Genomic DNA, 55,305 nt, shown 5'->3' on the forward strand with positions numbered 1-55,305 from the left:
TAATAGGCAAAATCTTCACCGGTCATGGAAGGTTCCACTTCCTCCGTATCCTTTATTCCCGGAACGTTTTTTCCTTCCTTGAGAATCAGTTCAGCCTCATCCGGATGATTCACAACAGGTGGATAACCCTTAGCGTAATGAAAATCATAGTCTGCCTCATAGGGAAGACATACACTTTTTATAATGCTCTCCATCTGCTCAATAATCTTTTCCTGAACATTCGCATCAAAGGTTCGAACAGTTCCAACCAGTTTAGCAGAGTCTGCAATAATGTTGAAGGCCTGGCCGGCTTCAAAGGTTCCGACAGTAACGACACCTGTTTTCAGCGGATCAATACGGCGGCTCATAATTTGCTGAAGCTGTGTGACCAGCTGTGAGGCGATGACAATGGCATCCTTTGTCTGGTGAGGCTTTGCTCCATGGCCACCTTTCCCCTTAATGCTAATTTCAAAGCGATCTGCACCTGCCATAAAATTTCCTTTAGAGGTATGCAAAAGCCCAAGGGGGGTATCTGTCCACAGGTGCGTGCCAAATACAGCATCAACGTTTTCTAATACACCTGCTTCAATCATCGGTTTTGCCCCACCTGGCGCATATTCTTCAGCAGGCTGATGGATGAAAATTATCGTTCCTGGAAGCTGTTCCTGAAAGGGAAGGACAGCCTTTGCCAAACATAACAGAGCTGCTGTATGTCCATCATGACCACAGGCATGCATGACACCTGGAACTTTTGATTTATACGAAACTTCATTTTCCTCCTGTATGGGGAGTGCGTCAAAATCAGCACGTAAAGCCACAGTTTTACCTGGTTTTCCACCCTTTAGAGTGGCTGTGACACCATAACCTCCAATATTCGTACGGCAGGGTATGCCCAGCTGATTATAAAAATCGGCTATGTACTTTGAGGTTTTTTCCTCATGAAAGGATAGCTCCGGATACTGATGAAGATACCGGCGGATGTTGACCATCTCATCAAATAAGTCATCAACAGCCTGAAAGATTTTGTCCCACATATGAATCTCCTCTCCACGTATTTAATCGTGATGCAGCTGTCCGTCATATTCTCCCTTTAATACATGGAAGGAGAGATATAAAGGTACGGGTTAACAGACGCTGACATCCCGATAAGATCACTATATAGTTAAATTATAACAAATAAAGGCCTGTCCCCCAATCCTTTCCGCACAGATAACAGACCTGTTATGATTATACATCCTTCAGCAGTCGCTCAATCCCCACTTGTGGTGCATTTCGTCTGCAAGGCTATAAAACCATCTCGCTATACTGAGTCGTTATGACAGATCGATGTCTTTTTATCCCGGAATTTAAAAAATCAGTCCACAGGCGGAGACGGAAACCAACTTCTGCTTGTATCCTGATTATTTAGCAGGGATATATACTGGTTATATTCAAGTCAATGTAACTCTGAGCTTTATTCTTAGCAGGTGTAAAGAAAAAGAAGGAATTTTGTCGTCTTTGTATAATACAATGATTATGGAAAGAAGAGGGTGAATATGAAATCACAAAGCTTAGTTAAAGTTCTTTTATCATTCTTATTGATTGCTGCGGGTGTTTTTCTCATATTGGAGAATATAGGCATTATTTCCGTGGAAATATCCGATATTATTGCAAAAAACTGGCCGATTCTATTAATTGTGATTGGCCTGAAGTGGTTTGTCGACAGTTTTCGAGATAGCAAAGGGGGTAGCTGGGCTTTTGGCTCCTTTCTCGCTATTTATGCGTCTCTTGTTGTGTTAGGGAATTATGGCGTTCTTTCCTTTGGATTCGGTGATATTTGGGAATTATGGCCCTTACTTTTGATTTATATTGGTTTGCATTTTTTATTTTTCACGAAAAGGAAGGATAAAAAAGGGAATGGAGTAAAAGTCACCATTGATTCAGACCGTGGGAATACCAAAAATAATCACTCATTTGTCGGATCCCATAATTTTAACGAAGAAAATTGGACAGTAGAGCCCCTGGAAATGTGGTCAGGAGTAGGAGATTACTATTTTGATTTTACAAAGGCTTATATTCCAAATAGAGATACCCCTATTACAATCAAGGGCTGGGTAGGGGATGTGCGTATGCTGATGCCTGAGGATATAGCCTTCAGGATCGATGCAACGGCAAGTGTAGGTGATATTAAAGTGCTGGAGAAAGAGGCAAATGGTGTATCAAAGAATCTCGTTTATCAAACCCCTGACTATGAAGAGGCTGTTCAAAGGCTGACCATTCATCTTCATCTCCAGGTGGGCGATATTCGGATTGATCGGGTATAGGAGAGAATATATATGTTTCACAAACTCAATAGTCTGCGCTTTCAGATCGTACGTACACAGTTTCAGACCATTTATTTTTCCTTGTTAGTGATTGCCTGTGTGTTATTTTTTACATATTCGGTCATCCATCCATCCTGGCTGACTCTGGAAGCCATTTTTTTCAGTATATTATTAATCTGCCTGTTGATGACCCCTGTTGCTATGTACGTAAGCTTTCATTATGCAGGTCAGGTCAAGGAAAGAATGGATGGAATATCGGTTCTAATTACACAATTGGCGAAAGGGAAATATGGTGCCAGAATCATTAATCAAGATTATAAGAGTTCAGGTGATGAGATTGATTACATAGCCGATGATTTAAATCAATTAGCCGAAAAAATGGAAAAGCAGGTGAAGTCCCTGCAGCGGATGGCTGATGAGAAGAATGACTTTGCCCAGGAGGCACACAAAGTGGCGACCATGGAAGAAAGACAGCGACTGGCAAGAGATTTACATGATGCTGTCAGCCAGCAGCTATTTGCGTTAACCATGATGTCACAGGCTACCGTAAAATTGCTCGATAAAAAGCCGGAAAAAGCTAAGGAGCAAATGAAGGAAGTCGCCCAAATGGCTCTGCAGGCCCAAACAGAAATGCGGGCACTATTGCTTCACCTTCGTCCTGTTCACTTATCCGGGGAATCCTTACAGACAGGCATTGCAAAACTGATAGAAGAACTGAAACAGCGCTGCTCCATTGATTTTCAGGTGAACTTAGATGACACCTTACATCTGTCAAAAGCCACCGAAGAGCAGCTCTTTCGAATGGTACAGGAAATTCTCTCCAACATTCTCCGGCATGCACAGGCCAGTCATGTACTCCTGGAACTGAAACAGCGTGAGGAAAGTGTCACACTTTATATTCGGGATGATGGGAAAGGATTTAATGTCAGTGAGAAGACGGAAAATCAAGCCTCATATGGGTTAAAGACCCTGAACGAACGGGCCGGGGAACTTGGGGGTTCCTTTATTATACGTTCTAAAGAGGGAGAAGGAACATATAGTACGATACGTATACCACTCTAGGGGGAAGAAGATGAATGAAAAATCAAATAAAAGTATTAATTGTGGATGATCATGAGGTTGTTCGAAAAGGAATTTCAACCTATTTAATGACAGACGATGACATTGCAGTCACCGGGGAAGCAACCAGTGGGAATGAAGGCTGTGCTCTGGCGAAGAAGGAACCGCCGGATGTGGTTCTGATGGATTTAATTATGAATGATGGGAATGGAATTGAGGCAACCAGAGAGATTATGTCCTTTCACCCTGAATGTAAAATTATTATTCTGACAAGCTATTACGATGATGAAAAGGTGTTTCCAGCCCTCAAAGCAGGTGCATTCAGTTATATGCTGAAAACTTCCTCAGCAGAAGAAATTGTCGATGCGATTAAAAAGGCCTACAAGGGTGAAAATGTTATTGAAGCTAAGATTGCGGGTAAAATGATGAATCGTTTCAGAGCGTCCCATTCTCTTCCTCATGAAGAACTGACAGAGCGGGAGAAGGAAGTCCTGATCTGTATTGGGCAGGGATTAACCAATCAGGAAATAAGTGAACAGCTCTTTATTGGAATTAAAACCGTGAAAACTCATGTAAGTAATGTTCTTAGTAAGCTGGAGGTTCAGGACCGTACCCAGGCGGCGGTATATGCACACAAAAACGGTCTGATGAACGATTGATCAAATATAGATTTCCCTCTGATGTTCTATGAATTATGTTATGATAAAATAGACTTTAAGATTTGACTGGAATTTTTCAGTGAGGAGATATACATATGACGTTTAGCAAGACTGAGGAAAATCTGCTGTTAATCATATGGGGAACAGCCTTTATCGCTACTTGTGGAAGTCTGTTTTATTCGGAAATTATGCAATTTGAACCCTGCAAATTATGCTGGTTCCAACGAATTTTGATGTATCCACTAGTCGTGATTATTGGCACAGCTATTATCAAAAAGAATGCTCAGATCGCGTTGCCGGGATTTATCTTGAGTATTATAGGTGCACCACTTGCTCTCTATCACTATATCATTCAGAAGGTAAATAGTGCCGGGGCTGCTGATTTTTGTGGACAGGGGGCTTCCTGCACAGCAGAGTACGTTAATTATTTTGGTTTTGTTACGATACCATTTCTTTCATTGTTTGCTTTTACAGCAATCGTAATCTTATTTATTGTCAGCTTTACAAAGAGAAGGGGATGAAAACGTGAAAAAAATATTCATTATCGGTGGAATCATAGTCGTATTATTCGGGGCACTTATTGCTGTTGTACAATATCAGAATAATGATTTATATGGAAATCAGATAAAGCCGGATGAACTGCAGCAATCTCTGGACAACGGGGAAGACAAGACCATTTATTTCTATAGTCCGGAATGCCCGCACTGTAAAAAAGCCACTCCAATTGTTGTTCCACTAACGGAGGATTTGGGAATTAACATGGAAAAGGTCAATGTTCTGGAGTATGAGGAAGCTTTGCGCCAATTTAAAATTGAGTATACCCCAACCATTGTCCGCTATGAAGATGGAGAGGAAGTCAAGCGCTTTGTCGGAGCAGCTGAGGAAGAAAAATACAGAACCTTTTTTGAGCAGAATGTATTAGATGAATAAGTGGTACTGAAAAGCCCATGGCTCTAAGCTGAACAATAGAGCTATGGGCTTTTTCTTATGATTCGGTTGAAACCATGGAATAGGCGGTTACATAGGACGGACCTGCGCTGTAAGAAGGCCGATCCTGTTTTTGATCAGCATTCCCTTTATGGGCTTTCGCAAAGGATTGGGAGTTTTTCCAGTTTTGAAAGCTCTTTTCGTCCTCCCATTGAGTGAGAATAATATAAGTATTGCCATGAACAGGTCTTAAAACACGGATGGCCTGAAATCCAGGCATTTCTTCAATTTTTCCCTGCCGGTTCAGAAAACGATCCTCAAATATCGGACGTCCTTCGTCAGTGACAGGAATGTTATTCATCACCACATAGCCTTCTTCCTGCATTTCTCCAACGTAGTCAACCGTTTCATACGTTCGTTCCTCTGCAAATAAATCATCATTATTCCCTTCGTAGTAGGCCAGACCATTTTCCCCATTCTGCATGATGAGAATTCGGGCTTCCGGATGGTCCTGCTTAATTTTTTCTAAAAACTCCACGGTACCATTGGTCATAAGGACTTGCATATCCATTCTCCTTTCATATGCTTCCTATTATCAATCTGCCCATAGACTTATCAAGGCAGACATTTAATTATAATTTACGACAATTTTATCGTATAATAGGAGTGATAATGGAAATTTCGACATCTGTTTGAGGTGCTAATTGTGTTAAAACGAACCCGGATAAAGGAATTATGGAATCAACAGCATCCTGCTGTGAAATGGGCACTGATTCTTGGTTCAGGTACGATTCTGCTGAGTATCATTGGCTTTTCCCTTATTTTACTAGGAGGGAAGTGGGTTGTCGATGATAAAGGATTTGTCTTTTCAGAAGCCACGGTCATTCAAACAGAAAGTGGCGAAGAAGTAGCTACTCTTTACAGTGAGAATCGTACATATGTACCGATTGATCAGATTCCGGATTATGTTCAGAATGCTTTTATTGCAATTGAAGATCAGCGGTTTTACAAGCATGCGGGGGTTGATCTGATTTCTGTGGGAAGAGCCGTTTTTCGCGATTTAATTGCTTTTGAGAAAGTAGAAGGGGCCAGTACGATAACCCAGCAGCTGGTGAAAAACCTTTTCTTAACGAATGACAAATCATGGATGCGTAAAACCAAAGAAGTGATGGGTGCTATTTATCTGGAGAGGAATATGAGCAAAAATAAAATCCTCGAGTATTACTTGAATGAAATCTACTTTGGACACGGGGTATATGGAATTCAGGAAGCATCCCGATTTTATTTTAATAAAAATGTACAGGATTTAACCGTGTCAGAAGGGGCAATGCTGGCTGCTATTCCTAAATCACCTACGTATTTTTCGCCAGTTGATTATCCGGACAATGCAAAGGAAAGAAGAAACCTGGTTTTAGCTTCCATGCAGGAAATGGATATGCTAGACGTTGAAGAAATGACGTCATTACAGGGAAAGACGCTTGGAATCGAGCAGGGGAATCCGGATAAGCGACCGTGGATTGAAACCTATGTTGATCTTGTATTAAAAGAAATGGAGAAGAAATTCCACATTAGTCGGTCTCAGGTCTATCGCGGAGGCTATACAATTGTCACAGGCATTGACCCTGACATTCAGCGAATCGCCTATGAACGATTCCAAATGGACGAGTATTTTAAGGGTGGTTCGACAAAAGGGATGGAAGGAGCATTTGTACTTATTGATCAGGAAACAGGGGCGATTACAGCAGCCCTTGGAGGCACACAGTTTGAGCGTGGCGATTTAAATCGAGTATCGGTCAAACGTCAGCCTGGATCAGTCATCAAACCACTCTCAGTATACGGACCTGCTCTTGAAACAGGGAATTATACGCCTTATTCTTTGCTGGTGGATGAAAAAAGAACCTACCAGGAAAACTATACACCGGAAAATTATAATGATACATACGAAGGAAAGGTAACGATGTATGAGGCGTTGGTTCAATCCAAAAATGCACCTGCTGTCTGGCTGCTGAATGAAATAGGAATTCCATATGTGAAAGGATATTTTGATGGCTTAAATATTTCCCTTCCTGATCAACAGCTAGCCATTGCACTGGGAGGTCTATCACGAGGGATCAGTCCTCTGGAGATGGCAAAAGCCTACCGTACCTTTGTTCATCAGGGCCAGTCTGTGGAGCCTTATGCGATTATACAGGTGAAGAAGGATGGGGAAGTGGTTGGAAAAGTCGAGATGAAAGAAAATCAGATTTTTGAGCCACAGACAGCCTGGAATATGACCAAAATGCTTCAGGCCGTTGTAAATGACGGAACAGGAAGTTATGGGCAATTTTCTAAAGCACTGGCAGGAAAAACAGGTACAACCCAGCACCCCAGTGTTTCCGGTATGAATAAGGATATCTGGTTTGCAGGCTATACACCTGAATATGTGGGTGCAGTCTGGATGGGATATGACAGGACAGATAAAGAGCATTATGTAAAAAGCGGGAGCAGTGCACCGACCAAATTAATGAAGGATATATTAACAGATATCGATCAGAAACGTTCCTTGGCAAAAGAGTTTAACAGACCGGACAATGTAAGGGAATTGTCGGATCCTGTCAGACTGCCTGTGGTTGATGATCTACAAGTGGACCGCCGATTTGGTATTTTCTCTGGCGTAACAGCTGAATTGACATGGACACCTTCAGAGGATGAACGGGTCATTTATCGTATTTATGAAAAGAGTGCGAATGGCTCCACTTTGATAGGGGAGGTTGAAGGCAAGGGAACATTTGAAGATGAGAATATCAGGATGCTGGAGAAAAAGACGTATTACATTGTGCCCTATAACCCGCTGAGTAAGGAAAGTGGCCAGCCATCCAATGAAGCAGTCATTGATTAAGACAATTTCGTGACAAAACATTCGCTTTAGTGTACAGTCAAAATGTTTTCGTATACCATAATAGTTGGATATGAGATGAATAGAGATGAAGGGTGACAGTAGAATGAAGGCATTTAATGATACGATTTTAAAAGCGTATCGGGGGGAGAGTACCTCATACGTACCTTTATGGTTTATGCGTCAGGCAGGGCGATCCCAGCCTGAATATCGAAAATTAAAAGAAAAATATTCATTATTTGAAATTACCCATCAACCGGAGCTATGTGCCTATGTAACCAGGCTTCCTGTTGAAAATTACAATGTTGACGCAGCCATTTTATACAAAGATATAATGTCCCCTCTGCCTCCAATTGGGGTTCAGGTTGAGATTCAGCCTGGCGTGGGACCTGTTATTGATAACCCCGTCCGTTCGAAAACAGATATAGAACGTCTCGGGGAGATTGACCCGGAGCAGGACGTTCCCTATGTCCTGAAAACAATCGAAATCCTCTCAAAAGAGCAGTTGGATGTACCGTTGATTGGCTTTAGTGGTGCACCATTTACGCTAGCGAGTTATATGATTGAGGGCGGACCTTCGAAAAACTATAACAAAACCAAAGCCATGATGTACGGAGATCCGGAAACATGGTTTGCACTGATGGACAAACTAGGTGACCTGATTATTCGCTATGTGAAAGCGCAAATTAAGGCAGGAGCCAGTGCTATACAGATTTTTGATTCCTGGATTGGCGCTGTCAATGAAGAGGATTACCGAATTTTTATTAAACCGACGATGGAAAGGATATTTTCTGCAATAAAAGAAGAAGGAGTTCCAGGTATCTTATTTGGTGTAGGTACCGGCCATCTTCTTAAGGAATGGAATGATTTGTCTGCCGATGTGATAGGTCTTGACTGGCGAACCTCCATTCAGCAGGCACGAAGCATGGGGATTACAAAAACCCTCCAGGGAAATCTTGACCCGGCCGTCTTACTTGCGGATTGGGATGTGATTGAAGAGAGGGTTAAGAGGATTTTAAATCAGGGAATGAGTCAGCCAGGATATGTGTTTAACCTGGGACATGGAGTATTTCCGGATATTAACCCGGGGACATTGAAAAAATTAACAAGCTTTATCCATGAATATACCAAACAATCATAATAAACGAGGTGTTGAAAATGACGAAGAAAAAAATGGGACTATTAGTGATGGCGTATGGTACACCATACAAAGAAGAAGATGTTGAACGTTATTATACGGATATCCGTCACGGAAGAAAGCCTTCTGAGGAAGATCTTCAGGACTTGAAGGATCGTTATAAAGCAATTGGAGGCATATCACCACTTGCTCGTATAACCAAGGAACAGGCAACTTCTTTAGAACAGCAATTAAACGAAATGCAGGATGAAGTAGAATTTCATATGTATCTAGGATTAAAGCATATTGAGCCATTTATTGAGGATGCTGTGGAAGAGATGCACAATGACGGCATTGAAGAAGCTGTAAGTATTGTACTGGCTCCTCATTATTCCACATTCAGTGTAAAATCCTATAATGGTCGTGCTCAGGACAAAGCCGATCAATATGGAATTAAGTTGACCTCAGTAGAAGACTGGTATGATGAGCCTGGATTTATTGATTTCTGGGTAGAGCAGATTAACAAAGTATATGGCGAGATGACAGATGAGCAGCGTGACAAAGCTGTATTAATCGTATCTGCACACAGCCTGCCGGAAAAAATACTGAAGGATGGCGATCCTTATCCGGACCAGTTAAAGGAAACAGCAAGATTAATTACAGATAAAGCGGGAATTAAAAACTATGAAATCGGCTGGCAGAGTGAAGGAAACACTCCTGATCCATGGTTAGGTCCAGATGTACAGGATCTGACAAAAGACTTATACGAGCAGAAAGGATACCGTACTTTTGTATATGCTCCTGTAGGATTTGTGGCTGAGCACTTAGAGGTTCTGTATGACAATGACTATGAATGTAAAGTGGTTTGTGAGGAACTGGGTGCTGATTATTTCCGTCCAGAAATGCCAAACAGCCATCCGCAGTTTATTAAAACTTTAGCCAATGTTGTATGGAGCAAGGCTAAAAGTGGGGTTCAAAATGGGTAATAAACAGATTGCAGTCATAGGCGGCGGAATAGCAGGGCTAACCGCTGCCTATTACTTACAAAAAGAAATTAGAACCCATCAGCTTCCTTATGAAGTGAAGCTGATTGAAGCAAGTGAGGAATTAGGCGGTAAAATTAAAACCGTAAAAAAGGATGGCTTTACTATTGAAAGAGGCCCGGATTCCTTTTTGGCAAGAAAGACAAGTGCTGCACGACTGGCAACTGAGGCGGGACTTGAAGATGAGCTGATTCGTGTTTCATCAGGAAAATCGTATATATTGGCCAATGGGGAATTACATAGTATGCCAAAAGGCTCTTTTATGGGTATCCCGACACAAATCAAACCATTTGTAACGTCAAGTTTATTTTCGATTCCAGGTAAGCTGAGGGCTGCGGGAGATTTTGTTCTTCCTAAAGGAAAACCCCAGGAAGATCAGGCCCTGGGACACTTTTTCCGCCGACGTCTTGGAAATGAAGTTGTGGAAAATATGATTGAACCATTACTGTCAGGGATTTATTCCGGGGATGTAGACAAGTTAAGTTTAATGGCAACCTTCCCGAACTTTTATGATATGGAGCAGAAATATGGCAGTCTGATCCGAGGTTTACAGGAGACAACCGCAAAACCATCAAAATCAGGTACCCAAAAGAAGCCGGGGATGTTTTTAACCTTGAAAAACGGTCTTTCTTCCCTTGTTACTGCTGTTGAAGAGAAACTGGAGGAAGAGACTGTTCTTAAAGGTGTCGCCGTAAATCAGATTGAGAAGAAGAATGAATCATATCAACTGTCCTTAAGCAATGGGAAAGCATTGAGTGCAGACGCTGTCATCATGGCTGCTCCTCATTTAGCGGCTCAGAAAATGTTAAATCAATATGACTTTATGAATGAATGGAAGGAGATGCCTTCTACAAGTGTAGCCAATGTAGCCATGGCTTTTGATGCGGCTGATATTGAAGATGATATTGATGGCACAGGCTTTGTAGTATCACGGAATAGTGATTTCCGAATTACCGCCTGCACCTGGACACATAAGAAATGGCCTCATACAACACCTGAAGGAAAAGCACTGGTTCGCTGTTATGTAGGAAGACCAGATGATCAGGAGGTTGTCCATTTCTCGGATGAGGAAATTGAAGAGATCGTATTACGTGATTTAAATAAGCAAATGAAGATTAAAGGGAAACCTGAAATGAAAGTGGTCACACGCTGGAAAAATGTTATGCCTCAATATACTGTTGGTCACAAACAACGTGTTCAGCGAGTGAAGGAACAAATGGAACAGCACCTGCCCGGTGTCTTTTTAGCTGGCAGCTCTTATGAAGGCATAGGATTACCCGACTGTATTGATCAGGGCGAGAATGCTGTAAGAGATGTTCTTGCGTTTTTAAATAAATAATACGGTGGTTTGGTCAACCGGAAAAGATCATAGGAAGTTTCACATTATTGTAAAGCCTTTTGAATAGCAAAGGGCTTTTTCTTTTGGATTAATATCTGTTATAACACAGAAAAAGAAGGACAGCGGTTTCTGTCCTCCTAAAGGGTAGTGATATGTGATGACAATAAATCTGGTTAACGTGCCGGATGATCGCAATCGTCACAGATATTTCCGTAACAATCAGCCTTCTCGTGGATTTGGCTTCCGCATTTTACACACTTTTTCGATGGCAGATTTCTGAAAAACTCCATAATACTGGACAAGGTTGATCCCTCCACTGTGTTATATAATAGCTTTAACTATTTATATTGTATTATAACACAAGCTCATTTGCAATATGCTGTTTTATAACAAATTTTAAAATTTTATTATTTAGATTATACTTGTTTGTGGGAAGGCTTTTAGGGAGCATCATTTCGTTGGCTGGACACATAGGAAACATACATTTGATTAAAGATTTCCCATGATTGATTTTAAATGAGGAGGAATTTGGATGAGAGTTAAGGTAATCGGCTTCTGGGGTGCCTATCCTGAAGCGGAAGGTGCCACCTCGAGCTATTTATTGGAACAGGATGGGTTTTCGCTGCTGATTGACTGTGGAAGTGGCGCATTGTCCCGTTTGCAAAAGGAACTGGAAATAACGAATCTGGATGCTCTTATTCTCTCCCATTATCATCATGATCATGTAGCAGATATCGGGCCGCTTCAATATGCATTTTTGGTACAATCCTATCTTCGTGAGGACAGCAAGGTGCTGCCTGTTTATGGCCACCTGCGATATCAGGATTTCTTTCATTCATTAACCCATCAATGCACAAAAGGAATTGCTTACAATCCGGCAGAGCCTTTACAGGTCGGCCCTTTCACCATTACATTTTTGCAAACCCGGCACCCGGTTCCGTGCTATGCCATGCGTATGACAAATGGACAGCACACGATTGTTTATACTGCAGACACAAGTTATTTTGAGGATCTGGTTCCGTTTTGCCAAAATGCTGATTTACTTATTGCTGAATGCAGCTTTTACGAAGGTATGGACGGAAGTGGGCTAGGCCATATGACTAGTGATGAGTGTGGAAAATTAGCACAGGCAGCTGGGGTACAACAGTTATGGTTAAGCCATCTTCCCCATTTTGGCCATGTTGAACAGCTGAAAGTAGAGGCTGGCCGCTACTATTCAGGAAAAATCGAACTGGCACAGGAAGCCCTGTCCTTTAGCACTTTAACGTAAGTGGGGACAGTCCCCAAAAATTTAAAAAGTGAAAATTATCACAACCCTTTTCTTTTGCTTTCCGGTTTACAAGTGTTTACAATATTAGACGAGACTAGATAAGGAGTGACCTGTTATGATGTATTTTATTGATAATGAGGGGATTACAGATCCTCAAATAAACCTGGCTATTGAAGAATATGCTCTAAATAACATGGATATTGAAGGCGGCCATACATATTTACTTTTCTATGTGAACGGTCCATCCATCATTATAGGCCGTAATCAGAATACGATTGAAGAGATCAATACAGACTATGTAGAAGAAAACGGAATTAACGTTGTCCGTCGCCTATCTGGTGGAGGAGCGGTTTATCATGATCTTGAGAATCTGAATTTCAGCTTCTTAGCTAAAGATGACGGGAATAGTTTCAGTAACTTTGCGAAATTCACACAGCCTGTAGTGGATGCCCTTCAAAATCTGGGTGTAAATGCAGAACTGTCTGGTCGTAATGATATTGAAGTAGACGGACGTAAGATTTCCGGAAACGCGCAGTACTCTACTAAAGGCGTTATGTTTAGCCATGGTACGTTGATGCTGGATTCAGAGCTGGAAAACGTTGTGAAAGCACTGAAGGTTAAATCAGAAAAAATTAAATCCAAGGGTATTAAATCCATTCGCAGTCGAGTGGCTAATATTTCTGAATTCCTTGATGAAAAAATAACCATGGATGAATTCAAAAGCCTTATTCTACGCTATATTTTTGATGTGAAAAATGCAGAGGATGTACCAAAATATAAACTGACAGAAGAAGATTGGAAAAAAATCCATGAGATTTCCGAAAATCGCTACCAGCAATGGGGATGGAACTACGGAAAATCCCCTAAATTTGATATTCAGCAGTCTAAGCGTTTCGAAGGTGCAGGTACCATTGACGTAAGATTAAATGTTAAGAAAGGGGTTATTGAAGAGAGTAAGATTTACGGTGACTTCTTCGGGGTAGGAGATGTGAAGGATATTGAGGAAAAACTGAATGGTACCCGTTATAATCGTGAAGCTCTCACTGAAGCCCTTAGCGATGTAGACATTAAACATTACTTTGGAAAAATTACTTTAGAAGACTTTGTTGGGTTAGTTTACTAACATAAGGTGAAGAAAAACATGTGTTTCCGTTCGGGAAGCGCATGTTTTTTATATTAACTCTCAAAAAGCATGCCACTCCGGATCTTCTGCTTATGCCGTCGGACCTAACCGGTCGCCTTCGCTTTTCTTTGTCCAGCTGCGGCTCCCAGGTCCAAGCGGTCATAAGCATAAGCTCCTACGTGGCGGAAAAGCATGCCACTCCGGATCTTCTGCTTATGCCGTCGGACCTAACCGGTCGCCTTCGCTTTTCTCACTCATGAAAACCTTTTCTTGTTTATCTGTTTTTTCTGAATTATAATGAAAGTAAGTCTTTTTTTATCTTTAAAAATGAATGATTATTCATTCACCGACTACTTAGGAGGGATCATAATGAACTTAAGTGATCAACTATCCATAACAGCTAAGAATCACTTAAGGGAAACAGCATACGTTTTTCAGGGGGATGAAAAGACGTATCAGGAGTTAGAAGGGGCGGTCACAAAATTTGCCTCGAGTTTAAAAGAGTTGGGGTATGGCAAGGGAGACCATATTGCTCTTGTTTCAGGGAATACTCCACATTTTGTTATTGGATTATATGGTGCAATGCGTATAGGGGCTACTGTTATACCGATAAATCCGATTTATACTGCGGATGAAATCTCCTACATTATTAATGACGGTGATGTAAAAGGGATTATTACTCTGGATGTACTGCTTGAAAAGTTTGAGCATATGTCCCATTTAATTCCGAATGTCGAGCACTATATTGTGGGTGAGACAAACCCGGAAATGCATTTTAATCAATCACCATTAGCAGAGAAGCTAAAATCTTTTGCTCAGCTTCTGGAACAAGGAAGTTTAGATCTGGAAAGGCCCGAACTCGACGATGAAGATACAGCCGTTATTCTGTACACATCGGGTACAACCGGAAAACCCAAGGGAGCTATGCTGACACACAAAAATCTATATTCAAATGCCAAAGACGTAGCAGATTATTTAAAAATCGGTCCGGACGATCGGGTTATTGCTGCGCTGCCAATGTTCCATGTATTTTGCCTGACGGTTGCATTAAATGCCCCTTTAATGAATGGAAGCCAGGTATTAATTATGCCGAAGTTCTCTCCTGTAGACGTATTTAAGGCAGCAAAGGACTATCAGATTACAATTTTTGCCGGAGTTCCTACTATGTATAATTATCTGCTTCAGCATCCTGAAGCAGATTCGGAAAGCTTCGAGAGCATGAGGCTATGTATTTCCGGAGGTGCTGCGATGCCTGTAGCACTACTGGAGAACTTTGAAAAGAAATTCAAAGTTATGATTTCCGAGGGTTATGGTTTATCGGAAGCATCGCCTGTAACGTGTTTTAACCCATTGGACCGCCCTAGAAAGCCTGGTTCCATCGGACAGAGCATTATTCATGTTGAAAATAAGGTAGTGGATGAATTTGGGGAAGAAGTACCGGTGGGTGAAACAGGTGAGCTTGTTGTTCGCGGCCCTAATGTAATGAAAGGCTACTATAAGATGCAGGAAGAAACCAATGCAGCATTAAAAGATGGCTGGCTTTATACCGGTGACATGGCCAAAATGGATGATGAGGGATATTTTTACATTGTTGACCGGAAAAAAGATATGATTCTTGTAGGCGGTTACAATGTCTATCCTCGTGAAGTAGAGGAAGTTTTATACGACCATGATAAAGTAGCAGAAGTGGCTGTTATTGGTGTGCCTGATCCCGACTCAGGTGAAGCAGTTACAGCCTTTGTGGTGCTGAAAGATGGGGAGGAAGTCTCCGAAAGTGAGTTAATTACTTATTGTTCGCAGCATTTAGCGAAATATAAAGTACCGGCTAAAATTGAATTTTTGGATGAACTGCCAAAAAATACAACCGGAAAGATACTGCGCCGCTCTCTTAAAGAAATTGTACAGAACTGATCACCTGCACAATCAGAGGATGTTTTTCATCCTCTGATTTTTTGCACCTTCCGTTTCCTTGTTTCATAGAATAGAATAATTCTATTTTGGTTTTCGTTCTTCAACTATTTTTTCGTATTCAGGGGTTGAAATGTATTTATTTTTTCTTTAGACTTTAATACATAAAAGCGTAAAAGCATAAAAGCGTCAGAGCGCTAAAGGGGGAAGAAGCGTGAAAAAGCTTGGAATGATTCTATTATTTGGATTACTAGTTTTCGTATCTGCTTGTGGCGGAGGAGATGCATCTTCTGAAGGAGATGGAAATGCGAGTGGAGGCTCGGATTACACTGTCGGGATTATGCAGCATGTGGAGCATCCATCCCTGGATGCAGCGACAGAAGGGTTTAAAGCAGCTTTAAAAGAGTCAGATTTGAATGTAGCTTTTGAAGAGGAAAATGCTCAAGGGGATGCAAAAAATAACCAATCCATTGCAAGCAAATTTGTTGGGGATGAGGTTGATTTGATTTTTGCCAATGCCACACCAAGTGCGCAAAGTGCGGCGAATGAAACATCTGACATTCCCGTTGTCTTTACTTCTGTTACCGATCCTGAGGGTGCAGGGTTAGTGGAGTCTATGGAAAGTCCTGGAGGGAATGTAACAGGTACATCTGATTTCAATGCGGATGCCATCCCGAACACATTGCAGCTCATTAAGGATATGGGATATGACACCGTTGGAACCATTTATAATGGTGGGGAACAAAACTCTGTTACTCAGGTTGAGATTATGAAGGAATCTGCTGATGAATTAGGGGTTACGATCGAAGAAGCCAATGCAGCAACATCTGCAGACGTAAAACAGGCTGCAGAATCCCTGATTGGAAGTGTAGATGCTATTTATATTATTACCGATAATACAGTAGTTAGTGCACTCGAGTCGGTTATCATGATAAGTCAGCAGGAAAAATTACCTCTGTTTGTCGGTGAGTTAGACTCTGTTGCACGCGGTGGTTTTGCCGCCTATGGATTTGACTATTACGATATTGGCTACAATGCGGGTCAAAAAGCAATAGAAATTCTACAGGACGGAAAGAATCCAGGTGAAATACCGGCTGAATATCCACAGAATTTGAAACTTCATATCAATGAAGATGCCGCTGAAAAAATGGGTGTGGAAATTACAGATGAACTAAAAGAACAAGGAAAAATTGTTCAGACACAACAAGAATAAAGGGTGACAGACTATGGTTGAGGCACTATATGGTGCGTTAGAATCCGGCCTGATTTATGCTTTAATGGCATTAGGCGTTTATTTAACATTTAGAGTACTGGACTTTCCAGATTTAACCGTTGATGGTAGTTTTGTTACAGGTGGAGCTGTCAGCGCCATCATGATTGTAAACGGTTCTGACCCCTTCCTTGCCACTGTGCTTGGAGGGGTTGCCGGCTTTTTAGCTGGATGTATTACAGGATTACTTCATACAAAGGGAAACATTAATCCGCTGCTTTCCGGGATTTTAATGATGACAGGTTTATACTCTGTTAACTTACGGATTATGGGGCAGGCCAATATTCCGCTGTTAAATGAATCAACTGTATTTTCTGTTATCGGAAGCTGGTGGACAAATGTAAATGCAGACGAAATCCTGCTTAAGCCTTTTACGGCTCTGGGGATTGATCATTATGCCCCAGACGGCTTTTTAGTCATTATCAGTATGTTAATCATTGTGATTCTCATTAAATTACTGACGGACTGGATGCTGCAAACAGAAGCCGGCTTAGCCCTTAGAGCGACGGGGGATAACATCCGTATGGTCCGCAGTCTTTCAGCCAATACCAATCGTTATATCGTAATGGGATTGGGACTATCCAATGGGCTTGTTGGTCTGAGTGGTGCCCTGATTGTACAGTATAATGGGTTTAGTGATGTGAACTTAGGTGTAGGTATGATCGTTGTGGGTCTGGCTTCCGTTATTATTGGTGAGGGGCTTTTTGGTACGAAAAAAATTGCCCGTACTACCTTAGCTGTAATATTAGGTGCCATTGCTTACCGTATTATTATTGCTTTGGCATTACGAGTAGATTTTGTAGACGCAAGTGACATGAAATTAATTACGTCAGTGATTGTGATCGGCGCATTGGTTCTTCCGCATTGGTGGAAGCAGACCAAAGAAAATAACAGGCGTAAGTCTAAGCGTAAAAGGTTAAATGAAAATTTGGGGGCGAATGAACATGCTTCAGCTAAATCAGATTGAAAAAGTCTTCTATGAAGGAACCCCTGATGAGCGAAAAGCGCTCCAAGGTGTGGATTTGACGTTAAACGAAGGTGATTTTGTAACAGTTATCGGGAGTAACGGAGCAGGGAAATCAACGCTATTAAACATTATTGCCGGAGTGCTTTTCCCTGATTTCGGGGCGGTTTCCATTGACAACAGAGAAGTTACATTTATTCCTGAACAGAAACGTTCGAAATTTATTGGTCGAGTGTTTCAGGATCCAATGGCAGGTACGGCCCCAAATATGACAATTGAAGAAAACTTAGGACTCGCTTTAGGGCGTACGAAAAAGCGCTCCGTTCTCAGAGGGGTTAATGCCAGGAAACGTGAGGAATTTCAGGAACTGCTGTCATCAATTGATATAGGATTAGAGGACCGGCTTAATACAAAGGTTGGTCTGCTGTCAGGTGGAGAACGTCAGGCCTTATCGCTACTGATGGCTACCTTTACCAAACCTCGTATTCTATTACTTGATGAACACACAGCAGCATTGGATCCTGCCCGCCAGGAACTGATTACGAATATCACTAAGGAACTAGTGAGGAAACACCAGCTTACTACTTTAATGGTCACTCATCAGATGGATCAGGCTATTGAACTGGGGAACCGTCTGTTTATGATGGATGAAGGACAAATCATTTTCGATGCGAATGCAGAACAGAAGGCAAACTTAACCGTGGAAGATTTAATTAATGAATTCCAGAACATCCGGGGCAAAAAATTTGATAATGACCGGGCTGTACTCTCAAGTTAGAACAATGCAGAAATGACACGATCCATCATGGATCGTGTCATTCTTCTGCTTCATTTCTAATCAATCTTACTGGTAATGCTGCTGTATACTTCTTCCTTGTCGAAGTCCTCTCCCATTGGAAATTTATCGACTAATTGATTGTCTTCATTTAATAAGTATGAGTAGGAGGTATGGGTGATAAAGTCTGTTCCCACATCATTAAACAGAAGACGGAAGGGCTCTGCTACTTTTTCTGTATCCTCCAGACTGCCTCTCAAAAACGTCCAGCCATCATTTGGCTTAATTCCATAGCGTTCCATATAGCCGGTTAATGCCTCTCTCGTATCATTTTCCGGATCAATAGTAATAGAGACAAATTCAATGTTGTCTTTAAATAAGCCATCCTTCTCAAACTGCTTCTTTAAGTGCATCATCCGCTGAGTTGTAAGCGGGCAGACATCAGGACATTTGGCATAAAAGAACTCAACCAATCTTACTTTAGGTTCCATATCCTGAAATGAATAACTTTCCCCCGAAACAGTTTCCATGGTTACGTCCTCTGGAAGTTCGATCCCTGCATCGCGCCAGAATTCAATGTACATAATCCCTAATCCTATACCTATAGCAATAATAGCAGCAAACAGAGCATAATATTTTTTCTTCATGAAAATCTCCCCCAGAATCAATCAGATAGTGTAAAACTGCGATCAGTGGGATCCATTGAGGGCCACTGATTATGAAATTTCTATTTCATTCCATGATAAGGTAAATCAAAATGCGTAAGGCGGAGATTGTGTGAAGAAACTTCGACGATTGTTCATCTGTTTTGTGAATGGTATTAGCTAAGCCGAAAAAAACTTTAAAATTCATTTTTTGAGCAACTGAGAAGAACGGAAAACGAAAAATCTATCTGTAAAAATTCATTTTCCCATAATCTGTTCTGTGATTTTTTGAAGAAACAACCCTAAGGCCAATGTATCCATTTTCTTAATTTTGTGTTATATTATGGATATTAACAGGAGAAAGGAATGATAATATGAAATCTCAGAAACAAACTGAATATGAAATTTCCCCTTTTACTTTAGCTATTGTTCCAGATTATCAGGATAACGTGGTGAATGGTTCGATAGCGCTTGAGGAAAAGAATGAGTACAGGCTGTGCCAATCTCCCCGCAAAATGGTTGATGATGCCTGTAAGTACTTTGGAAGCAGCCTTAGAGGTCTCAAGGTTATGGGAGTGCTCAAAATTTAATAAAAATCCACACTTTTAACGTAAAATTCCTTATTCTCATCGTAACCATATTTAATTTCCTTTACCACTAATTGAACAAGGCTCTTTTTCTTTCGATCATCTAATTCAACCCAATTCGAATAGAAGTTTTTCAGTACGTTTTTTAATTCATCATGATCCATTGTAGTTTCTTCTTCAAGTTCCAAATGTTCTAAAATTTTTTTGGCTTCATCCTCAATTTGATTTTCTTCTCTCATTCTTTTCTCGAAGTCCGCATCTGTCATCATTTCATTTGCCCAGGCATATTGCCACTTCTTTTTCCGTTTCTCCACCTGTTCCAAGTCCTTTTTAGCTCGATTGATCTCAACACTATTATCCTTAATATCTATATTTTTATTAGATATTTCGTTCGCCTCACTTTCAAGGTTGATATTTTTCATGAAATTGATGAAGGCCTTCTCTAGTTTTCTTTCCGAGATCGTTTTAACCCCTGTGCATTGACCGGTTTTTTTATGAAGACACCTATAATTTTTATAGGATACCTTTTCACCTTTAGCATTTTTTATATATACTCGGTATCCTGTTAATGTATATCCGCATTTTAAACATTTCAGTTTGCTTGAAAAAATGTGGTCACTGTGAATCTGCATAGGAGACTGGGCCCTGCGTTTTTTGAGGGTCTGTTGGACTCTTTCAAATGTAGTTTTATCTATAATAGCTGGATGCGCATCTTCAATTTTTATTTCGTTTTCTGTACCTCTTAACCAAGTTGCTGTTCCCTTATAAGTAGGATTGCGCAGTATTTGGATTAAGGGCTTATCATTCCAAGTGTTTCCGTCTCTGGTAGTGATGTTCCTAGCATTTAAGTACTTACAAACACTATTGGCCCCTTTACCATCTAAATAAAGATTAAAAATAAGGCGTACGATTTCTGCTTCTTCTTCATTGATGGTTAATATTCCATCTTTGAGGTTGTATCCAAAAGGGCGCTGATTATGGGTATATTTTCCTTGCCTTGCTTTTTCTTGCAGACCCATGCTGATACGTTCTGCCATATTCTCACGTTCCCATTGTGCAAGCGCAGCAACTAACGTTATAAACAATCGTCCCATTGCTGTTGTAGTGTCATAGACTTCGGTAGCGGATTTGAATTTACAACTATACTTTTCAAAGGTTTCTAACAGCTTGTACAAATCTAATACAGACCTGGTCAGTCTGTCTAAACGGTACACGAGCACGCATTCTATTTCTCCTGTTTCTATATCTTTTAACATGCGTTTTAATTCAGGACGATTAGTATCTTTCGCTGATATTCCTTCATCAACATAATAACCAACTATATCCCAGTTTTGAGCAACACAATAAGCCTGGAGTCTCTCTCTCTGGGCTGAAATTGAATATCCTTCTTTTACCTGTTCCTCAGTACTTACCCTTATATAAATACCTGTTTTCATAAAACTTCACCTGCAAAAAATTTATTTTGATACATCTCTAACCGACGTGCCGCAAAACCATATTCCACATTAAATAATTTCATAATTTTATAGATATTAAGCTCAGTTAATCCTTCCAGCATAAATGTCGGGACACAAAAGTGATAAGAAAAGTAGTTGGCTTGCCATTCTTGCAGCTGCCTAAAAGGAAAGGGCATTTGCAGTTGATGGCCAACATGCCATAGTACATGACATAATTCATGTCCAAAATCCTGCCATTGTTTCTGTATCGAAGTATTAATGTTTAAAAAGATAATGTATTTTTCGTTTCTACTAATCGCTTCGCTGGTAAAATCCCAAAAATTCACTTTAACAGGGAGAGTTTCTAATAATTTGTTAATGGATAATTGAGTTGGATGAGTTATCTTTTGTGATAGGTAAAAGTGCTTAACATATTTCTCTGTTCGATTGTCCATAGAGATTTCCCCCTTTTGTTCTCGCGACAGGAACACACGTTCTGTTTTTAGTTATAAAATTTGGTGCACAATTATGTACACCTTTCTAAAATGCTGCTATTCCTCATCCTTAAAGGCTTCCCAAATCTTGCGGAGGCGTCTCAGATCTTCCTCCTTAGACTTAGGAAGCTCTTTGTACCATCTTTCTAATTCTGGATCATTAATAAATGCATCAAACGCTTCTTCCTCGGTCATCTCAGGATTGTCTGATCTACCTAATAGATAGTCTGTTGTAACCTCAAAAAAATCAGCTATCTTTTCTAATACTTCGTAATCCGGATTACGCCTACCTTGCTCATACATAGCGTATGTAGTTCTAGCTACACCTATCTTCTTTGACATTTCATCCTGGTTAAAGTTGTGTTTTTTTCTAAGGTAGGACAACCGTTTACTTAACATAGTATATTCCCTCTCACTACTGTAATTTTTATCTATTTGTCTCTATCAATTATAACGTCACAAAATGTGTCATAAAAGTATTTACGCAAATAGTGTATTTTTTTAATAAAATACATTGACATTACACTTTATGTGTCATATACTGATATCAAGAAATTACACGATATGTGTATAAAGGAAGGAGAAATCTTATGCGAAAATGGCTTCTCGACATCAGGAAAAAGCAAAATCTTACTCAAGCTCAGGTTGCAGAACAGTCTGAAATCGCTCGTACAACATACTCTATGATTGAGCTTGGAGAAAGAGGAGTCACTGTTGAAAACGCAAAGAAAATCTCATGTGTTTTAGGTTTTCATTGGACTCTTTTTTTTGAAGATAAAATACACGAAATGCATCAAAAAGAAAAACAGGAGGTGATCTAAATACCTACCATCACAGAATTGCAAGAAACTTACGCTATTGCAGCTGAAATCCTCGAAGTAGTTGACAGCTTAAAGGAAGATGCCAGCTATTCAAAAGAGGAAGCTGCGAACGATTTGGTTCAGGCTCTTCAAAAGCATAGTTTAATCCAGGAGGTGAAGGTCGAGTGAATTTCGATGATTTCAAAAATTTAACTGAAGAGCAACAACGCCACTTTCCACTTTTTGAAGGGTTGCGTGAGAGCTCTTGATGATGAAGTTAACAGAAAAAAAGGACAAACCTTTCAAGAAGCTTATCAATTCGCTTTGGATAGAAATACCTAAATACAAAGGGGAGTAATTAATATGAGTCAATTACAAGTTTTTGAAAATGAATTATTTAAAGTTTCTGCAAAAACGGAAGATGAACAAATTTTATTTGATGCAGAACAAGTTGCTAAAAGTTTAGGCTTTACTGAAACGAAAGGAAACAAGCTATATGTCCGTTGGCGCAGCATTAATGGATATCTGGATAAATATATTTCGCAACATCTTGCGAAAGGTGATTTCATCCCAGAGCCATTGGTTTACAAATTAGCTTTTAAAGCTTCTAACGAAGTTGCAGAAAAATTTCAAGACTGGTTAGCGATTGAAGTTATTCCAGCAATCAGAAGAACTGGATCCTATGAGCTGGAAAAACCTAAAAGCGAACTGGAAATCTTGCAAGGGACCGTTAATGAATTAGTGAGCCAAGATAAAAGAATCACAAACCTGGAAGAAACCATGCGCATTGATGGTGGACAAGAGTTCCAGATTAGATCTAAAGCAAATTCAGTTGTCATAGAAGCGCTGGGCGGCAAAGAATCAAGTGCATACAATCAATTAAGCAGAAAGGCTTTCACTGAGTTCTGGAGAGACTTCAAAAAGCACTTTTCTCTTCCAAGATACGGCGACTTGCCTAAGAAACAGTTTGAAGATGGATTGCGTTTTATAGATATGTGGCAACCATCAACAGGATTAAGAATTGAAATCGAAAACGCTAATAAACAACAAACGATGAGGGTGATCTAATGAAAGATGTCAAAACACCTGAAATCAGTCATGAAACCAAACTAACAATTGTTCAGTTTTTCGCTGAACATTCAGCGCCAAAAATATTGGCCAAAAAGAACAAGGACAAGAGTAAGGCTGTCTAAGCCTATAATTCTATGATACTAGCAATCTTTGATGAATACTGTGCAGCTCTTGCAATCGTGCACTAACTGCACATTGAGGAGGTGAAAAAATTGGAATATGGTCAAATGCTGCGAAAGATGCGGAAAGGGGCGGATTTAAGCCAGGAAGAGATAGCTGAGAGATTACATATATCAAGAAGCAACGTGTCGAGGCTGGAAAGCAACAAATTGAAGCTATCCTTTGAAGATGCAGTCAGGTGGGCAAGAACGACAGACTCCCAAGACATGATGGTTGCAATGATATGCAACGTAGATGTATCGGTAGCGAGCGACATGTTGAATCAGATCATTCAAATATCTGCCACAATACTATTTCCGTTTTTAGGAGGTTTATTATGAAAGAATTTGAAAAGCAATTTTTACCTCAAGATGTAGAGAGGGCAAAGAAGGAACGGGCATGCGGAATTTATCTCATTGAGCGTATGAAGTTGGAGTTTGAATACGGAAACCTAGAATCAGTTGAATACTTTTATCGCGATTTAAAAAATACGCTTAAAACCCTTAATTATATGCGTAACAACAAAATCATCAGTGAGCGTGAAAAGCATCAAGTGATGGTAAAGGCAGTTTCGGTAAATCCCATTACGGCGCAGCAACTATTAAAGGGGAATTTCCATGAGCGATAAATCGGTCGATCGTTGGATGTATTTATTCGGGGCATTGGTTCTCATCGGATTATATATTGCTTTAGCCAAAAGCGCATAAAAAAATCAGCAAGCTAAAAAGCTTACTGAAAACTCGTTGAATTAAGTTTACCAAAACTGAATATAAACAGCAAGGGTTTGGCCCTTGCTTCAGGCTCGGGAATGATATTCACCTCCTCCTTTTATGTTATAGATTAGCGTCTAGTTTTAAATGATCGAATGTTCCGGATTGCCCCTATCCTTGAATGTTGACAGCCATACATTCCTGGGCCTGAAGGTGGTGCCAAACACCAGAAAGGAGGGTAATTATGCGCTTGGAAGAATACTTAAATCCTAACAAATCAGGCGGTTGGAAAGGTTGGCTGGTGAACGCTAACAAAGATGTGATTGGCTTTGTAAAGACTAATGGCGAAATTGTTTTTAGCTGGTAACAAAAGGGGCGGGCATTGCTCGCCTGGTGAAAAGTGGATGGATGCAGATGATAGGAAACAATATTGCAAAAGTGCGCCTGCCGAACTGGATTTTCGAGCAGGCGCAGGATAAAGAGCAACTTAAACAACTTGTACTACAGTATATGCAGCGTTATCCAAATTATACCGTAAAACAGGTGAAAAATAAATTTGCAATTTGTGAGATTGCTAGGTGAGGAGGGGTGGTTAAATGGCTAGATATCGCCAAGTACACATTGATTTTTGGCAAGATGGTTTTGTTTTAGATCTGACTCCAGAAGAGAAGTATTTTTATTTGTACCTTATGACAAATAGCAAAACCACTCAATGCGGCATTTATGAGCTGCCAAAAAGGATTATTGAAACAGAGACAGGCTACAACAGAGAGACTGTGGAAAAGCTTTTAAATCGATTTACTGAATACGGAAAAATCATTTATCACGAACCAACGAGAGAAATTATGATGGTCAATTGGATTAAATACAATTGGATCAATTCGAAAAAGGTGTTTTCTTTAATCAGTAAAGAGCTTCATAAAGTAAAAAATCATGAGTTTATTAAGGTGTTCATTGAAAAATGCAAAGAGTACGGATACCGTATCGATACCCTATCCATACCCCATGCAAACGATATAGAAGAAAAAAACGAGGAATCGCTCAATGACAAGGGTTCAATACCGTATCAATACCCTACGGATAGTCCTTCCATAGACCTGGGGGAAGAAGTAGAAGAAGAAGAAGAAAGAGAAGTAGAAAGAGAAAGAGAAAAAGAAAGAGAAGTAGAAGAAGAAAACGCAACTTCTACTCCTTCTGATGCTATTCAATTCTATCAAAATAATTTTGGAGTGATTTCGCCTTACGTGTCCGAGGACATGATTTCCTGGATTGAAGATTTAGGAGATGAAATGGTTATTGAAGCCCTTAGACGATCATTAGAGCGAAATAAAGCAAGTTGGGGTTATGCAAAGAGTATTTTGCAATCTTGGTTTAAAAAAGGAATCAAATCTCTTGAACAAGCAAAGGCGGAGGAAGTTGAGTATAAAAATCAGCAAGCTGCTAAACACGAAAAGGTCGTAGAAATACCAAACTACAAAGAAGGTGGTCCTGATGAAAGAAGCAATGGACAACATTCTGAAGAAAGCGGGAATGTACGACTCTACAAGTAACCCAGAACCCGTGAAGTGCAAATATTGCGGAAAAGAAAAGCCTTTAACACAAATAAAACATCCGTTTACTGGAGAAATGAAATGGGTCGTATGCGCTTGTCCTTGTGAAATAAAAGAGTTAGAAGACTTTAAAAAAGAACAGGAGGCAAAAGAAAAACGAGTTCGAATCAATAGGATCTTGCAATTAAGCAGCCAGATGGAAGACATAAAATCTATGACCTTTGAAAATTATAAACCTCGTAAAGGGACTGAAGAAGCTTATGAGGAAATCAAGTCAGCTGTTCATAATTTTTCTAATCGAGGTAAACTGGGTGTTTTCATCTTCGGTGAAACCGGAAACGGAAAAAGCCATTTAACCGCAGCTGGTGGGAATGAGTTAATCAAACAAGGATATGCGGTTATCTATATTACCGAAAAAGATTTGTTCAGTCGGTTACAAGCCACGAAAGATTTTAAGAACAATGAATCATTTCAGGAAATCATGGGAGCTTGTTTAGATGCGGATTTATTAATTTGGGATGATTTCTTGAGTAGCCAGAAGTTAACCTACGAGGAAAAGGATTGGATATTTCAAATTATTAACGGCCGAGAACGTGCGAACAAACCTATATGGGCAACATCAAACATCACCCCACAAGAGTTTGAAAGCAATAAGATTGCCTACAAATTGGATGACAAAGGCCGGACCTGGTGGAGAATCATTGGGAATATGAATTGCGTGTTTAATCGTGCTTCAAATTACAGAAAATCAAAGGCGATGTCCAGGGCGTTAGGGATAAGCGTTGAAGAATATGAAAATGGAAAGGGGGATTAATAATGTGCCCACTATGCAACAGAAGAGGTGTGATGTGGAGTGAAGTTGTATCCGGATGTGTTCAGGTGGTGAAATGCCCTATCTGTGAACCAAAGTCCAAAGAGCAGCTGGACAAAGAATTGGCCGATTTTAATAAAAGAATACAAAATGCAATTCATCATCTCGAGGTGAAGAAATATGCCGGTTTACATAGCTCATGATGAACGTAACCTAGATTGGTGGCCGGATGAACTGGAAAGGTTTAGGAATCTTTGGAATGAAGGCAAGTCTATTTTTGAAATGGCACGTTTATTGAAACGTCCGCAAGTGGAAATAGCAATCATTATCTTAGATCAAGCTGAAGAGGGGTTTATTGAACAGAGGGAAGGAGGGATTTTTGGTAATGATTTTAAGAGATAAAGTGGAAGAACGTAGACAATATTTGATTTATGAATTGTGGAAGCATGGATATGAAACGACACCTGAGCCTGATGGTATTGAAACTAAGGATTTAACACTTACGGAGCTTGAACAAATTCATATCAATGTGAAGTGCAAAATTGGGAAGGAGATGCGTAAGCGTGAAAGTAAAAAAGTTTAATCCTTTTATGGAGAATTTGAAGAATACTTTAATGGTTGGGCTGAAAATAAGTCCATCGTTGAAACGATATGGGCAGAAGGAAGTAATTCTAAATCACTAATTGTCTTTTATGAAGATTGTGAGGAGGAACCAAAAATTGAATTTTAAAAAACTTTTCGATATGCAGCGACAGCTGGATAACCACATTATCAAAGAAAAAGGACTGGAAGGGCAGGATTTACTTGATAAAAAGATTCTAGCCTTGCAAGTGGAACTAGGAGAGCTTGCGAATGAAGCTCGATTCTTTAAGTTTTGGAGTAATGACCAGGAACCGAGGAGATGGTATCCGAACGAAAATGATGTATGCGAATCATGTAATGGCAACCCAATATTTATTGAAAATGGAAAAATCGTTGGGGAATGCAAGAACTGTGATGGCTGTGGAGTTCATTTTTACAACCCACTCTTAGAAGAATACGTTGACTGCTTACACTTTATTTTGAGCATTGGGTTGGATATAGGGGTAGAAATTCAATCAATTAATCCTCACCTACAAACTAGCGCTACTGACCAATTTGTAGAATTAAATTATCAATGCTATAGAGTGTTACAGAAATATGAGTGGGGTAAGAGTCATGCCAAATCAGAATGGATTTTACTTAGTGATCTATTCGTCGGTTTAGGCGAAATGCTCGGCATCACCTGGGAACAAATCGAACAAGCCTACCTATTCAAAAATGAAGTGAATCATGAACGACAGGAGAGCGGATATTGATGAATAAAGACTATCAAATGGCAACGATAGAGTCTGAGAATCAGAGGTTGAGAGGTTTGATTGATCAGTACCAAAAACGTGAGAAGAATCATTTTGTTAACTACGTGCTGTTTATCTTTTTAACGTTCCTGTTAGTGATTAGTTTGGGGATGATGATGTGATTAAGTTTACTGTTTTAGGAGATGCACAAGCGCAGGGGAGGCCGAGAGCGGGACGTACCAGGAGCGGACAAGTCAAAATGTACGATCCTCAATCATCAAGAACATACAAACAATACGTTAAGCTGGTTGCTTCTCAACATGCGCCAAAAAATTTAATTCTGGGTCCCGTGAGTGTTTCTATTAAAATTTACAGGCAAATCCCAAAGAGTATGTCAAAAAAGCTGAGAAAGCTCTCTTTGGATGAAATACACAGACCAACAAAGAAGCCGGATTGCTCCAATATAGCAAAAGGGATTGAGGATGCTCTGAATGGTGTAATTTACAAGGATGACAGCCAAATTGTGGAGCTTCAAGTTTCTAAGTATTACAGCGAAAAGCCGAGGGTTGAGGTCACTATTCAAGAGATTGATCAGGAGGTGTCTTGATGGTAGATAATCTTCCTAACAAAGTAGTGGAAATTGACCAGGTTAGGATTAATCGAGGGATTGAAAAGATATGCAAGTGCGATAATCGAAAATTTATGATTGATACGCAAAACAGACAAGTGAATTGTAGCAGCTGTGGAGCTGTTATAGATCCTTATGATGCCATGTACGAACTAGCCACAAATGGCGAAAAGTTAAGAAACCAGGTGGAGCAATTGCTGGAACAACGAAAGCAAATCGCAAATTATAAACCATGGTTAGTAACCATTAAACGGTTAGAAAAGCAATACCGAGGGAAAAAGATGCTGCCAAATTGTCCAAGATGTGCAGAACCTTTTTACTTAGAAGAAATAAAGCGCTGGACAGGTCGGTCATTTGCTGATGCAAGAATAACGAAATGGAAGGCCGAACATGGAGGTGACAACTAATGGCTGAATCTATGCACGGGCCGGTAATTACTTATTATCTAACGGATGAAGAGCTGGCCGAACGGCAGAAAGGTAGAGCTGCTAATATGTTTCATAAGAAAAAAGCGAAGCGGCAGCAAAGACAAGTGGATTATAGATGGCCGAAAGCTAGGAAAAATAAATAATAATTAGGTTTTTATGACTGAAGGTGATATTTTATGATTCAACTTTATGACCCTAAAACCAATTTGATAACAGAGACAACGTATGATTACTTAGAAAAACTAACAGGACTCACAAGAGGATCTTTGCAATCTGCCCGTTCAAGAGGCAGGAAAATTGGAACCATAGATTGCTATATTTTAAAACCCGATACAACCGTCCAGCAACGAAAGGAATGGTACTCAAAAATCAAATATCCGGATGAACATTGGCAAGAGATTGATGGCTCTGATGGTGAGTTCTTAATTTCAAATTATGGACGTTTTAAGAGGGTTTATAAGTATACCCATAAATGGCTGCTTCCTTTTCTTAAAAAGCGCCGGGGTTATCTCATGATTAAAGTTAAATTTAAAGGAAAGTACCAGGGTTATAAGATTTCAAAATTAGTGGCTCATCACTATTTGGGTGATCCTAAGCCCGGACAAGTGCTCAGGCACAAAAACGGGATTAAAACTGATAACTTTGCCGGGAATTTAGAGTATGTATCCAACTGTGAACTAGGTGAAAAAACAGGATACTTATCCAAAAGCAAACCGGTCTTACAGTTGGACCCTGAGACGGGAAAAATCATTGGTGAGTACAGATCCGCACGTGAAGCCGGTAGGAAAACGTATATGTCTTATACAGCTGTGTTAGATGTTTGTAATGGCATGAGAGAAGCGACTGTTGATGGGTTTGTGTTTAAGTTTGCTGAAGAGTATGAGGCGTATTTGACAGAAAATACGAAGTAGCGAGGTGAAGAAATGAAAAGGAAGTCGGAAATAGAGATAGAACATTTTTACTTTCCTTTTTGGTTTCTAGGCAGAAAAATAATCATCGCTTTTGTATGGGCTAAAAATAAGGGTGATTGGTGGTATAAAGGGGATGATGAATCAACAAGACGATTCTTTTGGATTGAAAGAAGTCGAAAAAGAGATATGACGCAGAACAATTTGTACTTCGGAAGATTAGCAATGTCTTTGATGGTAGGCAATTCATAGTCCGATTAAATTGCGCAACAGACCGAAAATGTGAAGTAGTTGAAAGGGTGATAAATGTGTACTTAGATACTGTTGAATGTCCTTATTGTGAATACGAAAATGATATGACAGAAGGAACTGTTGATTTACCTGATGATAATAAATTCGACCACGAATGCGAGAATTGCGAACGTGAATTTGAAGTGCATGTAGAGTTCAACCCTTCATACAGTAGCGGAAAAATTGAGTACGTTAATTGCGAAAAGTGCGGAAATGAAACAAGAGAACCAGCTAAAAGAGGAAAGATATTTCCTTTCCCTCAATCATTGGATGAAAACGTAGTGTGTAAACATTGTTTCTACAAAGGACACAATGAGGATTTTGAAAACGAGTAATGCACATTCTGAGGAAATAATGAAAAAGGTGATGATATGGAACAGGTCGATATTTACGAATACTTTGGCTTTGAAAGTGATCCGTTATTTCAGCAGATTAAACACCTGGATAAAGGGAGTTTTATAGAATTTCAACAAGGGATTATTAGAAAAAATGAAATGGGGATTCTGGAGTTAGAAACTGAGGATATCCATGAAGCATCCAAAGATCCATTTAGGCTTTATGAAAAGATAACAGCAATCATGAATGAAGATAGCATCTATGATGATTCAAAAAAATAAAAAAGCCGAAAGCGTGGCTCCCGACTTTACTCATCCTATATCCATTATACAAGGGGGCCACACAATGAACAAGGACAAGATGAAGGCTGAGATTAGTTTGAGTGAGAACGCTGTTTATCGTGTTGTGAACGGAAAATTGGATAAAGTAGATGTACCAGGTGAGGGGTTTGGAAAGCAAGTAATTACTTGGCAGAATGGTAAGCCTAGTCATTATGAGGTTTCATATACGAAAAAGTAAAAGGGGAATGGATAATGAAACGGATTGAAAAACGGAAATCAAATATTGATGAGTTACTTGAATTGATAAGGGAAAATCCAGATTTAGAAATTGTTCCAATGGTGGATACAGACATTATTGGTAGTGATGATTTTGCTTGGTGGGTTGCAAGCTGGGGTAGTGCAAGCATCGAAGAAATTTATAATCATGACGAAAGATGTTATGTCCGTTCAAAAGATGAGGACGAGGTCGGGGAATTGATTTTTGACAGATTAGAAATGAACAATCCTTCTTGGTCAGATTCTTACTTACAGGAACAAACGGACAAAGAACTAGCTGAAGTAGAATGGGAAAAGGTTATTGCAGTTAGAATAAACTTACCTTAGGTGTTGTGTTAAACAAATTAAATAAGCTACTGGAACAACCAGGGCACAGATTGAGCGTTCGCACGCTTGGTTTGTGTCCTTTTTTATTGGAGGTGTCGATATGTTTTGGATGAGTTTATATATCTTTGTTGGAGCTGCAGTCGCTGTATTACAGGATGATCCAGAGTACATCTACGAGGACGACACTGAAGAGACCATATGCATGTTTAAGCTGCTGTTTATCACAATGATTTGGCCAGTATATCTACTTTGGAAGTTGGTGAAGAAGTTTTGAAAAATATCTATAGATGGAAAGTTAGTCCATACCGCAAGGACAGAAGGAGAGGACCTGTATCACCTGTTAAACGAAGTGAATATGTTCAATCCTTATTTAAAGAAGCTGAGAGGTTTATAAAAGGGAAGGGGAATGATTGATGCAGATCTCATTTAAATTACCTGAAATTAACCGTGAAGATACCAAAAAGGCTGTGGAAGAGGCTCTAACAAAGTATCAAATGTTTTTGCTCATGGAACCAGAAGAGATATCGCCAAAAATAACGGCATCGTTCACTTTAACGCCACCATCAAACACCAATGAATTCCACTCTAAGACAGAGGATTTAGCCGTGAAGAGACTTGATCAGGAGATTGCCAGAAAACGTTACCTGAATAAGATAAGGAAGGCCGTGAACCGGTTAGCATACAATGAACGGTCCGTTATCATTAAACGATATTTGGGAAGTGATGATGTGTTTGATTATGAAGTTTATAATGAGTTGGGATTCAGCGAACGTAAGTATTATCGCTTAAAGTCCAGGGCTTTTTATAAGCTGGCATTCATTTTAAAAATCGAGGTGTATGAAGAGCAGGTGAAACCATCATGAATTTTGTCCAACCTATAAGAGATCCTGAAGTTATAAGGGCAATCAAACAATACTTAAAGGATAAGAGTGAACGTAACTACATGCTTTTCCTAGTGGGGATAAATAGTGGACTTAGAATTTCAGATATCCTGCCTTTACGTGTTAGTGATGTGAAAAGGCCATACTTTAGTTTGCGAGAAAAGAAGACTAGAAAGCAAAAACGAATTGACATGCCTCCTTCACTTAGGAAAGAGTTAAAAGCTTATGTAGAAGGAAAGGAAGACTTTGAGTACCTCTTTAAAAGCAGAAAGGGTATTAATAAGCCAATTGGTCGGAGCATGGCTTACAAGATATTAAGAGATGCTGCAGAGTATGTTAGTCTTGATGAAATTGGTACTCATACATTAAGAAAAACCTTTGGATACCACTTTTATAGACAAACAAAGGACGTTGCTATGCTCCAGGAGATATTCAATCATTCCAGCCCTTCCATTACCTTAAAATATATTGGGATTAACCAGGACAATTTAGATAAGGCCATGAAGGAATTTAAGATATGAGCTCATCATTCATTAGATGAGCTCTTTTATTTTGACTTTTTTCGCTATGAATCTACCAATTTATCCCTTTATCTTGTACAATGAAACATAATAAGAAGGTGTGTCATTCATTTTAGGGGATTTAATTCAAGTTAAGAATATCAAGGGGTTTGAGCGTTGGCTGAATGTAACACTTTATAAGATATGGGTAATTGATAGGGGGAATAAAAAATGGATAGCAGACCTAAAGTTTTTTTATCACATTCAAAAAAAGACAAAAAGATTATTGAGAAAATAGCTAATGATTTAAGAAAATATAAAATTGATTGTTGGTTTGATGATTGGGAAATCAATCCAGGAGAATCTTTACGTAAGAAAATATTTGAAGATGGTATTCCTTCATGTGATTTGTTTTTTGTTTATTTAACAGACAACTCAATTGATTCAAGTTGGGTTAAAAGAGAATTAGACGCTTCATTTATTGAACAAAGTAGAAATAAAGGTTTTAATATTGTTACATTTGTAGACAAGGAGGAAACGAGAAAAAATGTTCCATTAGATATTGCTAGTTTGCACTTAGCTATAATTAATGATGAAGAGTATGTGGATGGTTTATTAAAACTTGTATCAAGTGCATATCAATATAAAGTTAATTCAGTGATACATAAAAAAGATTTAGCTTACGAAAACCAAATTCTTGAGCTTAAAAATGAAATAAACAATTTTAAATTTCATTTGCAAAATTTAAATAATAGTAATGAAACCTTCGACAAAGTACAAACAATTCTAGATGTGGAAACTGCAAACATTGAGGGGAATTTTGAATCAATTAATAAATTATTAAAAATTCTCTACCCTTCACTCACATCTGGTTTAACTAGTATTGGCATTACAAACATATTAATTCAAAAATTAGATTTATTTGGCTTTATTGAAGATTATCCAGAAAGACGGGAAGCAGTGGATGAACTTATTACGCCTTTGGTTTTACATTCCATAATTGACGTTGAACGTCAAACAGAACAGTTAAGTACTATGTATTATTTATCGGAATTTGGGGTTAAATATGTGAAGCACATGAATGATAATGGGTTATGGTGAGAATAATTAATGGCAGACTTTTGGCAGAAAAAAGGCAAGTAAAACACACCAAAACCGTGTTATGATGTTAGTGAGTTAAAATAATGAGTTCATCGGCCACTTATCCATAGGATGGGTGGTCCTTTTTTTTAATTGCTTACTAGATACTCGGCGCTGTTGGCTGGGTGGTTATTGTGATATATTAGGTGTAAGAATAACAAACGGCGGAGGTGAGTCTGAATTTCTACTGAAACTTTTATTTGGGGTAGTTTATTTCAGATGGGTGCATTATTATTTGTTATTGTAGCAGGGAGAGAAAACATTTTTATTCCATACGAACATCAAGGTAAAACCAAATTAAAGGTTAACAAAGGTGCTCTGATTGGACACATTATCATGTATTTTGTTGTATTTGGCGGGGTATATTTTTATTTATTTTAAACATGTCATTTTTTAAGTCGTGTTACCATGCTATTATGTGTTAAAATATTTGAGTTTAGTAGTTCTATTTCTATTTTTGATGGTGTTGAGAGCCAGACATGAGAATCCTCCTTAAGAGAATCACTTATCCACAGGGTAGGTGGTTCTTTTTTATGGTCAAGTTTTTGATACGATATTCTTAGAGCCCAGCCAGTTTCAAAAGTATAGAGGAGGAGTGTGTTGGGGATTAATTATGGATTAAGTTAATTAACATTATAATTATTATTAGTGAATATAAAGTAGGAGTTATCCGAATAAATTACATTTTGAATTTTTAATGTTTAGAAGGAAATATTCTCCTTTTGTCGAATGTTGTAAAATGAGAAGTCGACAGAGGAGGAATTAGTAATGGACATAAACAACGATAATCATATTGTGAAAAAACTAATTGCTTTAAAAGAAGAGGATTATGAAAGAGTTGCAGTTTCGGCATATTTTGTTTGTAAAGATAATAAGAAAAATGATTATTACTTTTCAAAATCAGTAGAGTTGGATGACTCAATCACAAATTTCTTAAAAGAACATATTATTAAGAAAATAAGTGAATTTATGGATGCTGAAAATAACTTCGCAGTTCAAAATTATAATCAAGAATTTAAATTAACTGGATATATTGGAAGGTTCAATACTAAATCTTACTCTCATAGTAATAAGGCAGTAACAAATTTTGAATTACTTAGAAAAGCGTTAATTGATGATGAATTGGAAAAAATACAGATATCAAATTTCCAAATAATCACTTTAACATTAGAAGATGAACAAGTTAGTTTTTGCTTTTATAGAAGTGTGAAAAAACAAGCAAAAACTAAAAAGATAGCAATATGGTCATCCGAGGAGTTTAAAGCTGTTAGCAAAGATTTAGTAGAATTTGGTGGTAATTTTTCATTTTTTATGGATGATAAAAATATTTATATAGTAGATCCGAGACATTTTGAATGGGCTTTTGATTATAAAGATCATATAACAGAAAAAAGCAGAATTAATATGGAAAGATTAACTTCAATGAGCTTCTTTTCTGATGACACAACAAAAGAAGCATTTAGGAATGCATCAAATCATCATCTACTAGTAAGAGGTATTGCTAGTATGGATGAAAACATTATTAGTGAAGTTGAAGAGCATTTTAATGATAGAGTAGATGAATTAAAAAAAATTCGAGATAAAAGGGAAAACATTAAAGATGAAGATAAATTAAAAAGATTTAAAAGTGAAATTGGTGAACTTGATGATTTGATTAATTATATTGACTTTGATAATAAAAAGGTCATTTTTAAAGAAAATGATAACCCAACACCATTGTTACATTTTTTTCAAGACAAAATAGTAGAATCTTTTTTAACTAAAAGAATAAAAGTCGCAATGAGTTTGGGTTAAATAGAAAAGAGGGAGATACATGTGGGGTAAACGAGCCCAAGGTATCCTATGGTTTGTATCTTATACACCTGTATTTATGATAGCTATTTACAGGTATTACTTCGAAGACATCGTTAAAGGAAAAAATCTTTGGAATTATAATATTCCAGAAAATTTATTGCATGTATTCTTTATTTTAATTTTATTATTCTTTTCTATTGGCATATATTATTTCATCCCAAAGTTGATGTTTCGTAACATTGAAAGAAAGATTTCGAACTATGATAAAGGGAAAGATATATATATTAAAGAATTTAAAAAACCAAGTTTAAATGATTATACTTTCTTCTTATTAACCTTAATCTTACCTTTAATTACAGTGGATTTTAAATCTATAGTGAGTCTGACTATATGTATTGCAGTAATCTTATTTATAATCTTACTATTAACTAAAATTGATTATATTATTGCGTGTCCTATATTTTTCGTCTCTAAATATAAGGTTTTTAATGTTAGTTTTGTGTTCATTACAGATAAAGAAGAAAAATATAAAACCAAAGGATTCGTAATTACGAAACATGATGATTTGTACAACAAAAAATTTAAAATTGTAAAGCTTATAAAAAATGTATACTACTTGAAGTAAAGACATCTCAAAAGAGGTGTTTTTTTATATACAAAATTTTCAGGAGTGTAATAAAATGAAAAATTTAAAATGGTATCTAAAACAGCTGTTACCATTAACCTATCGCACCCAATATGAATCCGGTGGGGAAAAATATTTCACAGTTTGGAAGATGTGGCTTGGCAAGATCTATGTTGATAGTGTTGTAGTGAAGGAATAATAAATTTAAAGGACTGGTAATGGACCATTGATAGAACGAATAGGGGCAAGCAAACTTTAAGTTGGTGATTAACCATGCAGCAATACCAAACAAAAGAACAACAGATGAAGTTTTATAAGAGTAAAGCCTGGCGACAGCTGAGGCTTTTTGTTTTGGAAAGAGATAATTACGAGTGCCAGGAATGCAAACGTAATGGATATGTAAAGCTTGCTGATAATGATAAACATAAGTCATTGGATGTGGATCACATTAAGGAGCTGGTTGATTATCCGGATCTTGCAATGGATCCCGATAATTTAGAGACACTTTGTATCAAGTGTCATAATCGCAAGCATGGCAGGTACTTAAAAGGGTTTGAGCGAAAACCGAATAAGTGGGAGCATGATGAAAGGTGGTAGAAGATGAATATTATAAATGTTTGCAAAGACTGTGGTGAGTTGGCAGAGGTGAACGAGGAAAAGAGTAATGAAAACTGGATAGTATATGACACTGAATGCAAACACTGCGGCGGTAAAGTTGAAATGAAATTTAAATAGACCCCCCGCCTAAAAATTTTGACTTATTTTTCCGACCGGGGAAACGGTGCAGGGGGCTCGACTTTCCACTTTTTTTATATAAATATCACGTGAGGGGGGGTGGGATGATGTGACAACCAAATTCAGAACCGACGTAAGCATTGATAAAATCAAGGATTATCTGATGTCGAGGATTGATACCAGCAGTCCTGTTGAGGTTGAAAAAGTTGGTAGGTATTTGAAGCATGTTGAGATGTATCGGAGGATGGAACGAACAGTCAAAAAAGAGGGGGTTTCCACCAACGTTAAAAACGGAAATCAGGAGTATATTAAATCCCACCCTCTGCTAAATGAAATGAACAAAGTTAATTCATCCATCATAAATATTGAGAAGACATTCAACTTCATCGATGAGGACGATGATGCTAAACCAAAATTCACCGCAAGCGATCTGATCTAATATGAAATTAAAAAATAAGCACGTACTGTATTATATGAACCAATACGAAGCTGGAAAAAATAAAGTCAGCAAGTATTTGGTTCTTTTATTTTCTTATTTGAAAAATCACGTCCTCAATCGAGACGATCTCTATTTTGATGAAGTCACCCATGAACGATACATCGCTTTTACTGAAAAGAATTATTTTGAGCTGCAGCCATTTCAGAAGTTTATAACAGCATTTGTCTTTTTGTACTACAAGGAAGGCAACTATCCGTTCTTTGAACAGTTCTTTTTATATATGGCCAGGGGAGCTGGTAAGAACGGTTTAATTTCATCCCTTGCTCATTTCTTTATTAGTGAGCTACATGGTATCGACAAATATAATATATCGATTGTGGCCAATAGTGAGGAACAAGCCAAAACATCCTTCAATGAAGTATATGATGCTATTGATACAGATGGTAAAGGCGGCGTGCTGCAATCGCTCTTTAAACACACAAAGTCAGAAATTAAAAGCAAGGCTAATGGAAGTGTATTAAAGTATCACACTTCAAACGCAAAAACGAAAGACAGCTTACGTGATGGTTGCGTTATCTATGATGAAGTTCATGAATATGAAGATTCAGATATTGTTGATGTGTTTTCATCTGGATTAGGAAAAGTCAGACACTCAAGAGAGTTTTTTATCACTACTGACGGATTTGTACGTGGTGGTTACCTTGACGATTTAAAAGAACGGGCAATCCGCGTACTTAAAGGTGAAGCTCCAGAGGACCATATATTTGTTTTTATGGCTTGTTTGGATGATGAAAAGGAAATGGATGATGAATCGAATTGGCAAAAGGCTAATCCGATGTTCCATAAGCCATTAAATGATTATGCTCATGAACTGTTTAGAACAGTTAAACGTCAATATATATCACTTGGTAATTCGAAGCCGTCTGCACGGATCCGTTTCATGACTAAACGGATGAACACACCAGCAACGGATTTAACAACATCAGTTGCGACATGGGAAGAGATAGAAGCTACAAACAGGCCATTCCCTGATTTGGCACACCGCACAGCCGTTGGTGGATTAGACTACGCATCTATTCGAGATTTTGCAGCTGTAGGCCTTCTTTTCAAAGTTGGTGATGACTATGTTTGGAAAACCCATTCATTCATACGGAAAGGCTTCCTGGATAACGTTCAATTAAAGCCCCCGATATATGATTGGGCTGAAGAGGGATTATTAACCATCGTTGATGAGCCTGTGATCAATATCGAGCATATCGTTGATTGGTTTGTAGAAATGAGGGAGCAATATGGGGTGAATCGAATTGTGGCTGATACATTTAGGTTGGACCTGGTTAAAACAGCTCTGGAAGCAGAAGGATTTGAATTAATTTATATTCGTAATCCTAAAGCCATACACAGTAAGCTGGCTCCTAGAGTGGAAACGATATTTGCTAATCACAATATTATATTTGGCGATAACCCGTTAATGCGCTGGTACACCAATAATGTGTACGTAAAAATCAAGAAAGACGGCAATAAAGAGTACCTGAAGAAAGATGAAGTACGTCGTAAAACAGATGGGTTCCAGGCATTTATCCATGCATTGTTCGAGGCTGATAATGTGCTGGAAGAAGAAGAGGATTTCTTCCTGGATGATATTGCTTTTTAAGGAGGTGAGGCATTGGGATTATTCGATCTATTTAAGAAACACAGTGAATTGGAACAAATGTATGATTTGGATTTAATTGAAGATACATCGGACCGTATCTATTACAAGAAACTGGCTATAGCAACATGCGTGAACTTGATTGCCAGGACCATCAGTCAGTCGGAGTTCCGGATAAAGAAAAAAGGTATAGTGCAGCATGATGAATTCTACTACAAAATGAATGTTAAACCTAATCGGAACCAGTCTGCAAGCGAATTTTGGGAAACGTTTGTATACAAATTAATTCATGATAATGAGGTATTAATTGTTAAGACAGATACCGACGACCTGCTAATCGCTGATAATTTTTATCGGAATGAATATGCCATGATGGATGATGTTTTCAAGGATGTAACAGTCAAAAACTACACATTCCGCCGGAGCTTTATAGCAAGCGATGTTATTTATCTTGAGTATAGTAATGACAATTTATCCCGGTTGGTTAATAGTCTGTATACTGACTATGGTGAACTATTTGGCAGGATGCTAGAGTTCCAAAAACACAATAATCAAATCAGGGCTACTGTTGATACTGAAAACGTTAATCCAAAGGATCCGGAAAAGCAAAGCAAAATGCAAAACTTCATTGATAATATGTATCAAGCGATCAAAAATAAAGCATTTGCTATAGTTCCACAACAAAAGGGGTTCACATATAATGAACAATCCGATAGAGCTTCATCGAGTGTGGAAGAAATAAATAAAATCACAAATGGATTTTTGGACCATGTTGCCAGGGCGCTAGGAATTCCCCCAGCTTTAGTAAGAGGGGAAATGGCAGATGTCGAGAAAAGCACACGTAATTATATGACTTTTTGTATCGATCCGTTACTTAAAAAGGTGAAGGATGAATTTAGCGGAAAGTTTATTGAGAAAAAAGACTACATGAATGGAGAACGATTGGACATTAGACGTGTTTCTTATCGTGATCTATTTGACCTTGCGTCTGCTGTTGATAAACTTGTATCTTCATCCGTGTTTACTGGAAATGAAGTGAGGGAGGCTGCTGGCCATGAAAGATCTGATGATGAATTGCTGGACAGGCATATTATCACAAAGAATTACACCGAATTAGAAAAGTTATTGGAAGGGGGTGAAAGTTAATGCCAAACGAACTGAAAGAACAGATCATGAACATGATGAACAAGAAAACAGATATACGTTTTGAAGCAGGGCAAGGAAAAGAATATTCTATGTATATTTATGGTCCAATTAGTGGATTTTCTTTTAGCAGTAGAAGTGCAGAAGGTATCCGGAGGCAACTATCAGAAGTGGATGCTGAAAAAATCCACGTGCATATTAATTCACCAGGTGGATCTGCATTTGATGGTGTAGCCATTAGTAATTTGTTGAGGAATCATAAGGCAGAAATTATTGTCCATGTTGATGGTTGGGCAGCATCAGCTGCAAGTGTTATTGCTATGGCTGGTGACAAAGTGATCATGCCCGAAAACACCATGATGATGATTCACCGTGCATCTACCATTGAGTGGGGAAATGCAGCACTCTTTGAAAAGACTGCTGCTGATTTGAGAAAAATCGACTCTGCTCTTGCTTCATCATACAAAAAGCGCTTTGTCGGAACACAAGAGGAACTAGACCAATTATTAGATGATGAATCATTTCTTACAGCAGAAGAAGCTGTTGCTTTTGGATTAGCTGATGAAGTTGGTGAAGAAATTGAAATCCAGGACCTCGAAGATTTAGATGATGATGATGACGGTGAGGAAGAATACGAAAACTTTAAAGACAAACTGGTTGCTAAATATGCAGCTCAAGCAAAACCAAATAATCAGAAACCACCAAAACAAGAGCCTACTCCTGCTGAATCAAAGCAGAATATGAGTAAGCTCTTTTTAAATTTATAGAAATAATGGAGGAATGAGAAATGACAATTAAGTTTAATAACTTTGAAGAGAAGAAAAAAGCATTTGCTGATGCTACTACAAATGGAACAGAGGAAGAACAGTCACAAGCACTTAATGAGATGCTTGAATCCTTAGCTCAAGATGTACAGTCAGACATCTTGAACCAGGTTAATACACAAATGGCTGATAATGTGGCTTTGCAATCCCGTGGCCAAAATGTATTAACTAGTGAAGAGACTAAGTTTTTTAATGCAGTTATCGAAGAAGGTGGATTTAAAGAAACTGATACGTTACCAAAGACAACTCAAGAGCGTATCTTTGAAGAAATCGTAAAAGATCATCCTCTTCTAAGTGAAATCGGCATTCAAAATTTGGGAGCAGTTACGGAATTTATTTATTCCAATGATCCATCTGGTCAAGCAGTATGGGGAGATCTATTTGAAGGAATTAAAGGTCAGTTAAATTCTACATTCCGTAAAGAAAAGATTACGCATTTAAAACTTACAGCGTTTGTACCAATCGCAAAAGATATGTTGAAACTTGGGCCTGCATGGATTGAACGTTATGTTCGTACAATTATCCGTGAAGCTATGCGAGCAGGGTTAGAACGTGGTTACGTTGCCGGTCGAGGTGCAGCACAAAGTGAACCTATCGGACTACTAAAACATGTTGATACAGAAACTGGAGCTGTAACTGATAAGACAGCTGTAGGAACCCTAACTTTTGAGCCTGGTCGAACAGTCATCAACGAATTAAAAGGTGTGGTGAAAAAGCTTGCAGAAAAATTAAAATCAGATGGAACTGTAGCGGATCATCCTCGTAAGGTTGCTGGAAAAATCGTCATGGTTACAAACCCATTTGACACGTTCGATATCCAGGCTAACGCAACGGTCCAAAACGCAAATGGAGTTTATGTTACAAACTTACCTTTCAATCCAATCATGACAGAATCTGTTTTTGTACCTGAAGGCAAAGTACTATTCTTTGTTAAGGGAGAATACATTGCTGCTGTTGGTGGCGGTGTACAAACTAACCGTTATAAAGAGACCCTGGCTTTAGAGGATGCTGATGTATTTATCGCTAAGCAGTATGCAACTGGTAAGCCAAAAGATAATAACGCTGCACAGGTTTATAACCTTGATCTATATGGTACGACAACAACAACTACTTCAAGCACAACAACAACAAGTACAACTAGCACAACCACTACAGCATAATGAGGTGATGTGATTGCAGGAAATTACAACGACATTTTTAGAAGAGTTCAAAAGTCGGATGCATATCACACACAGCGGAGAGGACAGCAATTTAAAAAGATTGTTGTCCTTTTCTGTTTCTGCTCTTAAAAGCCAATGCGGTGAGTTTGATATTTATGGCAATACCGAAACTGATAACAGAGCAAAAGAGCTTGTGTTTGAGCGTGCTCGATACGCTTATAATGATGCCGTCGAATATTTCGAGAATAATTTTTTAAGTGAAATCACCAGTTTAGGAATTGACCTAATACCTAGCACTACAACGACAACAACAACCACAACTTCTGGAGGTTGATGATGTGAGGAAATTTGAATATAAACCACCTCGAGTTCATTCTGGTGAATTAAGGACACCTGTTACATTTTATGAGTATGTGCCCAAAGAAGGTCCTTATCCAGGCGAGAAAGTGAAGAAAGTACTTTATAATGCCTGGGCTAAAATTGATGAGATTTGGTTAAGAGATGTGGAACTGGCTAAATCAAACGGAACCTTATCTGATATAACTATCATTATTAGAGACCCACAAGGAGACTATATTCCTACCAATAAGCACTATGTTGAAATCGATGCTCCGGAGTATAAAAATAAACATTATAACGTTACACAAGCTCAACCTGATATGCAGAATAGAGACTTTGTGAACGTCATTGCGGAGCTGACATCATGAGTGTTGAAGTTAATGGATTAGACAGGTTGCTAAAGGATTTGGAAAATAGGTTCGGCCAGGAACAGATGCAACGAATAAGTGATAAAGCTTTAAATGATGCAGCAGATGTATATGTCCGGGAATTAAAAAGTCAGTTTAAACCTTGGGCTGATACGGGAGCATCTATTGAAGAAATAACATTGAGTAAACCATATTGGGAAAACGGGGCACGAACGATCAAAGTATATTGGAAGGGACCTAATGATCGTTATCGCATCATTCATCTAAATGAGTTTGGAACAGTCAAAAACCCTAATCCAGACGGTAAAGGTGCTATTGCGCGTTCTTTGCGCAATTCCGAAAAAGCATATCATAACGCAATCCGCCGAGCAGTAGAAAGGGGGATGTGATGTTAGATCAAATTTATGAAGCTTTAATTGCTGATACATTAATCAATCAAAAAGCAGCTGGACGAATAAAGTTTTATGAATATCCCGAGACCAGCAGCATGACTGATACACACATCATCATAGACCCCTTAGATACACCTAGACCCAGTGATTATGCAGACAACAAATGGCTGACGGAAGATTTTATGTATCAAATCGAAGTGTGGTCTAAAAGCATAACAGATCGTGATGCTATCGCTAAACGAATCCAGCATATCATGTGGGATTTGAACTTTTTCAATGATGGCGGCGGTGTTGATGAATGGGATAAGGATTTAAATATATACCGTGACGCCAGGAGGTATCGCGGAAAAACTTATGTAGACACTGTTTAGAATGTCTATTTATTTTTTTATGAGGAGGAAAAGTTATGAATAAAGAAAAGCTGTTAAAGTTAAATTTGCAGTACTTTGCAGGAGAAGAAAAAAACTACAAAGCGTCAACGGGTGTAGATGAATTTTATTATGGAGTGTTAGACGAAAAAACAAATACTGTTAGTTCAATTAACCATGTGAAGTTTTTACAAGACATCGAAGTGGCCATGACATCGGAAATTGCACGAGCACATGGAGATAACAAGGTCGCTGAATTAGGAGTGTCACAAGGACCTGTAACCGTAAGCGGTAATTTTCATTCGATTCCTCAATCAGACAAAGATACATTGCTGGGGTTAGAGGTCTCTACAAATGGGTTATCTGCTCACGGAAGCACAGACAATCCTCCATACGTAGTGGTTGTTTTTGCTAAAACATATGAAGATGGATCTAAGGAATACGTTGGATTACCAAAAGGCAAATTCTTAAAGACTAGTATTTCCGGCCAATCAAAGCAGGGTTCTACAACGTTTAGTCAAGATCCGATTAGTGCGGAATTCATGGATCGAGAAGTTACAGGATTTAAAGAAGAAAAATCTGTGGTAACCGGTAGAGATGCAAAGGCAGAAAATACTAAACGTGATGCACTTTTCCAAGCAGTATTTGGTCAAGCATATCCAAGTACCACAACAACTACTTCTAGTACCACTACAACCACAACGGTTGCGTAAAGAGGTAATGTATTATGAAGTATATCCTATGTCAACCAGCCATTAAACGCTTTGAGTGGGAATTAGAAGTTTGTATAACCAGACTACAAAATTTAGGCATCCGGAACATTGTTCTGCTGTTTACACGGCAGGACGACCGGGTGCCTATTTATTTGGAAGAAAACTATGGTGTGGAAACGCATGTATACAACGATGATCGTACTGACAAAAGTTATATTCCGTCTGTTAAGCCATACTTATGGATGAAGTACCTGGAAGAGGATGCTTCAAGAGAAAATGATACTTATTTTTATTTGGATAGCGATGTGCTGATGAGAGATGTTCCGGATGTAAAACCAACAGAGACGACCTGGTATGCATCAGCTTGTGAAAGCTATTTGAGCGTTGATTATATCGACAGTAAAGGTCAGGATTTATTAGAGCGAATGTGTGAAGTCATAGGTATTGATGCTGCACTCATTCGTGAAAAGAATCCGATAGGTGGAGCTCAGTGGATTATCAAAAATCCAACATATGAATATTGGAAAAAGGTGTACGAGGATTCGGTCAAGCTTTACCAATTTTTAAATTCCGTGGAGGGTGAATATGTCCGAAAAAATGATACAAATTATACGCCGATTCAAAAATGGACAGCTGAAATGTGGGCTCAACTTTGGAATGTATATCATTTTGGAAAGACAGTTAAGACCTCCACCGAATTAGATTTTTCTTGGCCGACAGACCCGATTGAATTATATCATCAAACTAAAATATTCCACAATGCCGGTGTCATTAATGACCATCAGAATCTATTTTTCAAAGGGAAGTACGTGAATAACACACCTTTCAGAGATTCATTTGAACATATAGATAAAAGTAAAGCATCAATTGAATATGTGAAAGCTATTAAGGAGGTGCGACAAATGGATAAATATGAAGTTATTGCCGGATTCCGTGACAAAGAAACTGATAAAGAGTATTTTGTTGGCGACAAGTTTCCAAAGCCTGCAAATAAAAAAGTGAAGAAAGAACGTATCGAGGAATTGATGTCCTCCAATAACAATGCTGGGAAACCATTAATCAAAGAAGTGAAAGAGCAGGAATAACGAACCTGCTCTTTTTAATAAATAAGGGGAGGTCAGATACATGGCTGATATGAAACGCAATATGATAGAGCTTGTTAAAGAAGTGAAACAAGGAGAGCTAGTAACCGAAAAATATTTAACCCCACTTTTTATCCCAATGAGAAAAGTTTATGAAGCAGTTGATATGCTTGAGTATATTCAAATGTCTGCCGGCACATCAGAGGCCGAAAAGGAATTAATTGATAAATTATTAATATTTGTTGTGGATTTATATGACAATCAATTTACAAAAGATGAATTGTTTAATGGCCTACACGGCCCTGGTGCCGTAAAAAAATTGCAGGAACAAGTTATTTTTGTTGCGCGAGGTGTCCAGGACGAAGATACAAAAAAGTATCTAGCGACAGCGAGGTAGGTGATGTCTATACACCAAAACAACAGAAACAGGATATGGATGGATTGATTCTGAGAATGATGAAAAGCGGAAAGGACATTAACGAAATCCTTAACATGCCTTATTATTTTGTTGCTCAATTGTTTAAAAACGAAAATAAACCCGAAAAGAAAACCTCATTAATTGCTGCATTTGGTGGATAGAAGGGAGGGTAAACAATGGCGCGAAGAGTTGAAGGGTTATCCATCGATCTTGATTTAAATACCCAAGCCTTAAACCGAGGATTAAAAGGTGCTAAAGATAGCCTGAAAACCGTTAACAGTGAAATGAAAGCCAATATGTCTGCTTTTGACCGTGCTGATCAATCCGTTGAAAAATACGAAACACGGATTCAGGGTTTAAATAAAAAGTTAAAAGCTCAAGAACGAGTGACATCTGAAGCACGTAAAGAATATGATCGAATGATTGAAAAGCACGGGGAAGGTTCTAAAGAGGCAGAAAAAGCAGCTAGAGAGTATAACAAGCAAGCGGCTTCATTAAATAACCTGGACCGATATGTGAACAATGCAACAGAAGAATTAGAGCAAATGCGTCAGGAACAACGTCGAGCTGAGTCCCGTTTAGGTAAATTATCTAGTGGACTGGACACCTTTTCAGGAAATCTTGATAATGCTGGGCAAAAAATGACCAATTTTGGACAAACCATGTCTGCGAGTGTAACAGCTCCTATTGTTGGTTTGGGAGCAATGGCAGTGGAATCTACAAGAGATTTTCGCGTTAATATTGCTCGTCTTGAAACAAACGCAAAGGAAGCCGGTCTTGGCGTGGATGTGCTGCACAAATCTATGAAAGACTTGAATGGCATTACTGGCGAAACAGATTCAAACGTTGAAGCCCTCTCTAATCTTATGGCAACGGATATGAACAGTAATCAGCTGCAACAAGCTGTGGATGATTTGTCTGGTGCTGTCGTCAAATTCCCGGATACGTTAAAAATAGAAAGTTTGGCTGATGGTTTACAAGAAACAGTAGCCACAGGTAAGGCTGTTGGACCATTTGCTGAGCTATTAGAACGTATGGGCGTTGACTTAGAAACGTTTGATGAAGGTTTAGCTGAAGCGAAGGAAAGTGGAGATGAGCTTAATTATGCTCTGAACGAATTAAATAATTTAGATTTATCCAAAGTGAACAAAGAGTTTCGGGAAACGAATAAATCGTTGGTTGAAGCCAGGGAAGAACAATATGACTTCCAGGAATCCTTTGCAGAATTAGGAGAAAAATTAGAGCCTATTGCTACTGAGTTAACAGAACGCGTGACCGATATTGTAGATGCCTTTAATGAATTGGAACCTGAAACACAAGATAACATTATCAAGTTTGCTGGACTTGCCGCAGCTGCTGGACCTGCAGGAATTGCTTTGGGCGGTGTAACGACTACTTTTAGTAATTTATCAAAAGGCGCAAGCAAGCTCACTGATATGCTAGGCAGGGGTAGCACCGGTGGAAGAGGATTGCTCGGGCGAATTATGAGTCTAAGCCGTGGTGGTGTCGTTGGTCTTGCTATTGGCGGTGTTGCTGGGTTAGGTCTCGCCATTAACGGATTTATCAAAAAAACTAATGAGGCCGAAGAAGTAAATCTTGATTTTGCTAAATCTATGAGTGATCAAGCAGCTAACCTTGAAAAGAATGTTGCTACATTTGAACGTTTATCCGATAAGGCAAATGTAAGTAATGATGAACTGGCTCGATTGAATGACTTGAACAAGCGTATTTCTGAATCAAGTAATCCAGGTGAAATTAATGAGCTGCAAAAACAATACAATAACCTTGCTCGAGAATCAGGATTATCAAAAGAAGAACTACAAAATTTATTTGATGCCAACAAAGATATTATTGAACAGTCTCCAGACGTTCAAACGTCTATATCAGAAACGGGTAATAAGTTTGTTGAAAGTACTGAAAAAGTAAAAGAATATATTGATAAAATAAGAGATTATTCTGAAACAGAGCTTGAAATTGAACGCGCCAAACTATTAGATCAGCAACAGGAAGCTTTGGATACTTTGACTAAAAAGAAAAAAGAACAACAAGCAATAGATACTCGTATCAACAATATATTAGATGCTAGGGAAATGACTAATGAAGAAATAACAAAAAGCATGGGTGAAATTGAGGAAAAGCTTCGTGATAGTAAACTTTCGGAACAAGAGTGGAATGAGCTAAAGCAAAAACAAATAGACCTTGCTGATGTGAAGAATGGCAAGGAAATTGATCTTCTTGAAGAGTTGCAGAATCAAAGGAAGGAAATTAAGAAAAATATTGATCAAGAACAAGAAAAGATTGATAAATTACAAGCAACAAACCAGCAACTGGCAAACATCTATTTAAAAAATGTCGGCATCAATGAAGAAGGCGAAAAAGGATTAAAAGCTCTTGATAAATCCATTGAGAAAAATAAAGAGGAAATACTAAAACTTCAGGAAAAACGAAATGAAAAAGGTAAACTAACACAAGAAGAACAGAAAAGGTTAGAGAAATTAAGAGACACAACGGCCGAACAAGAAGAACAAAAACTAAAAATCTTTGAAGAACTCGGCATCTATAAAAATATCAATTCTTTATTAGATGCAAAATTATCAACTTTATCCAAAGAAGAAGAGCAAAAAATCATAAATCTAGCCAGAACAAGAGATATCAAAGTGGAAGAAGGAAACATCCTTCAACAACTTCAAAAAAAGAACGATAAACTTTTGGAAGAAAGAAATAACCTTATAAAAAATCTGGAAAAACAAGGTGCTACTAAGTATGAGATTCGTGAACAGGTTTCTGAATTAGATAAAAAAATACTGAAAAATGATAACGTCATTAAAGAAATTCTTAAAGAAACTGGGCTATGGGAACAGGTCAAAGATGAGATTAATTTAGGCCGAAATGCTATTGATAAACAGTCAGAGGGAATTGACAATGTAAAGGATAATATTAGGGACTCAATCGGATTGGCCGGCGATCTTAATGATAAACTTTCTGAACCAGTTTGGAAAACAGTATCCTTACAATATTCCAATACCGATGGTCCTCCACAAGGTCATCACGTACCAGTCGGATACGCAGTAGGTACAAATTTTCATCCAGGTGGTGTGTCTTGGCTTGGCGAAGAAGGACCTGAATTAGTTGAACATAATAACAAGTGGTCATTAGCTGGGTTTGGTCTTTTTGATGTTCCTCGAGGAGCTCACGTTTATACAAATGATGAGTCCAAAAAAATCCTTAGTGCTTTAAACAATATACCTGGGCATGCTGAAGGAGTTAGTCCAACTGGGGAAGTTGACCGTATTATTGGGCAGTTGAATAATCAATCACCTGCAACAAGTGAATCTGTTGTTTATATAACAATGGTTAATGAGATTAACGGAAGAGAATTAAGTCGTCAAACCTTTGAATATGACTTGGAATTCCAGAAACAAAAAGAAATGAGAGATATGAGAGCAAGGGGGATGGAATGATGGGTGCGACATATAGAGGTAAACACTCAAGTGATTTTGGCTTAGCTGTACAAACAAACCCACATATTCTCCCTGATTTTAGTTTGAGGACGACAAATATTCCTGGTATGCCTGGTGCTCACTATCAGGGCAACGAATATGGCATGAGACGAATCCCTATTACAATTGGCTTTATTGGCAAGGACGTACAAGACTATGAATCTCGTTTACGTGCACTGGCGGATTGGCTACGTCCAGACTTAGGACCTGGCGTTTATGTATCGGACAACGAACCAGATAAATTTAACTATGCGGTATTACAAAGTGTTAGTTTTGGGAGATTTAGAAGAATCGCAGAAATGGGTGAAGGAGATCTTGTTTTAGTTTGTCCTGACCCATTCGCTTATGAATCCAAAGAACAAAGTAAGGCTTTACCAGCAAACATCGTGTATGACGGTACAGCTGATACTTATCCAATCATTACAGCAAGATTCAACCAGCCGACTACCCACTTATCAATCATGAATGGTGACCAATCTATTGATTTAGGGAAACCTGATAAAGTTACGGAAACGGCTGTAGCTCCTGAAACTTTAGTGCTGCACGATACGATGGAAGATACCTCACTCTGGCAAACAGCAACCGAAGTAGACAACGGTTCTGTGACAGGTAGTATGACCGATGCAGACGGCCCCGGTTTTTCGGTGTCAGATTATGGCACTGTGATTACGCCTCATGAATTCCAGGGCCCTTCTTTACAAAGAGCCATTGGCGCTTCATTACAAGACTTTTATGCGGATATACTTGTACACCAATTTAATTTATCCGGAAACACAGGCATTATCGAGATTTATTTCCGAGACGCAAACGGCAACAACATTGCCAAATTTGGTTTTGGTGACAGTCATATTGGATTCCAGAAAAATGAAGGTGTGCTTCAGTTAGGTGGTACAAGTGGCGTTCGGAATCCATTAGAACCAGATGATCGTAGCGAATGGAATAATTTTAACGGAATTATCCGTGTACGCAGATGGAATAATCGTTGGCTGGCTTATTTGGCGCAAAGGGACGAAAACGGGAATTACAGAGGAGAAAAGAGTGTATCTTACTTAGAACCTATTTACACCACACCTGTCGACACGATTCAAGTGGCTATACGTAAATGGGGCGATACTACACCAAATGACCAGGGGATAAGCGAAATTAGAGTTTATCAACTTAATGATACATCGGGGGCAAATGAGGTGCCGGAAATTGCTGTTGCTGGGGATGAAATCACAGTGGATACAGCTACCGGTGATGTAAGAAAAAATGGTGAACCCAGAATGGATTTAGTCGGGTTATCTACGGATTTCTGGGCTTTAGAACAGGGAGAGAATATTATTGATGTGCAACCTTCAGGGGTTGCTGATTTAAGTATGAAATATCGAAATCGTTATCTATAAGAAAGGAGTGCTGATATTGTCATTCAGTAATTATCTTGAACAGAAAGTATTAAACGATAATCTTGTTAACGCTACGGTCTACCTAGCGTTATTTACTTCTGCACCCGGAGAAGATGGAACAGGAACAGAGGTGAGTGGAGGGGGATATTCCAGGCAACCTATTACTTTTGGCGCACCAACTGATGATGGAGCAGGTTCTATGCAAACGTCTAATAGTGCAGCTGTTGAGTTTCCTATCGCCTCAGCTGACTGGGGTATTATTACTCATATGGGTTTATATGATGCTGAAACTGGCGGGAACTTACTAGATTTTGGCTCTTTAAATTCCACAGCAAATATACAAGAGAATAACCAGTTTTTAATTAATGTCGGTGATTATACGGTTAAAATTAACTAAGGAGGTTACTATATGGCTCGATTAAATGCAGCTAACAATGCTATAACAACAATTTCTGAAGCGATGGACGCTACGCAAACAACTGTAAATGTAGTAGATCCATCGCTTTTTCCATCCCCTCCTTTTCGAGTAACAATTGAAGATGAAATCATGGAAGTGTCAAATGTTAACAGTACAACTTTGACTGTAACTAGAGGAATGGAAGATACGGCATCTACCTCCCATGATAATGGAACGGAAATCTCAAACAACTTTACTGCTGGCACACAAAACGAACTTGTTTCCCAATCAGAATTTGATACACACGTCCAAGAATTTAATGAACATAAGGCTAATGAAGTGTCACAAGCTGAAGTCCACGGCTTACGTGCTACAAACGGAAAATTAGAATATTACGACGGAACAGAATGGAAAACGGTAAGCGGTGGTTTGCCCGTTGGCAACGTGACTAATTTCGATGTACAAGCAGGAAATACAGAAGTTACTTTAATGTGGCAAGACCCAACAGATGTAACACTTGACGGTGCTACTTTAGCGGAGTGGAAAGGAACAAAAATACTAAGAAAAACAGGAAGTTATCCTGTAGATGAAAATGATGGTGTTCTGGTCGTAGATAGTAGTGTTCGAGATCAATATGCTACAGATGGGTTTGTTGATACTGGATTAACTAATGATACAACCTATTACTATTCTGCTTTCCCTTATACAACTGAGGATGTTTATGATAAAAAGTCTGACGCACAAGCTACACCACAACCTTATCATATTTATGGTGTAGCAATAGATACAACGAACAGCAACCCAGAAACAGCAGTCACTTACACAGACGATGCAACAGGATTTACGCCAGCAAGCGGTAATGATGGTGCGTTTAGTTACGGTTCATGGCAAGATAAGTTTCCGTTTAATCAAATTAAACCATGTGTATTCTTAAATGGTGCAGTCAATTATTACCTTGACCCTAACGATTACAGCCTAAAAGAAGACGGCACAACAGCCGATATTACGAGCGGAGCAGATGGTGACGTAATGATTGAGTTTCCAAAAATATGGTGGAAATTTGAACGTAGTGGGGATTTTCTATATATCCGATACGCAGATGCTCAAATTGATTCCAGTTATCTTTCGTTAGCACATACAAGAGGGACAACAGAAAAAGACAAGATTTATGTCGCTGCATATTTAGGGTATGACGACGGAACTTCTTTACGGTCTTTGAGCGGACAAACACCAACCGCATCAGAAACTATCGGTTCATTTAGAAATAAGGCGCAGGCGAACGGTACTGGGTATGAACAAATGCCATTTTATCCGTTGACTATGTTACAAATATTAGCTTTAATCATGTTTAAAAATAGAGATTTACAGACAGCACTAGGCGAAGGGTACACAGATTCCAATAACTCATCGTCAACCACAACTGGTGCTACGGACACAAAAGGGATGTTCTATGGATCTACACTAGGAACAGAACAAGTTAAGTTCTGTGGAATTGAAGATTTTTACGGAAACTTACGCTACTGGATTGATGGTGTGTTGTATGATACTAACTACGATATGTTAATCGGTAATGACGGTTATAACGATGCAGGCGATGGTTATACAAACTATGGCGCAACAGGATGGAATACTGATGAAGGTGGTTATGTTGATACTATTCAAGGTTCAACAGAAACAGGATTTATACCCGCATCTATTAACGGGAGCGAAACCACTTATTATGCCGACTATGGATATATCGGGTCGGATCGCCTGCCGTATTTCGGCGGCAATTGGGATACTGGGTCGGATGCGGGTGCGTTTCATCTGTATTCGGGTGCGGCGTCGGGTTCGGGTTCGTCTCTCGGTGCGCGCGCTTGCTTTGTATAACTAGGACATGGGCAAAGTTCAGGTCGGATCACCTACCGAATTTCAGCAGCAATTGGAATAATAGGTCGAATGCAGGTACGTTTCATCTGTATTCGAGTACGGCGTCGGGTTCGAGTTCGTCTCTCGGTGCGCGCGCTTACTTTGTGAATAATAAAATGATGAATCTTTGCCCCAGCGCTTGCTATTGAACCAGTGATACCATATGCAGATAAATACTACAAGGAAGTGATAAAAGGTGAGAGTAAGAGGGACACAAAAAGTCGTGAAGCCGGTTGAGGTTAATGTAGATACGGTATATGTAAGGACAAATATTACTCAGATTTCCGAGCAAGATTTTGAAGGATGGGAATATGATGAAGATACTTTTTCTGCAAAGGAATACATCGAACAACTATCTAATGCGGATGATTTATCATCTATTGCAACGCTTGTTTCCAATTTGATGAGCGAAATCGATTATTTAAGAAGCAGAGTAGAAACATTAGAAACTTATCATAATTAAGGAGGTATTATAATGGCTGATTATTCATATTTAAATCAATATCTTTTAAACATGTACGTTACAGCAGTTGATACCGGGAGGTTTACGATTGATTTTGTGCCTTTTATGTATCGACAAGCGGTAGCTGACACGCTAGGAATAACACTAAATTAAGGAGATGTATTGCGTTGAAACGGTTTTCAGATTTCGCTAAAGACTCTAATGTTATGATAGGCGATAAAATGAAAATAGAAGATGTTCTAGGAAAAGAAATTGAAGTGATTGGATGTAAAATAAATGACAGTAAACAGAAATCTGGAACAAAAGTATTAACGTTACAATTTAGGTGGGATGGAGTTGAACGCATTCTTTTTACTGGATTTAGTGTTTTGATTGAACAATCGGAACAGTATAAAGATGAAATGCCTTTTCTGGCTAAAATTGAAAAAGTGAATAAGTTTTATACTTTCACTTGATGAATAATAGGAGTATTATACGCAGTAAACAGAAGCACCCAAAAAGAGGGTGTATTTTTATTGAGAAAGGAGGTGTGCCTTCTTGTTTAATCGCACCTATAACTTTGTCTATAACTCAACAAAATTAGATGCTGCGGTTAAGTCCGTTACAGTAACAAAATCAATCGTTAAATCTCGAATGATTATCCGTAATAATGTTACATCAAATACGCATACGAAAACTGACGCAAATGGCTCGGTTAAGGTTATCCGGAAAACTGGAGATACGATATCGGTTGTTAATACTGATAGCTTCGTTAAAGGTGTCATTGGTGTCACTTCTAGCCTTACCACGAAAGCGACAACTATGACAATATTGGATAACAGTATACGTAATTATGCTCCGTCTATACCTTACAAAAAATCTGAACCATCACCAATATGGATATATGACCGTAATGAGCAATTAAAGACAGTATTGATGCCTAAGCAACAACATAAAAGAAAAGCAGTCCCATATTGGAATGGTTGGTACGTTGAACAATTAAACGGCAAGGTAACACTAGATTTCGAGACTGTATCCGATATTCCTGAGTCTGAATTTATCGAGCCAGATGGACGGGCTGTTATAAGGGATATGGACGGTAATTTGGTTGAGTTTATCATTCGTAGTCCGGAAGATGTAGACGATAGAAATGGTACTGTAAAAGTGGTTTATGCAGAAGGCGGTATGTACGAGCTCATCGATGAATGGCTATCTGGGTATACCGCAGCAAATGTAGACCCAGAAACCGCACTTAGAGCCATACTTCAAGGCACAAGATGGGAAGTAGGTCATGTCGATACGTTCGACAACCAGAGCGTGGATTTTGAAGATATAACCGTCAAAGAAGCTGTCCATGAATTGGCTAATATGTTTAGTGGAGAATTACGCTACCGGGTGGAAGCTGACCATAATACCATTACAAGACGGTATGTAGACCTA

77 protein-coding genes (2 of these 77 only partly in view) are annotated in these 55,305 nt (G+C 38.7%); 70 read left to right on the forward strand and 7 right to left on the reverse strand.

The annotated features are described in order from the left end of the window. Positions 1-1,013 carry the 5' portion of a M20 metallopeptidase family protein gene (locus tag ACZ5OK_RS04405; RefSeq protein WP_343839625.1) on the reverse strand. It extends 163 nt beyond the left edge of the window, so only the first 1,013 of its 1,176 coding nucleotides appear in the window; the start codon lies at positions 1,011-1,013; its stop codon lies off the left edge, out of view. Positions 1,014-1,514: 501 nt separating this feature from the next. Between ACZ5OK_RS04405 and liaF the strand changes: the two genes are divergently transcribed. From liaF to ACZ5OK_RS04430, 5 genes are all read left to right on the forward strand, one after another. Beyond that, positions 1,515-2,282: a cell wall-active antibiotics response protein LiaF gene (gene liaF / locus ACZ5OK_RS04410; protein ID WP_343839626.1), complete on the forward strand. Its 768-nt coding sequence runs from the start codon at positions 1,515-1,517 to the stop codon at positions 2,280-2,282. Positions 2,283-2,294: 12 nt separating this feature from the next. Continuing rightward, a complete protein-coding gene (locus tag ACZ5OK_RS04415; RefSeq protein WP_343839627.1) occupies positions 2,295-3,344 on the forward strand; it encodes a sensor histidine kinase in 1,050 nt (349 codons plus the stop codon). A gap of 14 nt (positions 3,345-3,358) precedes the next feature. Beyond that, a complete protein-coding gene (locus ACZ5OK_RS04420; protein ID WP_343839628.1) occupies positions 3,359-4,000 on the forward strand; it encodes a response regulator transcription factor in 642 nt (213 codons plus the stop codon). A gap of 95 nt (positions 4,001-4,095) precedes the next feature. After that, a complete protein-coding gene (locus ACZ5OK_RS04425; RefSeq protein WP_343839629.1) occupies positions 4,096-4,521 on the forward strand; it encodes a disulfide oxidoreductase in 426 nt (141 codons plus the stop codon). A 4-nt stretch (positions 4,522-4,525) separates the two neighbouring features. Continuing rightward, entirely contained in the window at positions 4,526-4,930 is a 405-nt protein-coding gene (locus ACZ5OK_RS04430) for a thioredoxin family protein (protein ID WP_044160983.1), read from the forward strand. Between the two features lie 55 nt (positions 4,931-4,985). Here the strand turns inward: ACZ5OK_RS04430 and ACZ5OK_RS04435 are convergent, their stop codons facing one another. Continuing rightward, the gene (locus ACZ5OK_RS04435; RefSeq protein WP_464758502.1) at positions 4,986-5,492 is read right to left on the reverse strand and encodes an antibiotic biosynthesis monooxygenase family protein; all 507 of its coding nucleotides are present in this window, start codon (positions 5,490-5,492) and stop codon (positions 4,986-4,988) included. Between the two features lie 141 nt (positions 5,493-5,633). On the opposite strand from ACZ5OK_RS04435, the gene ACZ5OK_RS04440 reads away from it, so the two are divergent. The 4 genes from ACZ5OK_RS04440 (at position 5,634) to hemY (ending at position 11,301) form a co-directional block, all read left to right on the forward strand. Continuing rightward, a complete protein-coding gene (locus ACZ5OK_RS04440) occupies positions 5,634-7,805 on the forward strand; it encodes a transglycosylase domain-containing protein (protein ID WP_343839635.1) in 2,172 nt (723 codons plus the stop codon). Positions 7,806-7,908: 103 nt separating this feature from the next. After that, on the forward strand, positions 7,909-8,943 hold the full coding sequence (gene hemE, locus ACZ5OK_RS04445; protein ID WP_343839637.1) for a uroporphyrinogen decarboxylase: 1,035 nt from the start codon (positions 7,909-7,911) through the stop codon (positions 8,941-8,943). A 17-nt stretch (positions 8,944-8,960) separates the two neighbouring features. Beyond that, complete coding sequence (gene hemH, locus ACZ5OK_RS04450; RefSeq protein WP_343839639.1) at positions 8,961-9,905, forward strand: ferrochelatase; 945 nt, start codon at positions 8,961-8,963, stop codon at positions 9,903-9,905. Then, positions 9,898-11,301 carry a protoporphyrinogen oxidase gene (hemY, locus tag ACZ5OK_RS04455; RefSeq protein ID WP_343839641.1) on the forward strand — a complete coding sequence of 468 codons (1,404 nt, stop codon included), beginning with the start codon at positions 9,898-9,900 and terminating at the stop codon, positions 11,299-11,301. The genes hemH and hemY overlap by 8 nt, the downstream gene beginning before the upstream one ends. Positions 11,302-11,474: 173 nt before the next feature. Here hemY and yhfH read toward each other — a convergent pair whose 3' ends face one another. Beyond that, complete coding sequence (yhfH, locus tag ACZ5OK_RS04460) at positions 11,475-11,591, reverse strand: protein YhfH (RefSeq protein ID WP_162038939.1); 117 nt, start codon at positions 11,589-11,591, stop codon at positions 11,475-11,477. Positions 11,592-11,833: 242 nt separating this feature from the next. On the opposite strand from yhfH, the gene ACZ5OK_RS04465 reads away from it, so the two are divergent. The 6 genes from ACZ5OK_RS04465 to ACZ5OK_RS04490 all read left to right on the forward strand — a co-directional run bounded on the left by ACZ5OK_RS04465 (position 11,834) and on the right by ACZ5OK_RS04490 (position 18,614). After that, positions 11,834-12,571 carry an MBL fold metallo-hydrolase gene (locus ACZ5OK_RS04465; protein ID WP_343839643.1) on the forward strand — a complete coding sequence of 246 codons (738 nt, stop codon included), beginning with the start codon at positions 11,834-11,836 and terminating at the stop codon, positions 12,569-12,571. A gap of 118 nt (positions 12,572-12,689) precedes the next feature. Next, positions 12,690-13,694, forward strand: coding sequence for a lipoate--protein ligase (locus ACZ5OK_RS04470; RefSeq protein WP_343840282.1), 1,005 nt, complete (start codon positions 12,690-12,692; stop codon positions 13,692-13,694). Positions 13,695-14,063: 369 nt separating this feature from the next. Beyond that, positions 14,064-15,605 (forward strand): fatty acid--CoA ligase family protein, encoded by a 1,542-nt coding sequence (locus ACZ5OK_RS04475; RefSeq protein WP_343839644.1) that lies wholly within the window; start codon positions 14,064-14,066, stop codon positions 15,603-15,605. 226 nt (positions 15,606-15,831) lie between these two features. Then, entirely contained in the window at positions 15,832-16,815 is a 984-nt protein-coding gene (locus ACZ5OK_RS04480) for an ABC transporter substrate-binding protein (protein WP_343840285.1), read from the forward strand. 13 nt (positions 16,816-16,828) lie between these two features. Next, entirely contained in the window at positions 16,829-17,839 is a 1,011-nt protein-coding gene (locus ACZ5OK_RS04485) for an ABC transporter permease (protein ID WP_343839646.1), read from the forward strand. Then, positions 17,817-18,614: an ABC transporter ATP-binding protein gene (locus tag ACZ5OK_RS04490; protein WP_343839648.1), complete on the forward strand. Its 798-nt coding sequence runs from the start codon at positions 17,817-17,819 to the stop codon at positions 18,612-18,614. Before ACZ5OK_RS04485 ends, ACZ5OK_RS04490 begins: the two co-directional genes overlap by 23 nt. Positions 18,615-18,670: 56 nt before the next feature. Here ACZ5OK_RS04490 and ACZ5OK_RS04495 read toward each other — a convergent pair whose 3' ends face one another. After that, on the reverse strand, positions 18,671-19,258 hold the full coding sequence (locus tag ACZ5OK_RS04495; RefSeq protein ID WP_343839650.1) for an SCO family protein: 588 nt from the start codon (positions 19,256-19,258) through the stop codon (positions 18,671-18,673). Between the two features lie 371 nt (positions 19,259-19,629). Here ACZ5OK_RS04495 and ACZ5OK_RS04500 point away from each other — a divergent pair, with 371 nt between their 5' ends. Beyond that, positions 19,630-19,845 carry a competence protein ComK gene (locus ACZ5OK_RS04500; protein WP_343839652.1) on the forward strand — a complete coding sequence of 72 codons (216 nt, stop codon included), beginning with the start codon at positions 19,630-19,632 and terminating at the stop codon, positions 19,843-19,845. On the opposite strand, the gene ACZ5OK_RS04505 is transcribed toward ACZ5OK_RS04500, so the two are convergent. The 3 genes from ACZ5OK_RS04505 to ACZ5OK_RS04515 form a co-directional block, all read right to left on the reverse strand. After that, positions 19,842-21,278 (reverse strand): recombinase family protein, encoded by a 1,437-nt coding sequence (locus ACZ5OK_RS04505; protein WP_343839653.1) that lies wholly within the window; start codon positions 21,276-21,278, stop codon positions 19,842-19,844. The genes ACZ5OK_RS04500 and ACZ5OK_RS04505 overlap by 4 nt on opposite strands. Then, positions 21,275-21,733, reverse strand: coding sequence for an ImmA/IrrE family metallo-endopeptidase (locus ACZ5OK_RS04510; RefSeq protein ID WP_343839654.1), 459 nt, complete (start codon positions 21,731-21,733; stop codon positions 21,275-21,277). The genes ACZ5OK_RS04505 and ACZ5OK_RS04510 overlap by 4 nt, the downstream gene beginning before the upstream one ends. 96 nt (positions 21,734-21,829) lie before the next feature. Beyond that, entirely contained in the window at positions 21,830-22,171 is a 342-nt protein-coding gene (locus ACZ5OK_RS04515; protein WP_343839655.1) for a helix-turn-helix domain-containing protein, read from the reverse strand. 191 nt (positions 22,172-22,362) lie between these two features. Here ACZ5OK_RS04515 and ACZ5OK_RS04520 point away from each other — a divergent pair, with 191 nt between their 5' ends. The 54 genes from ACZ5OK_RS04520 to ACZ5OK_RS04785 all read left to right on the forward strand — a co-directional run. Beyond that, positions 22,363-22,593 carry a helix-turn-helix transcriptional regulator gene (locus ACZ5OK_RS04520; RefSeq protein ID WP_343839657.1) on the forward strand — a complete coding sequence of 77 codons (231 nt, stop codon included), beginning with the start codon at positions 22,363-22,365 and terminating at the stop codon, positions 22,591-22,593. Between the two features lie 18 nt (positions 22,594-22,611). Beyond that, entirely contained in the window at positions 22,612-22,761 is a 150-nt protein-coding gene (locus tag ACZ5OK_RS04525) for a hypothetical protein (RefSeq protein WP_343839658.1), read from the forward strand. Positions 22,762-22,935: 174 nt separating this feature from the next. Further along, positions 22,936-23,640, forward strand: coding sequence for an ORF6C domain-containing protein (locus ACZ5OK_RS04530; protein WP_343839660.1), 705 nt, complete (start codon positions 22,936-22,938; stop codon positions 23,638-23,640). Continuing rightward, positions 23,640-23,765: a hypothetical protein gene (locus ACZ5OK_RS04535; RefSeq protein WP_343839662.1), complete on the forward strand. Its 126-nt coding sequence runs from the start codon at positions 23,640-23,642 to the stop codon at positions 23,763-23,765. The genes ACZ5OK_RS04530 and ACZ5OK_RS04535 overlap by 1 nt, the downstream gene beginning before the upstream one ends. A 90-nt stretch (positions 23,766-23,855) precedes the next feature. Beyond that, positions 23,856-24,143, forward strand: coding sequence for a helix-turn-helix domain-containing protein (locus ACZ5OK_RS04540; protein ID WP_343839663.1), 288 nt, complete (start codon positions 23,856-23,858; stop codon positions 24,141-24,143). Continuing rightward, complete coding sequence (locus ACZ5OK_RS04545) at positions 24,140-24,430, forward strand: hypothetical protein (RefSeq protein ID WP_343839665.1); 291 nt, start codon at positions 24,140-24,142, stop codon at positions 24,428-24,430. Before ACZ5OK_RS04540 ends, ACZ5OK_RS04545 begins: the two co-directional genes overlap by 4 nt. A gap of 326 nt (positions 24,431-24,756) precedes the next feature. Beyond that, the gene (locus tag ACZ5OK_RS04550) at positions 24,757-24,879 is read left to right on the forward strand and encodes a hypothetical protein (RefSeq protein ID WP_343839666.1); all 123 of its coding nucleotides are present in this window, start codon (positions 24,757-24,759) and stop codon (positions 24,877-24,879) included. Positions 24,880-24,926: 47 nt separating this feature from the next. Beyond that, a complete protein-coding gene (locus ACZ5OK_RS04555) occupies positions 24,927-25,094 on the forward strand; it encodes a hypothetical protein (RefSeq protein WP_464758509.1) in 168 nt (55 codons plus the stop codon). A gap of 14 nt (positions 25,095-25,108) precedes the next feature. Next, positions 25,109-26,062 carry a DnaD domain-containing protein gene (locus ACZ5OK_RS04560; RefSeq protein ID WP_343839668.1) on the forward strand — a complete coding sequence of 318 codons (954 nt, stop codon included), beginning with the start codon at positions 25,109-25,111 and terminating at the stop codon, positions 26,060-26,062. After that, the gene (locus ACZ5OK_RS04565; protein WP_343839669.1) at positions 26,004-26,876 is read left to right on the forward strand and encodes an ATP-binding protein; all 873 of its coding nucleotides are present in this window, start codon (positions 26,004-26,006) and stop codon (positions 26,874-26,876) included. Before ACZ5OK_RS04560 ends, ACZ5OK_RS04565 begins: the two co-directional genes overlap by 59 nt. Before the next feature lie 29 nt (positions 26,877-26,905). Then, positions 26,906-27,076, forward strand: a complete 171-nt coding sequence (locus tag ACZ5OK_RS04570) for a hypothetical protein (protein WP_464758511.1) — start codon at positions 26,906-26,908, stop codon at positions 27,074-27,076. Continuing rightward, the gene (locus ACZ5OK_RS04575) at positions 27,054-27,275 is read left to right on the forward strand and encodes a helix-turn-helix domain containing protein (protein WP_343839673.1); all 222 of its coding nucleotides are present in this window, start codon (positions 27,054-27,056) and stop codon (positions 27,273-27,275) included. Before ACZ5OK_RS04570 ends, ACZ5OK_RS04575 begins: the two co-directional genes overlap by 23 nt. Then, complete coding sequence (locus tag ACZ5OK_RS04580; protein WP_464758513.1) at positions 27,259-27,456, forward strand: Fur-regulated basic protein FbpA; 198 nt, start codon at positions 27,259-27,261, stop codon at positions 27,454-27,456. The genes ACZ5OK_RS04575 and ACZ5OK_RS04580 overlap by 17 nt, the downstream gene beginning before the upstream one ends. Positions 27,457-27,592: 136 nt before the next feature. Continuing rightward, the gene (locus tag ACZ5OK_RS04585; RefSeq protein WP_343839677.1) at positions 27,593-28,210 is read left to right on the forward strand and encodes a dUTP diphosphatase; all 618 of its coding nucleotides are present in this window, start codon (positions 27,593-27,595) and stop codon (positions 28,208-28,210) included. Continuing rightward, the gene (locus tag ACZ5OK_RS04590; protein WP_343839679.1) at positions 28,210-28,371 is read left to right on the forward strand and encodes a hypothetical protein; all 162 of its coding nucleotides are present in this window, start codon (positions 28,210-28,212) and stop codon (positions 28,369-28,371) included. The genes ACZ5OK_RS04585 and ACZ5OK_RS04590 overlap by 1 nt, the downstream gene beginning before the upstream one ends. Then, complete coding sequence (locus tag ACZ5OK_RS04595; protein WP_343839681.1) at positions 28,368-28,796, forward strand: RusA family crossover junction endodeoxyribonuclease; 429 nt, start codon at positions 28,368-28,370, stop codon at positions 28,794-28,796. The genes ACZ5OK_RS04590 and ACZ5OK_RS04595 overlap by 4 nt, the downstream gene beginning before the upstream one ends. Continuing rightward, entirely contained in the window at positions 28,796-29,224 is a 429-nt protein-coding gene (locus ACZ5OK_RS04600) for a hypothetical protein (protein WP_343839683.1), read from the forward strand. The genes ACZ5OK_RS04595 and ACZ5OK_RS04600 overlap by 1 nt, the downstream gene beginning before the upstream one ends. Next, positions 29,224-29,388 (forward strand): hypothetical protein, encoded by a 165-nt coding sequence (locus tag ACZ5OK_RS04605; protein ID WP_343839685.1) that lies wholly within the window; start codon positions 29,224-29,226, stop codon positions 29,386-29,388. Before ACZ5OK_RS04600 ends, ACZ5OK_RS04605 begins: the two co-directional genes overlap by 1 nt. Before the next feature lie 33 nt (positions 29,389-29,421). Further along, positions 29,422-30,156 (forward strand): NUMOD4 domain-containing protein, encoded by a 735-nt coding sequence (locus ACZ5OK_RS04610; protein ID WP_343839687.1) that lies wholly within the window; start codon positions 29,422-29,424, stop codon positions 30,154-30,156. A gap of 305 nt (positions 30,157-30,461) precedes the next feature. Next, entirely contained in the window at positions 30,462-30,779 is a 318-nt protein-coding gene (locus ACZ5OK_RS04615; RefSeq protein WP_343839689.1) for a hypothetical protein, read from the forward strand. A gap of 36 nt (positions 30,780-30,815) precedes the next feature. Beyond that, complete coding sequence (locus tag ACZ5OK_RS04620) at positions 30,816-31,061, forward strand: hypothetical protein (RefSeq protein WP_343839690.1); 246 nt, start codon at positions 30,816-30,818, stop codon at positions 31,059-31,061. 64 nt (positions 31,062-31,125) lie between these two features. Then, positions 31,126-31,299 carry a DUF3954 domain-containing protein gene (locus ACZ5OK_RS04625; RefSeq protein ID WP_343839692.1) on the forward strand — a complete coding sequence of 58 codons (174 nt, stop codon included), beginning with the start codon at positions 31,126-31,128 and terminating at the stop codon, positions 31,297-31,299. 14 nt (positions 31,300-31,313) lie between these two features. Next, positions 31,314-31,664, forward strand: a complete 351-nt coding sequence (locus tag ACZ5OK_RS04630) for a hypothetical protein (RefSeq protein ID WP_343839693.1) — start codon at positions 31,314-31,316, stop codon at positions 31,662-31,664. A gap of 100 nt (positions 31,665-31,764) precedes the next feature. Then, positions 31,765-31,938, forward strand: a complete 174-nt coding sequence (locus tag ACZ5OK_RS04635; protein ID WP_343839695.1) for a hypothetical protein — start codon at positions 31,765-31,767, stop codon at positions 31,936-31,938. Positions 31,939-32,077: 139 nt separating this feature from the next. Next, positions 32,078-32,527, forward strand: coding sequence for an ArpU family phage packaging/lysis transcriptional regulator (locus ACZ5OK_RS04640; protein ID WP_343839696.1), 450 nt, complete (start codon positions 32,078-32,080; stop codon positions 32,525-32,527). Further along, entirely contained in the window at positions 32,524-33,066 is a 543-nt protein-coding gene (locus ACZ5OK_RS04645) for a site-specific integrase (RefSeq protein WP_343839698.1), read from the forward strand. The genes ACZ5OK_RS04640 and ACZ5OK_RS04645 overlap by 4 nt, the downstream gene beginning before the upstream one ends. Before the next feature lie 210 nt (positions 33,067-33,276). Continuing rightward, complete coding sequence (locus ACZ5OK_RS04650; protein WP_343839700.1) at positions 33,277-34,146, forward strand: toll/interleukin-1 receptor domain-containing protein; 870 nt, start codon at positions 33,277-33,279, stop codon at positions 34,144-34,146. A gap of 258 nt (positions 34,147-34,404) precedes the next feature. After that, positions 34,405-34,566: a hypothetical protein gene (locus tag ACZ5OK_RS04655; protein WP_343839702.1), complete on the forward strand. Its 162-nt coding sequence runs from the start codon at positions 34,405-34,407 to the stop codon at positions 34,564-34,566. A 387-nt stretch (positions 34,567-34,953) separates the two neighbouring features. Then, positions 34,954-35,979 carry a Kiwa anti-phage protein KwaB-like domain-containing protein gene (locus tag ACZ5OK_RS04660; protein WP_343839703.1) on the forward strand — a complete coding sequence of 342 codons (1,026 nt, stop codon included), beginning with the start codon at positions 34,954-34,956 and terminating at the stop codon, positions 35,977-35,979. A 19-nt stretch (positions 35,980-35,998) separates the two neighbouring features. Next, positions 35,999-36,604 carry a hypothetical protein gene (locus ACZ5OK_RS04665; protein WP_343839704.1) on the forward strand — a complete coding sequence of 202 codons (606 nt, stop codon included), beginning with the start codon at positions 35,999-36,001 and terminating at the stop codon, positions 36,602-36,604. Between the two features lie 55 nt (positions 36,605-36,659). After that, positions 36,660-36,803, forward strand: a complete 144-nt coding sequence (locus tag ACZ5OK_RS04670) for a hypothetical protein (RefSeq protein WP_343839705.1) — start codon at positions 36,660-36,662, stop codon at positions 36,801-36,803. A gap of 74 nt (positions 36,804-36,877) precedes the next feature. Beyond that, a complete protein-coding gene (locus ACZ5OK_RS04675) occupies positions 36,878-37,201 on the forward strand; it encodes an HNH endonuclease (protein WP_343839707.1) in 324 nt (107 codons plus the stop codon). A 3-nt stretch (positions 37,202-37,204) separates the two neighbouring features. Continuing rightward, positions 37,205-37,339 (forward strand): hypothetical protein, encoded by a 135-nt coding sequence (locus tag ACZ5OK_RS04680; RefSeq protein WP_343839709.1) that lies wholly within the window; start codon positions 37,205-37,207, stop codon positions 37,337-37,339. Positions 37,340-37,448: 109 nt separating this feature from the next. Beyond that, positions 37,449-37,778, forward strand: coding sequence for a P27 family phage terminase small subunit (locus ACZ5OK_RS04685; RefSeq protein WP_343839711.1), 330 nt, complete (start codon positions 37,449-37,451; stop codon positions 37,776-37,778). Between the two features lies 1 nt (position 37,779). Next, positions 37,780-39,429 carry a terminase TerL endonuclease subunit gene (locus ACZ5OK_RS04690; RefSeq protein WP_343839714.1) on the forward strand — a complete coding sequence of 550 codons (1,650 nt, stop codon included), beginning with the start codon at positions 37,780-37,782 and terminating at the stop codon, positions 39,427-39,429. A gap of 12 nt (positions 39,430-39,441) precedes the next feature. Then, positions 39,442-40,572: a phage portal protein gene (locus ACZ5OK_RS04695; protein WP_425542201.1), complete on the forward strand. Its 1,131-nt coding sequence runs from the start codon at positions 39,442-39,444 to the stop codon at positions 40,570-40,572. 11 nt (positions 40,573-40,583) lie between these two features. After that, entirely contained in the window at positions 40,584-41,336 is a 753-nt protein-coding gene (locus ACZ5OK_RS04700) for a head maturation protease, ClpP-related (protein WP_343840291.1), read from the forward strand. Between the two features lie 20 nt (positions 41,337-41,356). Next, the gene (locus ACZ5OK_RS04705; RefSeq protein ID WP_343839716.1) at positions 41,357-42,553 is read left to right on the forward strand and encodes a phage major capsid protein; all 1,197 of its coding nucleotides are present in this window, start codon (positions 41,357-41,359) and stop codon (positions 42,551-42,553) included. Between the two features lie 58 nt (positions 42,554-42,611). Continuing rightward, positions 42,612-42,887: a phage gp6-like head-tail connector protein gene (locus ACZ5OK_RS04710; protein WP_343840294.1), complete on the forward strand. Its 276-nt coding sequence runs from the start codon at positions 42,612-42,614 to the stop codon at positions 42,885-42,887. Positions 42,888-42,891: 4 nt separating this feature from the next. Then, positions 42,892-43,260 (forward strand): phage head-tail adapter protein, encoded by a 369-nt coding sequence (locus ACZ5OK_RS04715; protein ID WP_343839718.1) that lies wholly within the window; start codon positions 42,892-42,894, stop codon positions 43,258-43,260. Beyond that, positions 43,257-43,649: a hypothetical protein gene (locus ACZ5OK_RS04720; protein ID WP_343839720.1), complete on the forward strand. Its 393-nt coding sequence runs from the start codon at positions 43,257-43,259 to the stop codon at positions 43,647-43,649. Before ACZ5OK_RS04715 ends, ACZ5OK_RS04720 begins: the two co-directional genes overlap by 4 nt. Then, positions 43,649-44,023, forward strand: a complete 375-nt coding sequence (locus tag ACZ5OK_RS04725) for a hypothetical protein (protein WP_343839722.1) — start codon at positions 43,649-43,651, stop codon at positions 44,021-44,023. Before ACZ5OK_RS04720 ends, ACZ5OK_RS04725 begins: the two co-directional genes overlap by 1 nt. Positions 44,024-44,058: 35 nt before the next feature. Then, on the forward strand, positions 44,059-44,733 hold the full coding sequence (locus ACZ5OK_RS04730; protein WP_343839723.1) for a major tail protein: 675 nt from the start codon (positions 44,059-44,061) through the stop codon (positions 44,731-44,733). A 14-nt stretch (positions 44,734-44,747) separates the two neighbouring features. Next, positions 44,748-45,818: a hypothetical protein gene (locus ACZ5OK_RS04735; RefSeq protein ID WP_343839724.1), complete on the forward strand. Its 1,071-nt coding sequence runs from the start codon at positions 44,748-44,750 to the stop codon at positions 45,816-45,818. Positions 45,819-45,858: 40 nt separating this feature from the next. After that, positions 45,859-46,212: a phage tail assembly chaperone G gene (gpG, locus tag ACZ5OK_RS04740; protein WP_343839726.1), complete on the forward strand. Its 354-nt coding sequence runs from the start codon at positions 45,859-45,861 to the stop codon at positions 46,210-46,212. Between the two features lie 35 nt (positions 46,213-46,247). After that, on the forward strand, positions 46,248-46,394 hold the full coding sequence (gene gpGT / locus ACZ5OK_RS04745; protein WP_343839728.1) for a phage tail assembly chaperone GT: 147 nt from the start codon (positions 46,248-46,250) through the stop codon (positions 46,392-46,394). Between the two features lie 15 nt (positions 46,395-46,409). Further along, positions 46,410-49,694, forward strand: a complete 3,285-nt coding sequence (locus ACZ5OK_RS04750; RefSeq protein WP_343839730.1) for a phage tail tape measure protein — start codon at positions 46,410-46,412, stop codon at positions 49,692-49,694. After that, positions 49,691-51,118 carry a distal tail protein Dit gene (locus ACZ5OK_RS04755; RefSeq protein ID WP_464758520.1) on the forward strand — a complete coding sequence of 476 codons (1,428 nt, stop codon included), beginning with the start codon at positions 49,691-49,693 and terminating at the stop codon, positions 51,116-51,118. The genes ACZ5OK_RS04750 and ACZ5OK_RS04755 overlap by 4 nt, the downstream gene beginning before the upstream one ends. A gap of 16 nt (positions 51,119-51,134) precedes the next feature. Continuing rightward, positions 51,135-51,515, forward strand: coding sequence for a phage tail fiber protein (locus ACZ5OK_RS04760; RefSeq protein WP_343839733.1), 381 nt, complete (start codon positions 51,135-51,137; stop codon positions 51,513-51,515). Between the two features lie 12 nt (positions 51,516-51,527). Continuing rightward, positions 51,528-53,384 (forward strand): hypothetical protein, encoded by a 1,857-nt coding sequence (locus ACZ5OK_RS04765; protein ID WP_343839735.1) that lies wholly within the window; start codon positions 51,528-51,530, stop codon positions 53,382-53,384. Positions 53,385-53,619: 235 nt separating this feature from the next. Then, positions 53,620-53,886: a hypothetical protein gene (locus tag ACZ5OK_RS04770; RefSeq protein ID WP_343839737.1), complete on the forward strand. Its 267-nt coding sequence runs from the start codon at positions 53,620-53,622 to the stop codon at positions 53,884-53,886. Positions 53,887-53,898: 12 nt separating this feature from the next. Continuing rightward, positions 53,899-54,039 (forward strand): hypothetical protein, encoded by a 141-nt coding sequence (locus ACZ5OK_RS04775; RefSeq protein WP_343839739.1) that lies wholly within the window; start codon positions 53,899-53,901, stop codon positions 54,037-54,039. Positions 54,040-54,053: 14 nt separating this feature from the next. Further along, entirely contained in the window at positions 54,054-54,341 is a 288-nt protein-coding gene (locus ACZ5OK_RS04780) for a hypothetical protein (RefSeq protein ID WP_464758523.1), read from the forward strand. 82 nt (positions 54,342-54,423) lie between these two features. Further along, positions 54,424-55,305 carry the start of a phage tail spike protein gene (locus ACZ5OK_RS04785; RefSeq protein ID WP_343839743.1) on the forward strand. The gene runs 1,740 nt beyond the window's last position, so only the first 882 of its 2,622 coding nucleotides appear in the window; the start codon lies at positions 54,424-54,426; the stop codon falls past the right edge of the window.

This window comes from Salinibacillus aidingensis (assembly GCF_055393355.1).

Coding starts and splice junctions, on each gene's coding strand:
- liaF (WP_343839626.1), top strand. CDS start 1,515: ATGAAATCACAAAGCTTAGTTAAAGTTCTTTTATCATTCTTATTGATT.
- ACZ5OK_RS04415 (WP_343839627.1), top strand. CDS start 2,295: ATGTTTCACAAACTCAATAGTCTGCGCTTTCAGATCGTACGTACACAG.
- ACZ5OK_RS04420 (WP_343839628.1), top strand. CDS start 3,359: ATGAAAAATCAAATAAAAGTATTAATTGTGGATGATCATGAGGTTGTT.
- ACZ5OK_RS04425 (WP_343839629.1), top strand. CDS start 4,096: ATGACGTTTAGCAAGACTGAGGAAAATCTGCTGTTAATCATATGGGGA.
- ACZ5OK_RS04435 (WP_464758502.1), bottom strand. CDS start 5,492: ATGCAAGTCCTTATGACCAATGGTACCGTGGAGTTTTTAGAAAAAATT.
- hemE (WP_343839637.1), top strand. CDS start 7,909: ATGAAGGCATTTAATGATACGATTTTAAAAGCGTATCGGGGGGAGAGT.
- hemH (WP_343839639.1), top strand. CDS start 8,961: ATGACGAAGAAAAAAATGGGACTATTAGTGATGGCGTATGGTACACCA.
- hemY (WP_343839641.1), top strand. CDS start 9,898: ATGGGTAATAAACAGATTGCAGTCATAGGCGGCGGAATAGCAGGGCTA.
- yhfH (WP_162038939.1), bottom strand. CDS start 11,591: ATGGAGTTTTTCAGAAATCTGCCATCGAAAAAGTGTGTAAAATGCGGA.
- ACZ5OK_RS04465 (WP_343839643.1), top strand. CDS start 11,834: ATGAGAGTTAAGGTAATCGGCTTCTGGGGTGCCTATCCTGAAGCGGAA.
- ACZ5OK_RS04470 (WP_343840282.1), top strand. CDS start 12,690: ATGTATTTTATTGATAATGAGGGGATTACAGATCCTCAAATAAACCTG.
- ACZ5OK_RS04475 (WP_343839644.1), top strand. CDS start 14,064: ATGAACTTAAGTGATCAACTATCCATAACAGCTAAGAATCACTTAAGG.
- ACZ5OK_RS04480 (WP_343840285.1), top strand. CDS start 15,832: ATGATTCTATTATTTGGATTACTAGTTTTCGTATCTGCTTGTGGCGGA.
- ACZ5OK_RS04485 (WP_343839646.1), top strand. CDS start 16,829: ATGGTTGAGGCACTATATGGTGCGTTAGAATCCGGCCTGATTTATGCT.
- ACZ5OK_RS04490 (WP_343839648.1), top strand. CDS start 17,817: ATGCTTCAGCTAAATCAGATTGAAAAAGTCTTCTATGAAGGAACCCCT.
- ACZ5OK_RS04495 (WP_343839650.1), bottom strand. CDS start 19,258: ATGAAGAAAAAATATTATGCTCTGTTTGCTGCTATTATTGCTATAGGT.
- ACZ5OK_RS04500 (WP_343839652.1), top strand. CDS start 19,630: ATGAAATCTCAGAAACAAACTGAATATGAAATTTCCCCTTTTACTTTA.
- ACZ5OK_RS04505 (WP_343839653.1), bottom strand. CDS start 21,278: ATGAAAACAGGTATTTATATAAGGGTAAGTACTGAGGAACAGGTAAAA.
- ACZ5OK_RS04510 (WP_343839654.1), bottom strand. CDS start 21,733: ATGGACAATCGAACAGAGAAATATGTTAAGCACTTTTACCTATCACAA.
- ACZ5OK_RS04515 (WP_343839655.1), bottom strand. CDS start 22,171: ATGTTAAGTAAACGGTTGTCCTACCTTAGAAAAAAACACAACTTTAAC.
- ACZ5OK_RS04520 (WP_343839657.1), top strand. CDS start 22,363: ATGCGAAAATGGCTTCTCGACATCAGGAAAAAGCAAAATCTTACTCAA.
- ACZ5OK_RS04530 (WP_343839660.1), top strand. CDS start 22,936: ATGAGTCAATTACAAGTTTTTGAAAATGAATTATTTAAAGTTTCTGCA.
- ACZ5OK_RS04535 (WP_343839662.1), top strand. CDS start 23,640: ATGAAAGATGTCAAAACACCTGAAATCAGTCATGAAACCAAACTAACA.
- ACZ5OK_RS04545 (WP_343839665.1), top strand. CDS start 24,140: ATGAAAGAATTTGAAAAGCAATTTTTACCTCAAGATGTAGAGAGGGCA.
- ACZ5OK_RS04550 (WP_343839666.1), top strand. CDS start 24,757: ATGCGCTTGGAAGAATACTTAAATCCTAACAAATCAGGCGGTTGGAAA.
- ACZ5OK_RS04555 (WP_464758509.1), top strand. CDS start 24,927: ATGATAGGAAACAATATTGCAAAAGTGCGCCTGCCGAACTGGATTTTC.
- ACZ5OK_RS04560 (WP_343839668.1), top strand. CDS start 25,109: ATGGCTAGATATCGCCAAGTACACATTGATTTTTGGCAAGATGGTTTT.
- ACZ5OK_RS04565 (WP_343839669.1), top strand. CDS start 26,004: ATGAAAGAAGCAATGGACAACATTCTGAAGAAAGCGGGAATGTACGAC.
- ACZ5OK_RS04575 (WP_343839673.1), top strand. CDS start 27,054: ATGCCGGTTTACATAGCTCATGATGAACGTAACCTAGATTGGTGGCCG.
- ACZ5OK_RS04580 (WP_464758513.1), top strand. CDS start 27,259: ATGATTTTAAGAGATAAAGTGGAAGAACGTAGACAATATTTGATTTAT.
- ACZ5OK_RS04590 (WP_343839679.1), top strand. CDS start 28,210: ATGAATAAAGACTATCAAATGGCAACGATAGAGTCTGAGAATCAGAGG.
- ACZ5OK_RS04600 (WP_343839683.1), top strand. CDS start 28,796: ATGGTAGATAATCTTCCTAACAAAGTAGTGGAAATTGACCAGGTTAGG.
- ACZ5OK_RS04605 (WP_343839685.1), top strand. CDS start 29,224: ATGGCTGAATCTATGCACGGGCCGGTAATTACTTATTATCTAACGGAT.
- ACZ5OK_RS04610 (WP_343839687.1), top strand. CDS start 29,422: ATGATTCAACTTTATGACCCTAAAACCAATTTGATAACAGAGACAACG.
- ACZ5OK_RS04620 (WP_343839690.1), top strand. CDS start 30,816: ATGGAACAGGTCGATATTTACGAATACTTTGGCTTTGAAAGTGATCCG.
- ACZ5OK_RS04625 (WP_343839692.1), top strand. CDS start 31,126: ATGAACAAGGACAAGATGAAGGCTGAGATTAGTTTGAGTGAGAACGCT.
- ACZ5OK_RS04630 (WP_343839693.1), top strand. CDS start 31,314: ATGAAACGGATTGAAAAACGGAAATCAAATATTGATGAGTTACTTGAA.
- ACZ5OK_RS04635 (WP_343839695.1), top strand. CDS start 31,765: ATGTTTTGGATGAGTTTATATATCTTTGTTGGAGCTGCAGTCGCTGTA.
- ACZ5OK_RS04640 (WP_343839696.1), top strand. CDS start 32,078: ATGCAGATCTCATTTAAATTACCTGAAATTAACCGTGAAGATACCAAA.
- ACZ5OK_RS04645 (WP_343839698.1), top strand. CDS start 32,524: ATGAATTTTGTCCAACCTATAAGAGATCCTGAAGTTATAAGGGCAATC.
- ACZ5OK_RS04650 (WP_343839700.1), top strand. CDS start 33,277: ATGGATAGCAGACCTAAAGTTTTTTTATCACATTCAAAAAAAGACAAA.
- ACZ5OK_RS04655 (WP_343839702.1), top strand. CDS start 34,405: ATGGGTGCATTATTATTTGTTATTGTAGCAGGGAGAGAAAACATTTTT.
- ACZ5OK_RS04660 (WP_343839703.1), top strand. CDS start 34,954: ATGGACATAAACAACGATAATCATATTGTGAAAAAACTAATTGCTTTA.
- ACZ5OK_RS04665 (WP_343839704.1), top strand. CDS start 35,999: ATGTGGGGTAAACGAGCCCAAGGTATCCTATGGTTTGTATCTTATACA.
- ACZ5OK_RS04670 (WP_343839705.1), top strand. CDS start 36,660: ATGAAAAATTTAAAATGGTATCTAAAACAGCTGTTACCATTAACCTAT.
- ACZ5OK_RS04675 (WP_343839707.1), top strand. CDS start 36,878: ATGCAGCAATACCAAACAAAAGAACAACAGATGAAGTTTTATAAGAGT.
- ACZ5OK_RS04680 (WP_343839709.1), top strand. CDS start 37,205: ATGAATATTATAAATGTTTGCAAAGACTGTGGTGAGTTGGCAGAGGTG.
- ACZ5OK_RS04690 (WP_343839714.1), top strand. CDS start 37,780: ATGAAATTAAAAAATAAGCACGTACTGTATTATATGAACCAATACGAA.
- ACZ5OK_RS04705 (WP_343839716.1), top strand. CDS start 41,357: ATGACAATTAAGTTTAATAACTTTGAAGAGAAGAAAAAAGCATTTGCT.
- ACZ5OK_RS04710 (WP_343840294.1), top strand. CDS start 42,612: ATGCATATCACACACAGCGGAGAGGACAGCAATTTAAAAAGATTGTTG.
- ACZ5OK_RS04720 (WP_343839720.1), top strand. CDS start 43,257: ATGAGTGTTGAAGTTAATGGATTAGACAGGTTGCTAAAGGATTTGGAA.
- ACZ5OK_RS04725 (WP_343839722.1), top strand. CDS start 43,649: ATGTTAGATCAAATTTATGAAGCTTTAATTGCTGATACATTAATCAAT.
- ACZ5OK_RS04730 (WP_343839723.1), top strand. CDS start 44,059: ATGAATAAAGAAAAGCTGTTAAAGTTAAATTTGCAGTACTTTGCAGGA.
- ACZ5OK_RS04735 (WP_343839724.1), top strand. CDS start 44,748: ATGAAGTATATCCTATGTCAACCAGCCATTAAACGCTTTGAGTGGGAA.
- gpG (WP_343839726.1), top strand. CDS start 45,859: ATGGCTGATATGAAACGCAATATGATAGAGCTTGTTAAAGAAGTGAAA.
- gpGT (WP_343839728.1), top strand. CDS start 46,248: ATGGATGGATTGATTCTGAGAATGATGAAAAGCGGAAAGGACATTAAC.
- ACZ5OK_RS04750 (WP_343839730.1), top strand. CDS start 46,410: ATGGCGCGAAGAGTTGAAGGGTTATCCATCGATCTTGATTTAAATACC.
- ACZ5OK_RS04755 (WP_464758520.1), top strand. CDS start 49,691: ATGATGGGTGCGACATATAGAGGTAAACACTCAAGTGATTTTGGCTTA.
- ACZ5OK_RS04765 (WP_343839735.1), top strand. CDS start 51,528: ATGGCTCGATTAAATGCAGCTAACAATGCTATAACAACAATTTCTGAA.
- ACZ5OK_RS04775 (WP_343839739.1), top strand. CDS start 53,899: ATGGCTGATTATTCATATTTAAATCAATATCTTTTAAACATGTACGTT.